This window comes from Mesorhizobium sp. BR1-1-2 (assembly GCF_020165435.1).
GTDB lineage: Bacteria > Pseudomonadota > Alphaproteobacteria > Rhizobiales > Rhizobiaceae > Mesorhizobium.
Genome location: NZ_JAIUID010000010.1, coordinates 1 through 57,671 on the forward strand (window position 1 = coordinate 1; position 57,671 = coordinate 57,671).

Genomic DNA, 57,671 nt, shown 5'->3' on the forward strand with positions numbered 1-57,671 from the left:
CCGAACGGTGCCTTGAACGGCCTGTTCCTGGACGGCTTCGTTCCCAATGGCGACGCCTGGGGCGCGGGCAGCGGCACGAACACCAAGGGCACGGCCGGAGCCTGGACCATTGAGGCCTCGGAGACCAACGGCGCCACCAGCGTCGAACTAGAGAAGGTCGGTGACGGCTATCGCGGCGCCGATAGCCCGACCAACAGCGTTATGGTCGACCTCGAGGCCAGCCCCGGCAACATCCAGATCTCACAGACCATGATGCTCAGCGCCGGCGAATACCGCATCTCCTTCGAGATCGGCGCCGCCAACGACACCAGCGTCCCACACAGCGCCAAGCTCGAAGTGCTGTGGAACGGCGTCTCGGTCGGAACCTATGATCCGGCCTCCGGCTCCATGCAGGCGATCGGAATCAACGTCACGGCGATCGGTGGGAACAATTCGCTGATGTTCCGTGAGATCGGCGAAGCGGGCGACAACACCGGCACCTTCCTTGCCAACATCAAGGTCGGCGACATCATCGTCATCGACGAGACCGCAGGTGTCGATGCCGATTCCGACGACACTCTCGGTCTCGCGAACCTGTTTGCCGGCATCAATGCCGGAGCCGATCCCGACATGCCGCTGCCGCAATACGCGCAAGGCAGCGGCGGCGTCGTGAACGCCACGGCGCTGTTCGGCGCCGATGGCCCGGCAACGAGCAATTCGCTTGTCTATGCGCTTACCCTTGCCAGCAATACGGGCGTGGATTCCGGCCTGAAGACCACGGATGGCCAAGCAATCTCGCTGTTCAACGACGGCAGCGGCCGCGTGATCGGCGTCTATGATGCCGACAACAACGGCATCACAGCCGACGACAAGGTCGCCATCGCGCTGCATATCGATGCCGCTACCGGCCAAGTCGCGGTGGCGCAATACGTCTCGCTCCAGCATCCCGACACCAGCAGCAACGACGAGGGCATCGCGCTCGGCGCCGGCTCGGTCTCGGTCACCGTGACAGCGACCGATGGCGACGGCGACCACGTCACACAGAGCGCCGACATCTCTCAGACCGTCGTCTTCGAGGACGACGGGCCGAAGGCCGTCGGAACCGCCTCGATCACGGCGAATGTCGACGAAGATGGGCTTGCCGGGCACAACCCAGATGCCGGCAGGCCGGGTGAGACGGGAGCGATCGGCCTTTCCGCGACCGTCACGGGCGCTGCCGGCGCGCTGATCGCGCTCGTCGACTTCGGCGCCGATGGCCCGGGCGCCCAGGCGTTTCATCTTGCCTCGACGGCCGTGCCGGTGGATTCCGGCCTTACATCGCAGGGCGCGCATGTGCTCATCGTATCCGATGGGAACACCTTGCATGGTTATGCCGAAGCAGGAAACGGCGCCGGATTCTCGGACGGTGATCGCGAGGTCTTCCAGCTGACTGTGAAAGCCGACGGCTCCTACGTCTTCACGCTCAAGGATCAGATCGATCATCCGGCGCTGGACAGCCAGGCCGGAGACAATGGTGAAAACCAGCTGACGAGCCCGATCGATCTTTCCTCGTACATCGTCGCGACCGACGGTGACGGCGACTCGATCTCCCTTGGCGCCGGGACCTTCCTGATCCAGGTCCTCGACGACATTCCGGTGCAGACCAGCGCCACCGTCGCCGGCAATGTCGGCGAGGACGCGCTTTTGCTGGCGAACTCGAATGGTCATTCCGTCGGCAATCCCGATGGAGATGGCCTCGGCACGGTCGCAACCGGTTCGCTGAGCTCGCTGGTCTCCGTCGGGGCGGACGAACCCGGTTCCTTCTCTCTCATCCAGAACCCCGCTGGCTTGCCGGCCGCCACATCCAAGGGCGAGGCAATCGTCTACCACGTCGACGGCACGGTGCTGACCGGCTATGTCGAGAGTGGAACACCCGGCCTCGATGCGGGCGACCGCAAAGTCTTCACCCTCGATGTCCAGCCGAACGGCACCTACACCTTCACCTTGCTGGACCAGATCGACCACCTGCCGAACTCCCCCGCCAACGATGACAACCAGAAGCTGGTGCTCGACTTCACACATGCGCTCCAGTTCACCGACGCCGACGGCGACACGATCGCGATCACCGGCGAGACGACGACCACCACAGCCACAACAGGCCTGAGCCTGCATCCCGGCCACTACGACACCTACACCGTGGGCGGAGTTACGTTCGATGGACTGACGTTCAATGGAACCTTGGCTCACGATTTCAACAATGGCGCCGGCGGCGATTCCTTCAACGTTTCGGGCCAGGGCGTCGGCATCGCTGACAACCATATCCATGACAATGAAGGCTTCATCTTCTCGCGGCCCGGCACCGACGCGGTGAGCTTCACCATCAACGGCAACGGTTCGGGCACAATTTCCTGGGAAGCCTACAATGGCGCCGGCGTGCCGGTTTCCGGCAGCTCCGGTTTCCAGACTGGAGCGATGGCCATGCCCGCCAACGGCTCCGTGGTCACGATCGACCCGACGGGCACGTTCGACCATCTGGTGATCCGCTTCGATCTCGGCAGCGGCGACAAGATCCGTGCCGAAGATTTCCTCTATACGTCGACCACAACCACCAGCGGCGGCGTCTTCACCATCGGCATCGAGGACGACATTCCGGTGGCGCTGAACGGCAGCGCCACTCTTCCGACCGTTTATGAAGACACGCTGACGACGGGGCTGTCCACTGGCAATCCCGACGGTGGCAGCCAGCCGAGTTCGATCACGTTCGGGGCATCGGCATTCGCATCCCTGGTGTCGATCGGCGCCGACGATGACGCGACTTTCTCCTTCAACGTTGCCACGAACAAGGCATCGGCGGGCGTGTCGTCCGGAGGCTCGGCGGTTCATTTCGAGGTGGGCGTCGATGCCGTCTCGGGCGTGTCGGACGATGGCCGCACGGTGTTCACGATCAAAGACAACGATGACGGCACGTTCACCTTCACGCTGCTCGATCAGGTCGACCACGCGCCGGGTTCCGGCGAGGACGGGACGCTGGCAATCGACATCGGCTCGCTGTTCAAGGCGACCGACTTCGATGGCGACAGCGTCAACCTCACCGGCACGTTGAATGTCGTGGTGCAGAACGACACGCCGCTCGCGACGACGGCGACGGCTTCGATCATGGTCCGAGAGGACAACCTTAACATGGCCGTCGGTGACGGCGACTTGTCGACCGGCATCACCAACGGGCCGACGGACACGATGTCCACCCACTCCGACGAGGCGACCTTCACCAGCGCGCAGCTGCAGCTGCTGGTCAAGCCAGGCGCCGACGGTCCGGCGGTCTTCGTCCTGAACGCCTCCCCGACGGGCAACGTGTTTACCGTGAACGGCGAGGTCGTCACGTCGCATGGCGAGAATGTACGGCTTGGAGCAGGCCCTGCCGGCAGCGTCGTCGGATATGTCGACGGCGGCACCCACGATTCCGTTTACACGGCCGGCGTCGACCGCGTGGTCTTTACGCTCACCGACAATGGCGGCGGCAGTTTCAAGTTCGATCTCAAGGACCATCTCGACCATAATATTTTCGGTGCGTCGGGGGCTGGCGACGACAAGACGTTGACGCTCGACCTGACCGACGCCTTCAGCGCACGGGATTTCGATGGCGATGTCGCCCCGCTTGGCAATCACGCCATCCAGGTCGTGGTCGAGAACGATGTTCCGGTCGTCGGAACCTCCGCGGTCCAGCTCGACGAGGATGGTTTTGCCGGCGGCAACCTTGGCGGGCCGGCCGATTTCGATCCGGCGACCAGCGGCCCGATGACGGTCGTTGCCAACCTCAACGTCAATTTCGGCGCGGACGGCGCTGGCATCACGGCGTTCCTGCCCGCCAGCATCACCTTGCCGGCGGCGGGTGAGTTCACGCTGGGCACGGTATCGGCGACCAGCGTGTTCATCCAGCAGCACGGCGTCGACGTGCTGGAGATCGATCTGATCAATGCGGCAACGGGCTCCTACACGGTGACGCAGTTGCATGCGATCGACCATCCGGCCGCGGGCACCGAAGACAATCTCCAGTTCACCATCGGCTACCAGGCGACGGATTTCGACGGCGACACCGCGACAGGTTCGTTCACCATCAATGTCAACGACGACACGCCGACGATCGTAGCGCCAGGGGCCACCGTTGCGGAAAGCACCGCGGCGAGCTTCTCAAATACATTCACCCCCGCCTCCGCGACCGGCTCGCTGGGCATCTCCTGGGGAGCCGACAACGCCAATCCCGATACCGGCACGCATGACCGCTCAGTCGCCTTCAGCCCGTTGCTGACGGGTGTCCAGGCCGGCCTGACGTCCAACGGCGATGCCATCACCTACACGCTGTCGAGCGACAACACGGTGCTGACGGCAACCGCCACGCACAACTCGGTCATCCGCACCGTCTTCACCGTGTCGATCAACGACCAGACCAATGGCAACTATTCGTTCGACCTGCGCGACAATATCGACCATACCGCACCGGCCTCCGGCGCCGACAAGAACGACAAAGCGCTGTCCTTCGGCTTTACTGCGACGGATTCGGACGGCGACAGCACCTCGTCATTCCTCACGGTGCATGTCACCGACGACATCCCGGTCGTGACCAGCGCTGCCGAAACCGGTAGCGTCTCGGAGAGCCCGCTGCCTTCGGTGCAATCGGCATTCGGCAATCTGAACATCGACTGGAACGCCGACGACCGCGGAGCCAGCCATCTCGAATTCGGCCGCGATGCCGGCAACAACCTCATCGTGCCCTTCGGGCTCACTTCCGGCGGCGTCGACTTGGATTATTCGCAACGCATGGCTGCCAACGGCGTCGATCAGGAGCTTGTCGCCTACAAGCATGGCGAGACTAACGCCAATCCTGTCTTCATCGTGACCCTGAACGGAATCTTCAACCCGGCATTTGCCTTTAGCCTCTTCCAGCCGCTCGACCACACCGGTGGCAACGATGCATCGATGCCGCTCGGCTTCACGGTCAAGGCCGTCGACGGCGACGGAGATTCCGTCACCCAGAGCTTCACAGTCAATGTCGCGGACGACGTACCGACGGCGTCGATGAACGCACAGGTTCAGCTTGATGACGACGCGCTGGCCGGCAATCCCGACGGCACCGGCGATGTCACTCCCGACACAGCCCACACATCCGGTACGCTTGGTCACACCTATGGCGCCGACGGCGCCGGCACGACGCTGCTCACCGGTGCAACGCTGCCGGCTGCGGGCGGGTTCTCGGTGACCTCGAACTCGGGAACCGACCTGATCATCAGCCAGGTGCAGAACAGCGTCGTCGTCGATGTACTGAAGGTGCATCTGGCCGACACAACGTCCGGCGCCTACACGGTCACGCAGCTTCATGCGATCGATCACCCTGCCGGCGGCGACGAGAACGACGTGGCATTCACGGTCGGCTACACGACCACCGACCATGATGGCGACACGGTACCCGGTTCGCTGACGATCAACGTCGATGACGATACTCCGGTGGCGCAGAACTACACGGGAGCGGCCTTCGCCGAGCGCAGCGCAGCGCACGACATTGGCGATGCGGTGACGCTGCTGGGCATCGGCGCGGGCGCCGACGGCCTGCAAGGCACGCTGCAAGGCCTGGCCTTCACCAACCAGGGCACGACCGGCGGAACGCTGTCGATCGACGGCGCCGGCCATCTGATCTACACCGCGCCGGCCAGCGTCACCAGCGCCAGCACGGTGACCGAGACCTTCAGCTACACGGTCAGCGACAAGGACGGCGACACGGTCACCAAGCAGGTAACGTTCGGGGTCTCCGACACCGGCATCACCAATGTGGCGGCCTCGCAGAACCTCGTCGTCGACGAGGACGACATCGTCGCGGCCGGCGGCAACGCGGGAGGTCCAGGCGACGATGCGCCGGTGACGGGCGGCCACATCTCCTACACGCTGGGCGCCGATGCCTTGAGCTCGGTGGCGCTGTCGGTCGCCAGCACCGGATTGACCAAGCTCGACGGGACAGCGGTCTCGACCAGCTGGGACGCCGCCAGCCACACGCTGACCGGCTACGGCAGCAGCATCGCGGACGTGGTGTTCACCATCACGCTGAGCAACATCACCGCGACCGGCGCGGACTACACCGTGGCCCTAAACCAGCCGGTCTCGCATCCGGTCCATGACGACGCCGCCACCGGCGCGGTGGAAACCGCCTTCGAGGACAATCTCGGCTTCACCGTCACCGCCACGGTGACCGACGCCGACAACAGCACCGGAACCACCAGCTTCACCGTCGCCATCGACGACGACACGCCGCTTGCGCAGAACTACACGGGAGCGGCCTTCGCCGAGGGCAGCGGCGCGCACGACATTGGCGATGCGGTGATACTGCTGGGCATCGGCGCGGGCGCCGACGGGCTGCAGGGAACGTTGCAAGGCCTGGCCTTCACCAACCAGGGCACGACCGGCGGAATGCTGTCGATCGACGGCGCCGGCCATCTGATCTACACCGCGCCGGCCAACGTCACCAGCGCCAGCACGGTGACCGAGACCTTCAGCTACACGGTCAGCGACAAGGACGGCGACACGGTCACCAAGCAGATAACGTTCGGAGTCTCCGATGGCGCCGCTCCGGTCGCGGGCGCTCCGATCACGCTGGCGCTCGACGACCAGAACCTCGCGGACGGCTCGACGCCGGGCGCAACCAGCGACCAGCACTCGATCACCTTCACGCCGGGCTCGGATGCGATCGCGTCGATCGCCTTCGGCACCGATCTGACGGCGCTCAACGCCGCCAACCTGACCTGGGAGCGGGTGTCAGACACCCAGATCCTCGGCAAGGACACGGGCAGCGGCGTGACGGTGGTGACGCTCGACCTGTCGGTTGCCGGCAATGTGGCGACGGTGACGGCGACGCTGAACGACAATTACGACACGCATCCCGACATCACTCTCGACGATCTGGTCGACCTCGGCCATGTCGGCGTGGTCGCCACCGACACCGACGGCACCCAGGCAACGGGCACGGTCAACGTGACGGTGTCGGACGACGTGCCGGCGGCATCGGCGGAGGCCTCGCAGGCAGTTGCGGAAGGCGCGACGGTGACGGGCACGCTGGACTTCGTCACCGGCGCCGACGGCGCGACGGTGACGCATATCAACGGCACGGCGCTGACGTTTGGCCTCAACGGCTGGTCGCCGGCAATCGACATCGGCGCAGGCACGATCCAGGTAAAGGCTGACGGCAGCTACTCGTTCACGGCCGATCCCTCGGTCGACAACTCGGGTCCGGTCGTGGTGAACGCGACCTATACGGTAACGGACGGCGACGGCGACACCTCGACGGCGGGGCTTGCCTTCACCGTCACCGATGGCGCCGCTCCGGTCGCGGGCGCTCCGATCACGCTGGCGCTCGACGACCAGAACCTCGCGGACGGCTCGACGCCGGGCGCAACCAGCGACCAGCACTCGATCACCTTCACGCCGGGCTCGGATGCGATCGCGTCGATCGCCTTCGGCACCGATCTGACGGCGCTCAACGCCGCCAACCTGACCTGGGAGCGGATGTCAGACACCCAAATCCTCGGCAAGGACACGGGCAGCGGCGTGACGGTGGTGACGCTCGACCTGTCAGCTGCCGGCAATGTGGCGACGGTGACGGCGACGCTGAACGACAATTACGACACGCATCCCGACATCACTCTCGACGATCTGGTCGACCTCGGCCATGTCGGCGTGGTCGCCACCGACACCGACGGCACCCAGGCCACCGGTACCGTCACCGTCACCGTCTCCGACGACGTGCCGACGGCGCACGCCGATACCGACAGCACGCTTGCGGGCACTGCGACCGGCAATGTGCTTACCGGCGTGGGTACCACCAATTCAGGAGCGGACGCGCTTGGAGCCGACGGCGCCTCGATCACGGGCGTCGCGGCCGGAAACGTCGGCACACCGATCGTCAACGGCACAGGTGTCGGAACCAGCGTTTCGACCGCGCTTGGCACGCTGGTTCTGGGCGCCAATGGCAGCTACACTTATGCGGCCAACGCCAATTCGTCCGGCACGGACGTGTTCTCGTATACGCTCAAGGACGGCGATGGCGACACATCGGTCACAACCCTGACGATTTCCGTCATCAATAGCTCGCCTTCATTGACGGCCGCGACATCAGCGACAAACGATGCGGCCGGCGATGACAATATCGTCAATTCCAATGTGGATGCTTTCGTCGCGCAGAACCAGACCGGCTCGATGAGTTTCAACTTCGGCGGCGACGGAGAGAACGCAACCACGCCATTCGCTTATGTTTACGATGGCGGCCTGGGTTCGGCTGTCGCTTCGGAAACGATCATCGCCGGTCAGAAGGTCTTGACGCTGACGAGCGCGGCCTGGGTGCTTACCCTCAATGAGGTGACCGGCGCCTATTTGTTCACGCAGACCGCAGCCTACCAGCATGACGCGGGAGCTACCACCGAAAGCGGCATCGTCACGGTCACCCTCACTGACGCAGATGGGACCACCGCGGCCAAGACCTTGACCATGACGATCGGCGACGATGTTCCGACGCTTGGGACCATCGACCACGGCACGGTGTCGAACGAAGCCAACATCTCAATCACCGGACAGTTGCCGGTCGACGGCGGCGCCGATCACCCCCTCACGGCGAGCCTCGCGGGCAATGCCGATCCGGTTGGTCTGACAGTGGGTGGAAACGCCGTTCACTACTATGTCGATCCCACCCACCCCGAGACCCTGGTGGCCTATACGGGCTCCGACCACTCGCAGAACAACGTCTTTACCCTGACGGTCGATCCGACCAGTGGAACCTATAAATTCACCGAACTGACACCGCTCGACACGTTCCACGCAAATACGCTGATCGGCGGCTCCTCATTCGGGTCCGGACCGCATGACTATCAGCAACTGACCGCCAGCGGCGGTGCACAACTGTCGATCGTCAGTGGTTGGGATACCAGTGGTTCGTTTGACCTCAATGCCTGGATGGCCGCCGGTGGGACCACGGCCACAACTGGCATTGTGTTCGACCAGGTCAACGGTTCCACTGGGGGTTGGGGTGTCCAGAACGCCAACTTCAACAATGGGGAGTTGCTCAGATTCGATTTCGGCAGTGTGACCGATTACGATGGAGCTGGGACGTTCGCTCCGCCAGCGGCCGCGTCGACAAATGTGACGGCCGCGACATTCAGTTTTGACGCCGCCGACGCCAACTCGATGGCCTATGTGATCCACTACACGGATGGATCCATCGCATCCGCCAAGTTCCAGCCTTCGGCGGCCGGAATTACCATACCTTCCAGCACGAACACGAAGTTCATCGACTACATCGAATTCTACGATATCAGCGCCAACAACAACAAGGTTCAGCTTGTCAGCGTCACGACTGTCGATAACAGCGGAACCAAGGACCTCACTTTCAACGTGGCGGTCACCGATCAGGACAATGACAGCGCTACTGCTACGATCGGCGTCACGGTCGATGGCGATCACACGTTCAACGCTGCAGCCAGCGTCAACAACGTCCTTGCCGGCGGATCGACCGCGGATACGTTGATCGGAGGCACGGGCAACGACTTGCTCATCGGTGGTGGCGGCAACGACACGCTGTCCGGCGGCGCAGGTGCCGACCAATTCCGGATGGCGACCAACACCGGAACAGACACCATCACGGATTTTGCTGCGGGGACGGACAAGATAGGCCTGCTGGACGCCGGCATGAACGGCAGCGGCGGCGTCAATTTCGTCAACACGACGGGAACATCCGCCGGCGCTGTTCTCAATGCCGCCGACTTCGCCTTCCGGGGTTCGATCGCCGCGATCACCGCCGCGGACTCCGCACACATCATCCAGATCACGGCGATGCAGACCCCAACACAGATCGCCGCGGCGACGGTCGCGGTGGCAGCCAATGCCTATGTGCTCGTCTTCAATTCCACGACTCTCCACGGCGAATTGTGGTTCGATGCCGATTGGAGCACCGTCGGTGGTCGTACCCAGATCGCAACATTCAACAATATCACTTCACTGGGACAGCTAACCGCCATCACCAACACGGACTTTGTCGTCCACAACAGCACAGCCGACCCGATCATCTTCGACCTCAACCACGACGGCTTCGCCTTCTCCGACATCAGCCACGGTGTCCAGTTCGACATCAACGGCGACGGGCACAAGGATCAGGTCGCCTGGAACAACTCGAATGACGGCATGCTGGCGGTCGATCTCAACCATGACGGCAAGATCGACGACGGCACGGAACTGTTCACGCCGAGCTTCGGCGGCGGCAAGTTCGCCAGCGGGGCGGCGGCACTAGCCTCGCTCGACGGCAATCATGACGGCGTCATTGATCACAACGACGCCGCCTTCGACAGCCTGCTGATCTGGAAGGACGCCAATGTCAACGGCGCCAGCGATGCCGGGGAATTGTCGCACCTCGCGGATAACGGTATCGTCTCCATCAGCACGGCGGCCAGCCCGGCCGTGGGTGAAATCGACGGGCAGACCGTGACAGGCAACGGCACGTTCCAGATGGCGGACGGCACCACCGGCAACTATGTCGAGGTCGAACTCGACACCTCGCTTGGTGTCCCCGCACAGCCGACCGTCGCCTCCGACGGCACGAAGACCTTCGCCATCGGCTCTCTCGAGGTGACCGATCTGATCGCCGACTTCCACGACGGCGCCAAGGGCGACCAGATCGATCTTACGGCATTGCTGAAGGGCCTGGCCGGCGTCACCGATCTCGAAGCCGGCGGCTTCGTGGAGATCGCGCAGTCCTCGGCCAATGTGGCGAACGCCGAGGTCAAGGTCGACACCAATGGCGGCGGCGACAACTATCACACGGTGGCGGTGCTGGAGAACTATACGTTCCACAGTGCGGCCGAAGCAGTCAAAATACTCTATGACGACAGCCATGGTACCAAGCAGGACGTGGCCTAAGGGGCGAAAGGAACGGGGTGAGCAACATGAACAGAATCTTGCGGGTGGTTTTGGGGGCCGGTCTGCTGTCGATCTTGTCGACGGGCCTCAATGCCGCCGACATCATCGAAGGACCCACGGGCGATTATTGCGGTGTCGTCGGCACCTCCAACCTGGTGCTGAACGACAATATCGTCGATCTCAGGGATCAGGTTGTGAAGCTGATGGACGAGTCGGTCGCCGTCGCCAACAGCTCGGAGTGGATCAATTCGTCCCGGCCGGTTTTCGTCTGGGCGTCGGAAGCCAAGGTCGCCTGCGGCATGGCTTACGGCTATCTTAAGACGAACTACAAGGACGAAGACACGCTCAATAAATGCGAGTGTTTCCACGATCGCATGGTCGAGTACATGCACTGACCGGATAGGCAACCTGCGCCTGTTGGCCACCATGGCAGCGGACGGATCAATCCTGAAGGCGATCGTCGCAACGATCGCCTTCGCCGGCTTTGGCCAAGACGTCGCGCTGGTTCGCGCCAACTGGCTGGAACGGCCTTCCGTATCACCAAATTCTGTCCTCCGGCTCGGCGCGGCCGATGCATTTTGATCTCGGCTTTTCGAGGGCCAAAGAACAGGACGGCGAGGCAAGTTCGCCGTAACATGGGTGCAGGGCCAGACCGGGAGGATAACCCGGCGGCATACAGGGTGGGACGATCATGGAAGCTGGCCGGCAGGTCTACCGTCCGCGCAGTTGGGCAGTCACCTTCGCGCTCGCCGCGGTATTGTCGGGCTGCCAGTCTAAGGGCAGCGTTACCGAAGCGCTCGATCCGGCGACGATTGCCGCGCCTGCCGGGCAGCAGGATGGCGCCGCGGGCGGCGGCCCTGCCCAGGCAACCCAGTCGCTGGGTACCGGTTCGACGAAAATTACCATGCTGCTGCCATTGTCCGCCCCGGGAACGGCGGGGCAAAATGGCCGCAAGATGCTCGATGGCGCCAAGCTCGCGATGACCGATATCGGCAATGGGTTGCTTACGCTGACCGTGGAGGACACCAAGGGCGACAACGCACAGGCCGGCAAATTGGCGCTGCAGGCCCTGACGACCGGCACAAAAGTCGTCATCGGCCCGACCGAATTGCCGGCAGCCCAGCATATCGCCACATTGTCGGGATCGAAGCGGCCGCCCGTATTGGCGCTTGCCGACAATTTCGCGGGCGGCGCCGGCGTTTACGCCGTGCGCCTCAGCGAAGCGGACAGTGCGGCGGCGGGCGCCGCGGGCATCGCCGCGAAAGGCGGAAAAAAATTCGTGTTGTTTGTTGCGGGTGGCTCGAACGCCAGCACGGTCGAGAAGCGGGTCGCCAACAGTCTCAGCATCTATGGCGCGACGCTCGCCGTCACCGTTCCATATTCGGCCGGCGACGGCGCCGCCAAGGCGGTGGACGAAATGGCCTCGCTCGTGGACACTCCCGACGCGGTCATCATTGCCAGCGGGGATGCCAGCCCCTCGCCTATACTTGCCGCCCTCAAATCAAAGGGCATTGGGGGCAAAGCGACCTCCGTCGTCGGAACCAGCCGTTGGCTGGAGCATCCCATGGAGCCGTCCTTCGAGGGAGCCTATATCGCAACGCTCGATCCGGGCGAAACCGGGCCGATCGCCGACCGCTTCAGGACGACATACAATTATCCGGCCGACGTCAACGTAGCCTACGCTTATGATATGGTTGCGCTGACGGCAGGGATTGCCAGCGCGGTCGGACCTGACGGCTTCAGCAAACAGGTGCTCGAAAATCCGAGCGGATTTCGCGGATCGACCGGCCTGTTCCGCTTTCGCGCAGATGGATCCAGCCAAAGATCGATGCCATTCTACCGGATAGAAAAGGGTGCGCTCAAACTGGTTGCCAAATCGACCTCGGGGTTCTGACCGCCCGCTAACGAACGCTGCCGCCGGCGTGATGGAGGTGCCAGGGCGTGTCCGCCTGGTCATTGCGGTCGGAGGCCTCGAGCTGCTGTTCGGGATTGCCCTGATCATGCATGCCGGAGCCTTGCTTGCGACCGACCGGCCTGCCCTTGCGACCCGTGTCGAGAATGCCGGGCAAGCAACCCGGCCGGAGACGACTGTTCTCGTCGGAAGATGGCGAGAAGCGCGCGGGGTTGCCGAGGATGTTGTCGCACCGCCGCCAATTGACCTGTCCGAGATCGAGCGGATCGAAGCCCGGCCCCCGCTCGGCGATCTCGGCCTCGCCGTGCCCCCTAAGGCGCCGATGCCAGGCGATTGGGGCGAAACCCTGCTCTTCCGGCCAATAGCAACGTCATCGGCGACTTTCGAATCCATGGGACGCAAAGTGGCCGTCAGTGGTGTGGCCAGCATAGAACCGGAAGCCACCTGCTCGTTTCACGATGTCGCCTGGTCTTGCGGCCAGCGCGCACGCGCCGCCTTCAATTCCTGGCTGCGTGGACGCGCGCTGAAGTGTGTCGTGCCGCCGGAGGTCGAGCGTTTTGCCATTGCCGCGCCGTGTAGCCTTGGCAAGCAGGATGTCGGCGCCTGGCTTGTGTCCAACGGCTGGGCGATCGCGCTGCCCACCGGCATCTATGGCAAGGCGCAAGCAGTCGCCGAGGACGCGGAGGTGGGAATTTTCGGCCCGCCGCGATAGGCCAAAATCGATTCACGTTTCGCACATCGATCAAATTGTATGGTTTGCCGCAACTGAAATTGCGCATGCCGGCGCTATGCTCGCCGATCTGACAGGAGATTGGTAATGGCACAAGCCGAAACGACCGCCACCGAGCCGGTATGGAAGGGTGTCGCGTGGCTCGCCTTCCTGGGGACCATTGGCAGCCTTGCCCTCTCCGTAGGCCTCAATTACCTGCTGTTGTTCAGCGATGTCCTGACCCCGTTCGGGCGCAGCATGGTCACTGCCGTGCTGCTGCCTCTGATCATCGGTCTGCCGCTTTTCGTATTGATCGGCTTGAAGCAGGCCCAGATCCGCGGCTACCGGCGGGAGCTCAACAGGGCCGAGACCTATGACAGGGTGACAGGCTGCCTGAACGGTCCGGTTTTCACCTCGATGGTCGAGCGGCGCGCGGCGAGGCCGTCAGCGCCAGGGCCGCGCTCGGGCGCCTTCCTGGTGATTCATGCCGAACATCTTCGCTCCATAAATCTTCGCTTCGGCCCAGATTGGGGCGATGAGGCCTTGCGGCTCGTCGCATCGGCCATTCAGTCTTCGGTCCGCAAGGAGGATATGGTAGGTCGCATAGGAACATCGATGTTCGGGGTCTTTCTTCCAGGTACGACCGAAGCGGAGGCCGCGGAAATTGGCGAGCGCATTCGGGCAAGCGTCGCGCAGGTCTATTTCGCGCCCAAGGGGACCGAGGACGCTCTGACTATTAGCCTCGGAACCACCGTGTTTGAAACAGAGCTTGCATTCGAGGACATGTTTCGCTCGGCGGAAGCTCAATTATCCGCCCGCGCACCTGCCGAAACGCGCCCTACAGGTCTCCAGTAGCCCGGTGTTACGTGACGAAGCCAATAGCTGGCGGCAAATCGACGTTTGGACACATTCCTAAAGCTTAGCGAGCGGGGCCGCTCAACTGGCACAAGCACCTGATCGATTTCGTTGCCGGAACCTCATCTGCGCGGAAAAAGAACCTCGCCCATCCCAAGCACCGCGTTGTCACCGCCATATTTATGTGGTGCGCGCCCCAGCAGCGGCCGTTTCAAAATGCCTTCGGCGATCAGATGACGATCGATGATGGTGGCAAAAACGCTCTCGGGCGCGCCACACTCGACGAAGCTCGGCGACAGATGTCCTGGCGCGCGATCAAGAAGGATCGAACCGCGGCGCATCAGATAGCCGGGCATTTCACCGATGCCACCGGTTACCACCAGCGTACCCGCGATCATGCGGCTGCCTGCATGGTCGCCCGAGCCTTTCAGCACCGCGATCAGGCCGCGCCGCATGCGGTCCGCGGCGAAGGCGCCCGCCCTGCCCCTGACGATCAGCACGCCGCCATTCATGCCGGCCAGTTCGCCCACGAGCGGCGCACCAAGGTGATCGCCGGCGTTACCTGTTATCTCCAGCCTGCCGCCGCGCATGCCAGAGCCGGCGTGCGGCCCAGCATTGCCTTCGATCGTCAGCTTGCCGCTGCGCATGGCGCGCCCGGCCTGCGCGCCAGTATTGCCGATCACGCGGACCGATCCACCTCCCATGCCTTGCGCCACCCGGTCGAGGCGCGCGCTTCCACCTTCGAACACGATGCTTAGCGGATCGCTGCCGGCGAGGCGAAAAATGTCGCCCACCTTCGATCCATGCTTCGACATGCCGATTCGGATTTTTTCGATATCCCGTCTTTCGCTCCCAGCAAGCCGTTCCGGCGTCAGCGGCGACAGGTCGAGGCGCTCAGGCGGTTCGGCAACAAGAGTGAAGGTCAGCGCCTTCATGGCAACATATCCTTCAGCGAATAGATGAACTTACCAAGCTTGCCGCCGTAATTGCCGGCGCCGATGCGAACCGCGCCTTTCTTCGGGCCGAGCTGGATGACGGCCTTGATGCCGGCCTTCATCGCCGCGGCAACGGCATCATTCGTCTCACCATCAATGACGATTTCCAGGACGGCGTTGATGTCGGGACCGAGTTCACTCGCAACCACGCCGCGCAGTGTCGGCGCGTAGGCTTCGTTGGCCGAGGCGATCATGCCCTTGTATTTGCCACCTATCTTGGAACCCGAACGGGCGATGCCGCCCGGGAACGGCACGATGGCACCAGGCACCATTCCGATCGCGGCGACCGCGGCCTCGGCCGCGACCAAAGCGTTGGCGCTGCTTTCGGCCATGACAAAGAAATTGCCGCCGCCGACGGCTTCCTTGGTCAGTCCGGTTGTTGCCTCGCAGAGGAATTCACCATCCATGACGGGAATACGCCAGAAATGCCTGTCGCCGATCTTCTTGGAGATTTGCCAGCCGTCGCCGAAATAACGCAGCGCCGAACCGAGCTTGAGCTTGGCGCTGCCCTCCAGTCCGGCAAAGCAGGCGGAGCCCGGCGAGGTCAAAACGCACTGTCCGACGCGATTGAGCAGTTGCTTCTGCAATTCATCTGTTCCCATCGCAAAGATCATCACGCGGCAGCCGGGCCGGCCATCCGGGGTGGCTGACGGCGGCAGGTCGGCATCGATTGCCGCTTCGCAGCCGCAACCGATTACCGAGGTGGCGAAGCCGGTCATCGTGATCGCCGCCTGCCGTGCCCATTTCCGGTTCGACGCGGTGATGATGATGGCGGTTGCCCGCATCCCGAAGGCTTCGGCAAAAGTATCGTCGATCGTTACGCCATTTACGCTCACGTTCGGCATGGCACCTCGCCGAATGGCTGTTCACGCGCAATCGCGGAATCCGGGAAATTGAACCAATCCAAGGACAGGCCGTAGCGCTGCTGGTGATAGTCCTCCAGACGCCGCACCATCGCCTTGTCCATAGGTGGATTAAGCCTGAGGGCCTTGCCCCAGCGGTAATGGATGATCTCCCCGTCCTGCACGACGAGATCGCCATCCTTGAAAACATACGCTGCCTGTCCGAGCATCTTCGCGATACTTTCGTTCCTGCGATAGACAGCGATGTCGGCTATCGCGCCGACGCCGAGATGGCCTCGATCCGTCAACCCGAGCAGCCTCGCCGGCGCTGCACGCGTCATGATGGCGATTTCCTCGAACGTGTATTCGCGGTCGATTGCGGACAGGGTAGAGAGCGCTAAGGCGGATCGTGAAAGTCCAGCGGCCATTTCGGTGCGCGCTTCCCGCCTCATCAGCAGCTCGAACAGAGCCGGATAAGCGGTAAAGGGTGCACCGTTGGGGTGATCGGTGGTGAAGAACACACGCCAGGGATCGTCGATGAGGAGAAAAAGCTCGAGCCCGATCGCCCACTGCATCGTGCCATAGAAGTCCTTGCCATAGCTGTAGGGCACGATGCCGCCGCCATTGCCATCCCCGTCATGAATGACGGACTTTTTCGGATGTGCGCTGCCCCGCGCCGAGAACTGCCGCATGACGTCGGAGGAGACCGTGACTGTTTGGCCGAACATCACCTGACCGATATCGATGGTGACTTCCGGCGTCGTGTTGACCAGTTCGGCAAGCCGCGCGGCGGCGGAGGAAAACCTGCGCTTTCCTTCCGTGCCATAGCCATAGAACTGGAGGTGGGCGAGGTGCAGTGGCTGCCCATCCGCCGCCGCAATCGTCGCGGCCGCCGTATCCGCAGATCCAGGGATGCCCAGATTGTTGCAATGGACATGCAAAGGATGCGGCAGACCAAGACTGTCGACGGCGGCCTGCAGCGTCTTGACAATCTTGCGCGAGCTGACGCCATAGGAAGGCACCACATCGTCCAGCGCGAAGGTGCGTGCGTTTTCCTTGAAGGCGGCCGCCGCACCGGCGTTGATCACCTTGACCCCGAGCGCTCGCGTCGAGGCGACCGTCCAGGCGACATAGTCCTCGATCATTTGAGGAGTGGCGGCGTCACGGATCATTGACAGCAGGAAGTCGTCGTTGCCGAGAATGGCCAGCGTCGCCTTGTCGATGATCGGGATGTCGGCCAGTTCGAGATGGGTGTGGAGTGCAGATCCCGGGGACATCGCCGGTTCGACGACCGTCGTGAAGCCCATCTTGGCATAGAGACAGCCGGTCTGGAAGGTCGACCAGCCGGCATTGGAGAGCGGCGTCGTCGCCGGTCGCGCCTGATGGGCGGCATGCTGTTCGGGCAAGAGAAGCCGCGCGGTATTCACGTTACCGCCGCCAATGTGGGAGTGGATGTCGATGGCGCCCGCCATCACGATGCAGCCGGCGGCTTCGATGGTCCGGTCGGCCGACCCCTCAGCGGGCGCCGCGACGATCTTGCCGTCCTTGATCCATAGATCGCCCTTGCCGAGCCGGCTGTTGACGGGGTCGACGATCTCGCCGTTGGCGATTTTCGTCAGCATGGCAATGCCTCGGCGAAAACCCGACTGGCGACCAGGCGAATGATCGTCGCGGCGGAGGGCAATTTCGAAGCAGCGCGGGTATCAGTCGACTTCAGCGAGCCGGTACGGCTGGAATAAACAACCGCATCGTGATCGATCCCAGCTTCGCCAATGGCGATGGTGACCGCGGCGCCTGCGACCGGCTCTTCCGTTTTGGCCAGCGCAATCAGTGCCGTGCGTCCCCTGTTTCTCGGGAGTTGGGCAACCGTGGCGGAGATCCGCAGGTGCAGGTCGGCTTCGCCGGCGGCGATCATGCGCTCCACATCGTAGCGCCAGGGATCGAATTCCGGGAAGCCCCGCGCAAAGCCGGTGCGCAATGGAAAACCTGTCATCCAGGTCGAGGCGAGCACACTTCCCCACCCGTTTTCGCTCGCGGGCAGATGAAGGCCAGATGCACGTGATTTGCGATTGAGATCGGCGATCAGCCCCTGCAGCATCTCCAACGCCAACCCATCGGTGGCGTGGCCTGAAAACAGGAACACGGGAAAATGCGCAGCCGTCAGAGCCTTGGCGAAATCGTTGAAGTTCGACACCGGTCGCGATGTTTGCCGCCCCTTGTACTGCGCCCTCAGCGCCGCCAGCGTGGCGCCGAGGCTAGCTTGGCCACAGGAAAGGAGCGTTGCCTTGCGCCCGTTTTTCAACGGCACGGACACCCCGTTCGATCCCACCAGGAAGAACTCGCGCTTGCTCCTGGTCGAGAGATCGGGAACCGTGCCAGCGAGCTCGGCAACAAGATCATGATGGATTTGTGCGAGTTCGCCCACGATCACCACGATATCGGCACGCCGGCGCGTCTCCCCAGGGGCGACGGTCATCGCGCCCCTGTCGGTAAAAAGCATGGTCTCTCGGGCAAGTGCCGCGCCGTCGGCGTGATCGTATGCCGCGCCAAGCCGCTCGGCCAGCGCGATCGCCGCCCTCGTGCCGTGTATGTCCGTATCAAAGCTGAAAACCGGGCACCGGCTTGACGATAACAGCGACGCGGCATGCGCAGCCGCGCGCTCGACCAGCGCTTCCCGGTTGCCTATCCAAGCAACCGCCATTCGCTACACTACTTTCTGGTGCCGGCCCGATCCTAGACGAAACTGGATTGGCCGTGAACCCCGCTTGCCAGCAGATTAACGAATGTTTTCATACGCTATCAACAAACTCCGACCGCGCTTAATCATATTTGATGTAAGCGAAGCGTTGATCGGTCGGCGGAGTTCCCTCCAGCGCCCCGCCTTCCTTGGCCGGCTGCCACTGGACAACGTCCTCGATCTTTCTCGCCAACTCGAAGTCCTTGTCGGTGATACCCTTCGCGGCGTGGTTCATAAGGCGTACCTCGACCCAGGCATAGGAAGCGGTGATATCGGGATGGTGCCACGCCGCCTCGGCGAGATGGCCAACCGTGTTGATGACCATCAGCGTCGACTTCCAGCTGTGGGTCTTGTATTTGCGCCGGATCCAGCCGTTTTCGTAGCGCCATTTCGGCAGCTCCTTCTCAAGCCGGTCGGCAATCTCGGCGTCCGAATAGATCTTCTCCTTGACCGTTTCGCTCATCTCGACCTCCCCGAATTGCTCGGTCCGTCAACACGACAGGCCAAAGCAGAAACATGAATGCACTCTCTTTGGCTTGCTCCCTCGACGAAAACAGTTATCATCGTGGCGGGCACCTAAACTTCCATGATGCATCCATGATGCACCCATCGGGGGGCAGATGTCGAATTTTGTTACCGTACGAGTGCCCGCTCGCCTTCACCTTGGCTTCCTCGATCTCAATGGCGATGCCGGACGTCGCTTTGGCAGCGTTGGGCTTCCGTTGAGTGAACCCGAAACCGTTGTCACCCTGTCGCGGTCCGGCGAGACCCTAGTCGAAGGTTCCGAGAGCGTTCGCGCCGGTGAGCACTTGTCGACGCTCCGCAGGCATCTCGGCATTCGCGGCCAGCACCATTTGGTGATCGAACAGTCGATCCCGAGTCACGCCGGCCTTGGGTCCGGCACGCAGATCGCCCTTGCCGTCGCCTCGGCACTGCGAACGCTGCACAACCTGCCTCTCGATGTCGCCGGCGACGCGACCCTGCTCGAACGAGGCGGCCGATCTGGGATCGGCATCGCAAGTTTCGAAGACGGCGGCGTGATTGTCGACGCGGGCAAGGACGAGCGTGGCGGACCGCCTCCGGTCGTGGCGCGGCTGCCGTTTCCCGAAGAATGGCGCGTCATCCTCATCCTCGACCATGCCGGGCATGGACTGCATGGCGAGGCCGAGGTCGCGGCGTTCCGTTCACTGCCACCCTTCCCGACGGCGGGCAGCGGCGAGATCTGCCGGAGGGTGCTGATGGGTATCATGCCGGCCCTGGTCGAGCGCGATCTTGCGGCATTCGGCGCTGCCGTCACCGCGATACAGATGCTGATCGGCAGCCATTTCGCTCCGGCGCAGGGCGGCGTGTTCACCTCAAAGCGGGTCGAGATGGTCGCTCACCGTCTCAATGAAGCGGGCGCCGTCGGAATCGGCCAGAGTTCCTGGGGACCGACAGGGTTTGCCTTCGCGCCGTCGCATGACGCCGCGCTCAAATTCGTCGGCGCGGTTCAGAAGACAACCGTTGAAGACGGCCTTCAGATCAAGATCGTCAAAGGCAGGAACTCCGGCGCGAAGATCAGTTCGACCGGACTCGGTCTCGTCGGCAGCTGACGCTTCAGATTCCAAGCAGAAAGGCGAGAAATGGCCCGCAAACATATCCTGCATATGCTGACGCCGTTGAAGCACATGAGCCCCTTCGACGTGAACATGGCGCTCGACGCGGGCTTCGACAGCGTCGTCCCCTATGTCGATGTTGGCCTTGGTGAGGTGACAGGCCTGGTTCAGGACGCGATCTTTTCGCGTCCGCCTGATGCCGGCGTCGATACCGGCATCTTTATCGCCGGGAAGGACGCTTCGTTGGCGCTCGACATGTTCGATGCCGCGAAGAAGGCGATGGTGCCGCCTTTCCAGGTTTCGGTATTTGCCGACCCGGCCGGCTCTTTCACCACGGCCGCGGCGATGGTGGCCAAGGTCGAAAAGGCGTTGGAGAAGAAATTCGAGCGCGGGCTGAAGGACACGAGGGTGGCTGTTTTCGGCGCCACCGGCGTGGTTGGCTTCTGCACCGCCGTCATCGCGGCAAGGGAGGGCGCCCGCGTCACACTCGTCGGCCATGACGGCATCGAAAGGGTGAAACAGATCGCTGCCGAGATCAAAAGCCGATTCAAGATCGGTGTCGATGCGGCTGACGGATCGAGCGATGCCCGGAAAGCCGATCTGGTCGAGGCAAGTGAGGTCATACTGGCTTGTGCGAAGGCCGGCGTCCAGGTGGTTTCAAAGGCCCAGTTGAGAGGCAGCGGCTTGCTTATCGCCGCCGACGTCAACGCGGTTCCGCCCGCAGGCATCGAAGGATTGGCCGTCAATGCCAATGGCGACCCGCTAGAAGCGTCAAAGGCCGTCGGGATTGGCCCGCTTGCCATCGGCAACGTCAAATATAAGGTCGAGTCCGGCCTTTTCAAAAGAATGATCGAATCCGAAAAAACGATCGCGCTCGATTTCCAGGAAGCGTTTTCCCTTGCACGCGAGATTGCCAAATAGCGCCAGATCTCTGCTGATCGCGGCGATTTCAGGCCGGGCATTGGCCATGGCTGCGCGGCGTGCGGGCTATCGTCCGTTGGTCGCTGATTTCTTCTGCGATACCGATACGGTTGCGCTGGCAGAACGAACGACCAAGCTGCCGGGCAACCTACAGGACGGCATCGACGGAGAGCGCATCATCGAGACGCTTCGGGACCTGACCGGCGAAGACCAGCCGGTCGCCGTCGTCCTGGGCTCGGGTTTTGAGCGGATGACGGGGACTGTCGACGCCGTCGCTCGCCATTTTCCGCTTGCCGGCAATCGCGGCGCGGCGATCAGCAGGATCAAGGATCCGCAATTGCTGGCCGCGGATTGTGCCGAACTCGGCATCCCACATCCGGAATTCCGGTGGGATCGGCCGCCTGAGCCGGACAGCTGGGTGGCCAAGACCGTGGGCGGCGCCGGGGGTGGGCATATCAGACAGGCGGCCGGAGAAAGCCAGACCACCGGCCGCTATTTCCAACGTTTCGTCGCCGGACGCAGCGTCTCGGCCCTTTTCGTCGGCGACGGCCAGGCCGCGCGCATTGTCGGCTTCAGCCAACAATGGACCTCCCCCGTCTCCGCGGCACCCTATCGCTATGGCGGGGCCGTGCGGTTGAGACGCTTCGACCGCAGGCAGGCGGCGCTCATCGGCGGCTGGCTTTCAGCCCTGACGCGCCGCGCCGGCCTGGTTGGATTGTGCAGCGCCGATCTCATTCGCGGATCGGACGGCTACAAGCTCATAGAGATCAATCCGCGGCCAGGCGCCACGCTGGACATTTTTGACGAGGACGAGGCGCCGCTGATCGAAGCACATCTGCGAGCTGCGGCCGGAGGAACCTACCGTTTGCCACGCTTCGTCGATTCGATGGCTTCAATGGTGACCTACGCCGCGACCCCAATCGCCCGGTTTCCGTCGATTGTGTGGCCCGAATGGACTGCGGACCACCAGTCACCCGGCACCCGTCTGATTGCCGGCGACCCCGTCTGTACCGTCTTCGCGCGCGGTCCGAACGCCGGTTTGACCAGGCGGCTCATCAAGGGGCAAGCCCGCCGGTTGCAACTCCAATGGGAAGGAGACCGGACATGAAGAACGGTTCGGCATTCCTGAACGACAATGCACAGCGCATCGCCGACGGCATGATCAGCGATGCCGAACGGCTGCGGATCGCCGCTTCCAAGGGAACCTTGGGCGAGCTCCTTATCGATGTCGGAGCCAAGGCGCCCGGCAGCGTCGAGGCCGGGCTGCGCATGGCAGAGGCGGCGATGGGTGGTCTCGGCAGCGTTTCGGTGTTCATGGACCGCACGGAGCGGAAATGGCCGTTCACGGTCGAGGTGCGCTCGTCGCAGCCCGTACTGGCCTGCCTAGGCAGTCAATATGCGGGCTGGAACCTGTCTGCCCAGGACTATTTCGCCATGGGATCGGGACCTGCGCGGGCACTCGCCCGCGTCGAACCACTGTTCGACGCGCTTTCCTATCGAGACACCGCATCGTCCGCCGTGCTTATCCTGGAGACTGCCAAACCGCCTCCCCCAGCAATCGTCGAGAAAGTGAGCAAGGCAACCGGATTGGCAACCGACAAGCTCACCTTCCTCTACGCGCCGACGCAAAGCCTTGCCGGCAGCCTGCAGATCGTTGCGCGCGCGCTCGAGGTTGCCCTGCACAAGGCCAACGATCTCAAATTTCCGCTGGAGAACGTTGTCGACGGCATCGGAGCGGCGCCAATCCCCGCCCCCCACCCGGATTTCCTGACCGCCATGGGCAGAACGAACGATGCCATCATCTATGGCGGCAGCGTCCAGCTCTTCGTAAAAGGGTCGGCAAAAGAGGCCAGCAACCTCGCGGAGAAACTTCCGAGCCGCGCCTCACGGGACTACGGTCAACCGTTTGCCGAGATATTCAAGCGGTTCAAGGGGGATTTCTATGCCATCGATCCGCTGTTGTTCAGCCCGGCCGAAGTGATCGTGACGGCGATCGAAACCGGCGATACGTTTCGCGCTGGCCGGCGTGATCCGAAGATGCTCGAACGGAGCCTCGGTTAGAGCATGGCGGCACAAAGGGAGCCGTCCGTCATCCGCCATGTCCGAGGCGCCATATGATCCCTCGCATCCTGATCGTCAGTGACAGTTCGGACACCGGCTCCAGAGGCCTCGCGGCAAGGCTTAGTCGACGGGGCGCTATTGTTGCTACCGCGCCGCTGGCGGCAATCGCGTTCGACACCGGTAGCCCGAGCGGACTTTCGATCCCCGGTTTCGGCGGCGCGCTGCCCGACGCCGTGCTCGTCCGTTCGATCGCCGCCGGATCGTTCGAGGCGATCACCCGGCGCCTCGGGGTGCTGCACGCGCTGAGCCGGCTGTCGGTTCCCGTGTGGAATTCGGCGCAGGCGGTCGAACGCTGCGTCGACAAGTCGATGACGACGTTCCTCTTGAAAAATGCCGGCCTGCCAACGCCGCCGACGTTCGCCGTCGAAGGCCTTGCCGCCGCCAAGGAGATCGCGGCGCGGGAGCTTCCGGAGGGACCGCTGGTTCTGAAACCCTTGTTCGGGGCGCAAGGCCGCGGGATAAGGCTGATCCGTACGCTCTCCGACCTTCCCGCCGCAGACGAGGTGAACAGCGTCTACTATCTCCAGCATTATGTGTCGCGCGCCGGCCCGCCTTTCCGGGATTTTCGCGTTTTTATCTGCGCCAGCGAAACCGTCGCGATGATGAGCCGCAGCAGCGACGACTGGATCACGAACGTCAACCGGGGTGGCGTGCCGGAGCCGGTTTCGGGACATGGCGAGGCTGAGCTGGCAGCGCTGGCTGTCGCCGCGTCGGCCGCCGTCGGCGCGGATTTTGCTGGCGTGGACATTGTGCGAGCCGACGATGGCAGCTTGTTCGTGCTCGAGGTGAACAGCATGCCCGCCTGGTCAGGGCTGCAATCGGTGGTCGCTGTGAACATCGCCGAAGCGATCGCCGATGCCCTGCTGAAATTCCTGGCCGACCGCACCGAAGCCACCGCCGCGCCGCGCCCCTTCCGGTTCACCGCGCCGGCGAATTCGTAACGGAGCGGCGGAGGATGACGTTATCGCGTGAACGCCTCCGGGCTAGCTACAAGGATGCCTGCAGGATGGAGATCGAAGCTCTGAAGCCGGGCAATGTCCACCTGTTCGCCGACGGACACGGCATGTCCGCCGCTCAGTTCATGATAAGTGCCGAGGTTTCGTCCGAGCCGCTGACCGATCCTCGCCTCTCGGCCGGGCAGCGCATGCTGGAGGCGGTGCGTGCGACACGTCTGGCGGTAGCGACCAATACAAATCTCGGTATCATCCTCCTGGCGGGGCCTCTGATATGCGCCGCCGAAATGAGGAGTGGCAGCTTGCAGGATAATCTCGACTCGCTGCTGCGCGCGTTGAGCATGGACGATACCAGGGCAGTGTTCGAGGCGATCGCCATGGCAGCGCCAGGCGGCCTGGGAGACGCCGCCAATGATGTGCGGCAGGAGCCGAAGGTTCATCTCCTGGAAGCAATGCGGGAGGCTGCCGACCGCGATATGATCGCACGCCAGTATGACACCTGTTTCGGCGACGTGTTCGGGGTCGGGCTGGCGGCGCTGGTAGGGGCGCTAGCGCGCGGAGAAAGCGGCATGTGGCCGACCGTGTTCGCCTATATGGCGTTTGTCGCAGGCTTCCCCGACAGTCACGTGGTTCGCAATCACGGAATTGAAGTCGCAAATCAGGTGCGACAAGACGCTCTTGCCGTTCAGGCGGCGCTCCATGCCAACGGCGACGAGCCGTCACGCATTCGCCTGCTCATGGAGTTCGACCGCCGGCTGAAGGCGGTCAAAGTCAACCCGGGCACCTCGGCCGATCTGACCGTGGCTACTCTTTTAGTCCACACCCTGGGCGCTCGCTTGCATAATCGCGGCGTTGGTGCTTGACTTCCAAAAGCGGGAGCTGTGCTTCCGCGGCTATCTAGCCAACCGGCCCGGGCAATCCGGGCGCTGCCAACAAGGATAGCTGTCCATCGAGCGCCTGCTCGGTTGCAGCGTCCGTGGACATCATAATTGTGTCTTGGAGGAAATTGGCATGGCAAAAATCTCGAAGGTAATGGTCGGTGAATCGCTGGTAGGGGACGGCAACGAAGTCGCGCATGTCGACCTGCTCATCGGCCCGCGAGGCAGTGCGGTCGAAACGGCATTTTGCAACGCGCTCACCAACAACAAGGACGGTTTTACTTCGCTTTTGGCGGTGATCGCGCCTAATCTTCAATGCAAGCCCAATACGGTGATGTTCAACAAGGTCACGATCAAGGGCGCCAAGCAGGCTGTCCAGATGTTCGGGCCGGCGCAGCACGCCGTTGCAAAGGCCGTGCAGGACAGCGTCGCGGACGGGACCATTCCGGCCAACGAAGCGGACGACGTGTTCATCTGCGTCGGCGTATTCATCCATTGGGACGCGGCCGACGACGCCAAGATCCAGAAATACAACTACGAGGCGACGAAGGAGGCCATCCAGCGCGCTATCGCAGGAACCCCGACCGCCGCCGAAGCCACCGCTCAGCGCGACAAGGTCAAGCATCCGTTCGCGGCCTAGACAAGAGACAGCCCCGCACAGGAAAAGCCATCTTCCGAAACGGATGGTCTGTTGCGCCGGCTGAAAAAGGTTCTGGGCTTTTGAAGCGACACTCCCGAAGGGCGCCCGCCTTTCGGGAGTGAGGAGCAACTATGATCAGGCGCCGAGCGACGCCAGGTGACCGGGTGTGAGCGTGGCGTTGTGCAGTGAGGTTGCGACCAGCGCTGCGGCGATGCCCATCGCTGACAACGCGTGGATATCGTTGTCATCGCGGACGCCGCCGGCCGCGATGACCGCGCGATCTCCTGCTTTGGCCTTGACTTCCTCCAGCCGCCTGAAGTCCGGGCCGGCGGCCGCACCGACTTTGGCCAGCGTCATCACGATCACCTTTTGCGGCCAAAGCTCGGGCTCATCGAGAAGAGAACGCGGTCCGCAAAAATCATCACCGAAGAAATCAAGGGACAGGATGAGATCGGGATGATCGCGAAAATGCCGGAGCAGCATATCGTCCTGCTGCGATTCGGAACCCAGGACGGGGTACACGGAACGTTGAGCAAGCGCCGCCAAGAGCGTTTTCCCGTCTGCTGCGCCGGCATCGACCCAGAGCTCGGGCGGCTGCGTCATCGCCCTCAGCCGGGCAAGTGCGTCACTGTTTGGAGTACCGCCTTCGATGGCGTCCAGATCGGCGATGTAGAAGGTCGAAAAGGGATAAAGCGTGCGCAACCCTTCGGCGACGGCGAGGACATCGGAACTTCGGCTGAGCGGCGTAACGATCGGCCGGTAGCGATCGCGTTTTCCTTGCTGGGCGCGAACCACCTCGCCGCCTTTCAAGTCGAGAACCGGAATGATGCGCAACGCTTTTCTCGCCGACCAACTGCTGTCATGAAAGCTTGAAGTGTGGAAAAAAGAAAGAGCATCATTGCGGGCTTCGACATTGGCGGCGCGCATCTGAAGGTGACGCGCGCGCAAGGCGGCCGCATCGTCGGCGCGGTAACGCTCGCCACGCCGCTTTGGCAAGGGTTGCACAGCCTGACCTCGGCCCTCGACGAAACAGCCCCGCTCTATGCGGAAGCCGATCTCAACGCGTTCACCATGACGGGCGAACTGTCGGACATCTTTGCATCCCGCGATATCGGCGTGACGACGCTGCTGGGTCAGATTTCCAACCGTTTTCCCACAGGCGAAAAGCTGATCTATGCCGGATCATCCGGCTTTGTCGAGGTCGAGCAGGCAGCGCGGCTGAGCACCGATGTCGCCTCCGCCAACTGGCACGCGACAGCCTCGTTGGTGGCAAAACTGGCCGGCGATGCCCTGTTCGTCGATATGGGCTCCACCACCACCGACATTATCGCAATCAAGAATGGCGCCGTCGTCAATGAGGGCTACACCGATGCCGGACGGCTTCTGACTGGCGAACTGGTCTATACGGGATTTACCAGGACATTCCTGTTCGGCGTAGCCTCGTCTGCTCCTGTCCATCGAAGACTGACGCCATTGATGAACGAGTATTTCGCCTCGATCGCCGACGCGCACCGGATCCTGGGCGTGCTCGATGAGGAGGACGACATGCACCCTTCCGCCGACGGCAAGGAAAAGACCGTCCACGGCTCAATCGCGCGACTGGCGCGCATGGTCGGGCGCGACGCCGCAGAACTTTCGCCGCCGGAATGGGGTGAAGTCGCACGCTGGTTCAGCGAGCAGCAATTGCGGAAAATCCACGACGCAGCATCCCTGGTTGCCTGGGGTCTTGCTCAAGACGTTCCGATCATCGGCGCCGGAACGGGCCGCTGGCAGATCAGGCGGCTGGCCGAGCGCATGGAACGTCGCTTTGTCGATTTCGCCGACATCGTCCCTGCCCATGACGCTGTTCGCGGCGAGGCCAGCCGCGCCGCACCAGCATCGGCGGTGGCGCTGCTGGCCGGATATCGATCACAAGCAGCGTAGCGGCGCTCGCGTCGTCACGCTCATGCGTCCTTGCTGCTGGACCCTTTGACGGCCAGGTGATCGCTGACACGCTGCATCAGCCAACCCCAGGCTTCCCGTTCGTCGGCGCCGGCTGTCTTTTCGATAGAGATCGAAAGATACCCGATCTCGGCCTCGATCTTGTCGCGGGGTAGCATGCCAAGCCGGCTGACCAGGATGGCCAGTTCCAGAACAGCCGCCTTGGCACGGTTCAGGCCGGTGAAGGGCGCATGCGTTTCTTCTCGAACCACGCGGCAGAAATGGCGAGGGCGCACGCCATCATCGTCAACGCTCTCGACTTGGAGAACCGAATGCGCCAGCGCAGTCGCCAACCGAGGGACCAGAAAATCTTCAACGGGAACGGTTGGCCAATCCTTGCGCCCGGTCAGGCATCCAGCGAAGACGCGCACGTTGTCGGTGTAGTTGGCGATGGCGAACGGCACCGCCGCCAGATTGTCGAGCGTAACCGAGGGACGAAACGGTGCGATGACCCAGCCGTCCTTTTCGGAGATTATGCCGATCGGCGCGATATGGACCTTTCCTGTCTTGTCGACAGTGGTGATGATTGTCTCGCGAATGTAAGGCACCTAGCCCTCCCTCTTCGCGCGAAGCGTCTCGCCCGGTTCGGCAAGACGGGTACGGTCGGCTTCGAGAGCCGGTGCGGCGACGCCCCATGTGAGCGGCTCGTCCTGAACATAGCGCTTGCCGAGGCGCCACGCGATCTCGGCTTTCGTCAGTTCCGCGCCCAGATAAAAAGCATGCGCACCGTCGCTCTCCACGCCAAGCCCGGCGAAGAATTCGAAGGCATCCTTAGCAACCGCGTGCGTTTTTCCATTGAAAATATGGATGCCGTCCTCCGCTGCAGCAATACGGAAGTTGGCGTCGCGCACCTCGGCCGCCAACGCAGCGATATCATCGGTCGAGGCCGTGAAAGGCTTGCGATCGTGGATCTGCAGCAAGCCTGGGTGATAGCTGCGCGGCAGCGCACCGTCATTGCGGGCGGCAAACATGATGCGGCGGGCAATATCGTGCTCCTCGATCGTCCGCACCGTGTGTGGGCTGACATGCACGGCTAGCACGTTTCGAATCCCGAGTTCCGAGCAGAGCCCCGTCAGAACGGCCGTAACGCCGGAACTGTCGGCATCGGTAAGTTCGGTGAGATTGCCGGTGCCCATCAGCAATTCGGCCTCCGGCCAGCGGCGCCGCGCCTCGATGAAGCGGCCGATCGATTGGGAAAAGCCGAAGTGGATCGGATCCAACACGGGGTCCGCGATAAAGGGAATGCCAGCGCTTCGCGCCGCATCGATAGCGCGACCAAGCGAATCCAGATCGCCGGGGGCGGACGGGATCAACACCGCCGTAGCCCCATGGCCGAAGATTAACGGCAGCGTGTTCTCGTCGAGGCTGAGAAGATAGTCCGCGCCGGCGCGCGCACCGATCGACAGTTCGTCCGCGCTGGCCGAATCGACGCTGACCCGAAATCCCTGTGCCTTGAGCTCGCGCACGGCCTCCGACAGCAACGGAAATGGCGTTTCAGGCAGGCAGCCAAGATCGATGACATCGGCGCCGGCCGCAGCTAGCGTCCCCGCCCGCAGCATGAGCGCTTCGATCGACAGCATGGGCGCGTCGACGATCTCGGCGAAGATGCGCATATCGTGACGCGTAAGATCCGGCGGCTCGCCGACACGGCCGAGAAAGGCCGGCAGGTCCGCGATCTCGTCAGGACCGCGCGCAAAGGGCACGCCGAAATGGTTCGACAATTGCTCGATATCGCCGCGATAGCGCCCTGGCAGGATAAAGCGGTCAACGGCGTCGGGCGCGATGAGACGCCGCTTTATGATGTCTTCGGTCATCAGTGCGGCGACCTTGACACCTATGTCGACCACCTCCCACGAAAACTCCGTCTCGCCCAGACCGGATAGCAGCTTTTCCAGCCGTGCCCTGGCCAGATGTCCCGTGAGAAAGACCAGCCGCTCAGCCATGGCCGGACAGCTCGGCCCGGCGTTGATGAACCGCCGCGTTGAGGTCCGCGAGCGACTCGACGACCTGGGTTCGTTCGAACTCCTTCAGCCGCTCGGTGTTTTCCAGGTCGATCCTGCGCGGATAGACTTTGACCAGGCCATGCGGTGCCATGGTTTCGAGTTCGGGCGCGGTGTCGCAGGCAAAGACGATGATCGGCACGCGGCACTTTCCGGCTTGCGCAAAGACGTTGGTGGCAAGCGTGTCGGAAATACCCCAGACGCATTTGGCAACCGTGTTGGACGAGGCAGGCGCCACCACGACGGTATGGTAGACGCCGTGATAAAATTCGCCGACGGGAATGGCGCTCGCCGTCTTGTCGTGCAGCACGCGCGTCGTCTCCGGAAAATCGAGTTTGAGCTTGTACATGCGCAGCACTTCATTGGCGGCCTTCGACACGAAGACATCGCAATGTTCGAGTTGGCGAACAAGTGCGAAGCTCTCCGTGAAAAAATGCCCAGAGCCCGTCAAAACCCACGCCCAACGCGGCACGTGCAGCTTCACCATCGGCTAGCCTGCCTTCTTTGCCGAGCGGGTCGAAGCCACGATCGCGATGCCGGGCAGCTTGCCCGATGCGAGTAGCGCGCCCGCCTCGGCGGCATCCTTCGGACCGGCGAGACGGAAATCGATGCCGTCGGGCAGCATGGCGGCAAAGCCTGGGTCGACAATGCCCCTGGCCTTCAGGCTGTCAGGGGTATCGTTGTCGAAGAATGCATCGGTCTGCTTGATAAGCAACAGCGCGTTCGCGCCAAGCTTCCCGGCAAGCCACGCGGCCAGGGAATCGGAGGTAATGTCCCAAGAGGCCGGGACGTCCGGTGCCGGCAGCGCAAGTGACGACGGCAGCCACACCGGAACCTTCCCTTCGTCCAATGCTCGGACAATCTCCTCCAGCGACCGTGCCGGCGTCAGTCTTTCGTCCCGATCGAGGATGACTTGACCGAACTGCTCCATGGCGAGGATCGCCATGGCATGTGCGGCGGTGTCGGAAAAATCCATGCGGGTCTGCGTCTCGCGCACCTGGTCGGCAAACAGGCCGCCGCCGGGCACGATGACGATCGGCAACCTGGAACCCGCCAGCGCCGCGATCCAGCTCGTCATTTCCGCCGCATGGGCAGTGCTGCCGCCAAGCTTGACGACGGCCCGCCCGAGGACGTCGGAGCCTTGCTGGCGCGACCGGGAAACACTGCCTCGGTCTTTTCTGCCCGCAGAGCCGGAGGCGACACCGCGTCCTGCCGCTTGGCGCTTGCGTTCGATCTCGACGCCGACACCGCCAGGCCCGAGCTCGAGTTTTTCCACCCTTACCGTGACGCGCACGACGCGCTGGTTCTCCAGAACGTGCGTCGCCACTTGCTCGGCCAAAGCCTCGCTGAGCTGAATGTGTCCCCTCGCGACGATGGTGCGAATGCCATCCATGATGATGTCGTAGGAGAACACATGGCGCATGTCCTCGGGATGGTCGGTGACTTGTAGCACGTCGGCGATCACATCAAAGCGCACCTTTTGAGTATGACCATGCTCGAAGCTGTACGCACCGATCTGGACCGGCAGAACAAAATCCCGCACGAAAATCCTGTCCGTGCCCAGTGTCGGATCAGTGCCCGGCGAATAGCCTCTCGCTGCCAACAGGCGATAGTCGATGCTCGATTTACCGCCTGTCCCAGGCTCTGCCGGGACCAATTCGCGAATCTGCGAGACCGCCTCGGCGCTGATTGAACCCGCGCGGCCGGCATGGCCACACAGCGCTCCGCGAAAGCCGAGGAAATCGGGAGCGAAAGGCAATAGGCGTGGAATATCCGGGGCTTCGAGCGATCCGCTCAGGCCAACCATCAGACCGAGCGACTTCGCTCGATCGACGAATCCCGGAATGCGCTCCGGTGGCAAATGGTCCAGCAGCCGGCCGTTGCCCTTTTGCGCGGTATCGACCATCACGCCATGGAAGCGGTGCCTGCCGAACACCGGCAGGAGCTCGAAATCCGGCGCCAGATCGGCAAAGAGCACAGCGATCAGCTTCGTTCGCGCGGCGAGTGGTTCCAGCGCCTCCGCGCAGGCGGAGATGTCAGCCGATGGGAAAAACCCAATCTTGACATAATCCACGCCGGTCGCCGCGATCTCTTCAGCCTTGGCGCGGATCGTTTCGGGTTCCATCGGCAGGTCGCCGCAGACCGCGCTGACCGGAGCCCGACCCGCGATGAACGAAATCGTTCGGCGGATGGTTTCGGTGGATACCGCGCCCAGCGCTCCCGCCTTCGGGTCCTTCAGATCGACGATGTCGACGCCGCCCGAAAGAACGATCTCCGCCTCTTCGATACCGGTGACGCTGGCCAGCATTCTGGTCATTTGAACAGTTTCTCCAGTTTGGAGGCCAAGATTCTTTTTTGTTCTTGGTCCGCGCGATTCTCACGCACGTCGCGGATGACATAGCTGCGAACGACCTCGAAATCGAAGATGGCAATCTTTTCAGCCGCCATGGCATATTTGTCAAAAAGACATCTAGCCTGGGCAGACGCGAAAAGTCGTCCGATAGGGTTTGATAAATTTCGCGGGTCGGCTAAGTTGACCATGGGCACCTTGACTTGGCGCTGGTCCCGACAACCGTCGGACCTCAGCGCAAGAATGGGTAATTACTATCGATGACGAGCGCGGTGCCGGGCACTCTCGCCGCCTTTTTGTGCTTTTTTTCCCTGACCGTCAACGCTCCGGGCGCGATAGCCCAGGAAGCGGCGGCGAAGCCGGAAAAAAAAATCACTGAAATCAAGATAGGTTATTTGCGCGCCTACGCGCCGCAACTGACGCTTTCCATGCTCGACCTGCCGCCGCGTGACGAAGGTGTCGCCGGCGCCAAGGTGGCAGTCGGTGACAACAACACGACCGGAAAGTTCACCGACCAGAAATTCAGCCTCGACGTGACCGAGATCAAACCCGAAGCCGACGCGGTCCAGGCATTCGAGGACCTGATCGCCAAGGGTGACCACTATGTCGTCGCGGACCTCTCGGCCAAACAATTGCTGTCGATCGCCGATATCGCCCGCGACAAGGGCGTGCTGATCTTCAACATCGGCGCCACCGACGACAGCCTGCGCGAGGAGGACTGCCGCATCAATGTTTTTCATATCGCGCCGACGCGCAGCATGCTTGCCGATGCGCTGGCGCAGTATCTCATGGTGAAGAAGTGGCCGAATTGGGTGCTGCTCTACGGCTCGCACGAGCAGGACCATCTCTACGCCGACGCGTTGCGCCGTGCGGCAACTCGTTTTGGTGGCCAGATCGTCGCCGAGAAGGAATTCAAGGACACCGGCACGGCCAGGCGTACCGATACCGGCGCCACGCAGATACAGCAGCAGATTTCCGTATTCACGCAGGATCTGCCGGAGCACGACATTGTGCTTGTCGCCGACGAAAGCCAGGTTTTTGGCACCTACGTGCCCTACCGCACCTGGACGCCGCGGCTGGTCGCCGGCACGGCCGGGCTTGTTGCATCGTCGTGGCATCCCGCCAGCGAGCAATGGGGCGGCATCCAGATGCAGAGTCGCTTCCTGAAGACGGCGGGCCGGCGGATGCTTTCCAAGGACATGTCGGCGTGGACGGCAGTGCGTGCCGTCGGCGAAGCCACCACGCGCACCAAAGGCGACGATGCGAAAAAGATCAGCGACTACATGCGGTCGGGAGATTTCTCGGTTGCCGCCTTCAAAGGACAGAAGCTCACCTTCCGCAAATGGAACCTCCAGCTTCGCCAGCCGATCCTGCTTGGCGACACCAAGTCGGTCGTGTCGACATCGCCGCAGGAAGGCTATCTCCACCAATTCTCCGAACTCGATACGCTTGGTATCGATCAGCCGGAAACAAAATGCGTTCTCAAGTAGGGCCAAAGGGGAGGAATTTGCGTGCAGACACGAGCTTGTGCATTCGCCATTCTCGCGGCCGGCCTCACGGCCAGCCCGGCATCCGCCTATACGGCATACGTTTCCAACGAGAAGGACAACACGATGACGGTCGTCGACACGGCCACCATGCAGGTGGTGAAGACCGTCGAGGTCGGCCAGAGGCCACGCGGCATCACCATCTCGCATGACGGCAAATTCGTTTATCTATGCGCCAGCGACGACGACACGGTCGAAATCATCGACACCGCGACGCTGCAGATCGTAGCCACGCTGCCATCTGGCCCCGATCCCGAATTGTTCGTGCTCTCGCCTGACGGCAAAACACTCTATGTCGCCAACGAGGACGACAACCTCGTCACCGCCATCGACGTCGAGAGCAAGCAGGTCATGGCGGAGATTCCAGTCGGCGTGGAACCGGAAGGCATGGGTATCAGCCCTGATGGCAAGACCATGGTCAACACCTCGGAAACCACCAGCATGGCGCATTTCATAGACACTGGCACCCACGATGTAACCGATAACGTGCTGGTCGACACGCGCCCGCGCTTTGCCGAATTCAAGCCCGACGGCTCGCAGGTGTGGGTCAGCGCCGAGGTCGGCGGCACCGTCAGCGTCATCGATAACGCCAAACGCGAAGTGGTGAAGAAGATCCAGTTCGCGATTCAGGGACTGCGGGCTGAGACCATCCAGCCGGTAGGCATCGCCATCAGCGCCGACGGCAAGAAAGCCTATGTCGCGCTCGGCCCGGCGAACCATGTCGCCGTGATCAATACCGACACCTACGAGGTCGAGAAATACATCCTCGTCGGCCAACGCGTCTGGCACCTGGCCTTCACACCCGACCAGAAAACGCTGATCACCACGAATGGCAACTCCAACGACATCACGTTCATCGATACGGCGACCGACGAGCCGGTCCAATCGCTCACCGTGGGCCAGCAGCCTTGGGGTGTGGCCATTTCGCCCAAATAGCAGACATTGATCTAGGGGAGGATCGTGACATGAAATTTCGCCATGGGTTTATCTTCGCCGCGCTCGCCGGATTCGTCTTTGCTCCGATCGGCGCAAGCGCGGATGACGCAACGCCAAAACCCTCGCGTGCCAGCAAGAACCTGCCGGAATTGATTATCGGCTCGGCCGATTCCACCTATGCCGTCAATCAGAAGGATTTCGAACTGATCGCCGGCCAAGGCTATCGCTGGAAGATCACCTCCAAGGGCGGTTTCGAATACAAGTTCGTGACGGACCTGTTCCGCAATGTGTGGATGGACCAGATCGTCATCGACGATCTGGAGGTGCATATGGACGGCGGACCGGCCTGGCTGGAATTCGACGACGCGGGAACGATCCAGGTGCAATTCCACACAGTTCGCCCGGGCGAATATACCTGGTCGGTTCCCGACCTCGCCGACAGGGGCCTGAAGGGCAAGATCACGATCAAGTGAGACCAAAGGCAATCAGACGCGCTAGATAGCAGTGCGTCCTGCCAACGCGTCCTGAAGGAGCGATCCGGGCATGCAGCATGTGAGGACAAGCGGACCGGGAGACGAGGCGGCGGCGCTCGATGTCAGTGCCGTCAGCCACTCCTATGGACCGAAGCGGGCACTCAACGAGGTTTCGTTCTCGATCTTGCCGGCGACGTTCACCGTCCTGCTCGGCCTCAACGGGGCCGGCAAGACAACGCTGTTCTCCCTGATCAGCCACCTCTATGACACGCGTCACGGGTCGATCCGCATCTTCGGTCACGACATCCGCAGCGCTTCGGGCGAAGCGCTCAGACGGGTCGGCATCGTGTTCCAGGCGCGCACGCTCGACCTCGATCTTAGCGTCTACCAGAATCTCTCCTACCATGCCTCGCTGCACGGCATTGGCGGACGCGAAGCCCGGCAGCGCATCGCCGCGCTGCTTGACACTGTCGACATGCAGGGCCGCCAGCATGACAAGGCGCGCAGCCTCTCCGGCGGTCAGATGCGGCGCATCGAGATCGCCCGGGCGCTGCTTCACCGACCTTCCCTGCTCCTGCTTGACGAAGCGACCGTCGGCCTCGACATCGAGTCGCGCGCTGGCATCCTCGCCACCATCCGCAAGCTCGTCGAAACCGATGGCATCGGCGTGCTCTGGGCCACGCATCTGATCGATGAAGTCGACGATACCGATCATGTCGTGGTGCTGCGGCGAGGCGACCTGGTCGCCAGGGGCAAGGTGTCGGATGTCGTCCAGGCAAATGGAGGAAATTCCATTCGCGATGCCTTTTCGAGGCTCAGCCGCGTCGACGCGGCAGGCATGGCGGAGACATCGTCATGAGCGCTCCTGCGATGCCCGGAAAAGTAGTCGGCGTCAAACCGGTAGGGTCTGAACCATTCGGCCTCCGTCACTATCTCATTTGCCTGAAAGGCATCGTCCTGCGCGAGTGCCTGCGCTTCCTGCACCAACGCGAACGGTTCATTTCCTCACTGGTGCGGCCGCTCGTCTGGCTGTTCATCTTCGCCGCCGGCTTCCGCCAGGTGCTCGGCGTGTCGATCATCCCTCCCTACAAGACCTATGTGCTCTACGAGGTCTACATCACTCCGGGTCTGTGCGGCATGATCCTGCTGTTTTCCGGCATGCAGTCTTCGCTGTCGATGGTCTACGACCGCGAGATGGGCAATATGCGCATCCTGCTGGTCAGCCCATTTCCGCGCTGGTTCCTGCTGGTGTCGAAGATGTTGGCCGGCGTGGCCGTGTCGATCGTGCAAGTCTACGCATTCCTGATCGTCGCCTGGTTGTGGGGCGTCAGGGCGCCGCCGCTCGGCTATCTCTACGTGCTGCCGGCACTGTTTCTGTCGGGCATGATGCTTTGCGCGCTCGGCATGCTTTTGTCGTCCATGATCAAGCAGCTCGAAAACTTCGCCGGCATCATGAACTTCGTCATCTTTCCAGGCTATTTCGCGTCTCCGGCGCTGTATCCTTTGTGGCGTATCCAGGAGGCAAGCCCCCTGCTCTACAAGATCTGCCTCACCAATCCGTTCACCTATGCCGTCGAACTGATCCGCTTCGCCTTCTATGGGCAGATCGACTGGCTGTCGCTGGGCGTCGTCGCCGGTTGCACGCTGTTGTTTCTGGGCGGCGCCATCATTGCATATGATCCTTCGCGCGGCCTGATGACCCGCAAACAGGACACGGGAGGAAACGGCTGATGGCGCGAATGAGACTTGTGCACACCCTGGTTCTGGTCGCCATGCTTGTCCCGATGGACGCCAGGGCGGCAAACACCGATCCCGACTGGCCCTGCATGCAGCGCAAGGTGCCGCAGCTCTCGCTCGGCCAGATCTGGAATGGACCGGAGCTTCCCCCGGCAGCGAAGGATTGGTCGAAGGATTCGGGCGTCTCCGCGCTGGTCGAGGCGGTGGCGGCCCGACGGACGCCGATTGCCGAAGCCCAGAAGGAGATCAAGGACTACGCGGCTTCCCTGCCGGCGGAGCAGGTCGCACCAAAGATGGCGATGCTGGTGCAGGGAATGTTCGATCACATGGACGCCGAGCGTTCGCACGTGATTTCCGGCATTTCCCGCTATGCCCACAAGCAGCTCGAAATGGCGGCTGAATTGCGCAAGGAAGCATCCGACGTCGACGCCCTGCGTGCCAAAGCCGACGCCGATCCGGACGAAGTCGAACGGCGTACTGACCAGTTGAATTTCGAGACGCGCATTTTCAACGAACGTGTCCAGTCGCTGACCTATGTCTGCGACGTGCCGACGATAATCGAGCAGCGGCTCTATCAATTGTCCAGGACCGTCTCGGAAACGCTCGGTCAGAAGAAATAGACCTTCACTCGACCTCACGCGACGGATTTAACGTCCCCTAGGTCATCGACACGTCTGGCGTCTCGCTCCGAGCGCCGTGCGGCGGCCCATCCCGCTCAGGAATCGGGATAAAGCTTACCGAACAGGGGCAGATACATCGCGCCCTTGCGCATCAGGAAATCGTTGAACGTAGCCATGGCCGGCGAGATTGCGTGATCGGTTCGTATCACAGAGAACCATTGCCGGCGGATCGGCATGCCGACGACGTCCAGGATGACGAGCCGGCCAGCTTCGGTTTCCGCAGCGATGGTGTGGGCAGAAATGAAGGCGATACCCAGGCCAGCCATCACCGCCTGCTTGATCGTTTCATTCGAGCCCATCTCGACACCGAGTTCGTCGATGCGGCCAGGCACGTCGCTCAGGAATATCTCCAGCGAGATGCGGGTTCCGGAGCCGGGCTCGCGAATAAGGAAATGCTCCTCGGCAATGCGCTCCTTGGAGATATCGCGCGCCGCCGCCAGCGGGTGTTCGGGCGGCGCGATGATGACCAGCGGGTGATCGCCGAAGACCGAGGCACGCACCGGAACCTCTTTCGCCGGACGCCCCATCAGCGCGATGTCGATGTCATGATTCTTGAGGTTGTCGATGGTCTGGGCACGATTGCCGATGGCAAGCCGCATATCGATGTCAGGATGTTCCTTCATGAATGCAGCCATCAGCCGCGGCGCGAAATACTTGGCGGTGGAAACGACGCCGAGCCTCAGGCTGCCGGTACGAACGCCCTTGATGGCGTCGATCTTGTCTTCGAGCAGGCCGAGATGCTCCTCGATAGCCTGCGCCGCCTCAACGACCGCCAAACCTGCGGCAGTGGGACGCATGCCGTCAGACGTCCGGTCGAACAGAGCCAGTTGGAATTCTTCCTCCATTTGCCGCAACTGAATTGTCAGTGCTGAAGGAGACAGACCTAACGCCTTGGCCGCACTCACAATTTTTCCGTTCTTGATGATGGCCTGGATGGTCTTGAAATGTTTGAGCGTGAGGTTTCTCATGCCTCATACTAAATTATTTTTAGTGCCAACGTAAGGTTATTGAATTTTACTTATCGAGTGTCGTTTGTTTTCATTCCCCGATCCAGCCGATCCGAGGAGACGCGGCTGGATCGGGAGGTTACGATGCCAGCGGCAACGCTCGACGCTTTTCTGAACTCCTATCTCGGCCAGCCGGACGAACTCCGCTCCGCGGTCGTAACGACCGTCCGTCAGCTGACACAGGCCGCCAGCAAGGTCCGCAATACCATCAATCAAGGTGTGCTCGGCGCCGCCTTTGCCGGGACCCGTGGCGCCAACGCCGACGGCGATGTCCAGAAGGATCTCGACGTCTTCTCCGACGACATCTTCCTCGACGCCATGCGCCACGCTCCGGTCGCGCTCTACGCTTCCGAGGAGCTGGAGCAGCCGGTCCTGCTCGACAGGCAAGCACCACTCGCCATTGCCATCGACCCGCTCGACGGCTCTTCCAACATCGACACCAATGTGTCGATCGGAACGATCTTCTCGCTGTTGCCCATAAATGGCGCGCCGGATGCCGATCCGGCCGCCTCTTTCCTGCAGGCAGGCGCGAATCAGCTAGGCGCCGGTTTCTTCATCTATGGGCCGCAGCTGGCGCTCGTCCTGTCACTCGGCAGCGGTACGCATATCTTCGTCCTGTCGGCCAGGCTCGGCACCTTCGTCCAGGCCTACGAGAGCCGGATCATTCCGCAACGCACCCAGGAGTTCGCCATCAACGCCGCCAACTACCGGCACTGGGACGAGGCCGTGCGGCTCTATGTCGACGACTGCCTGGAGGGCACCGAAGGACCGCGAGAGAAGGATTTCAACATGCGCTGGATCGCCTCCCTGGTCGCCGACTGCTACCGCATATTGATGCGTGGCGGCGTGTTTCTCTACCCCGGAGACCGGCGCAAGGGCTACGGTCAGGGACGGCTGCGCCTGGTCTACGAGGCCAACCCGATTGCCTATCTCATAGAACAGGCTGCCGGTGCGGCCACGGATACGATCAACCGCATCCTGGACATCGAACCCGACAGCCTGCACCAGCGCGTGCCGGTGGTCTTCGGGTCGGCGCGGGAGGTCGCGCGCATCACCCGCTACCACACCGAGCCGAGCAACATCGGTGAACGAGCGCCGCTGTTCAGCCGCCGTGGCCTGTTCAGAGCCTGAGCAGCACCATGTCAGCCAAGCATCCCATCATCACCATCACCGGCTCGTCCGGCGCCGGCACCACCTCGGTCAAGCGTATCTTCGAGCTGATCTTCCGGCGCGAGAACATCGAGGCCGCGTTCATCGAAGGCGACGCATTCCACCGCTACGACCGCGCCGCGATGAAGGCGAAGGTGGCCGAAGAGGAGAAGGCCGGCAATCCGAACTTCACCCACTTCAATGCCGCGGCCAACGAACTCGGGATTCTCGAAGAGGTGTTCGCGGAATATGGCCGCCGGGGATCCGGAAGAACCCGCACCTACATCCATGACGAGGAAGAGGAAAAGCAGTACGGCACGCCACCGGGAAGCTTTACCGAATGGCGCGAGTTCGCTCCCAGCGACCTGCTCTTCTACGAGGGGCTGCACGGCTGTGTCGTCACCGACACGATCAATTTGGCCAAACATGCGGATCTCAAGATCGGCGTGGTGCCGGTCATCAATCTCGAATGGATCCAGAAGATCCATCGCGACCGTTCGACACGCGGCTATTCCACCGAGGCGGTGATGGACGTGATCCTGCGCCGGATGCCCGACTATGTCCGCTACATTGTCCCGCAATTCTCGCAGACCGCCATCAATTTCCAGCGCGTGCCGATTGTCGATACGTCCAACCCCTTCATCGCGCGCTGGATTCCGACGCCCGACGAATCGATGCTGGTTATCCGCTTCGCCAATCCGCGCGGCATCGATTTTCCCTATCTGCTGTCGATGATCCACGACTCGTTCATGTCGCGGCCAAATTCCATCGTGGTGCCAGGCAACAAGCTCGACCTTGCCATGCAGCTGATCCTGACGCCGCTCATCCTGCAGTTGATCGAACGCAAGAGCCGTGTGTCGTGAGGAGGACGCCATGACCAGCCAAACAGCACTGAAGCCTGCCGCCGTCGTCGTCTCGGAGCTCGACATGGCGAACGCCATTCGCGTGCTGGCGATGGACAGCGTCCAAAAAGCGAATTCGGGACATCCCGGCATGCCGATGGGCATGGCCGATGTCGCAACGGTGCTGTTCAACCGCTTTATCAATATCGATCCATCCAGGCCGGACTGGCCGGACCGTGACCGTTTCGTTCTTTCAGCCGGCCATGGCTCGATGCTGCAATACGCGCTGCATTATCTGCTCGGCTATGAAGACATGCCGATCGAGGAGTTGCAGCGGTTTCGGCAGTTGGGCAGCCGCACGGCCGGACATCCGGAATATGGCCACGCGCTTGGTGTCGAGACCACCACTGGCCCGCTCGGACAAGGCATTTCCACAGCGGTCGGCATGGCGCTGGCGGAGCGCATGCTTGCTGCCCGCTACAGTGCCGATCTGGTCAACCATCATACCTATGTGATTGCAGGCGACGGGTGCCTGCAGGAAGGCATCAGCCACGAGGCGATCGACCTCGCCGGCCACCTGAAGCTTTCCCGCCTGATCGTCTTCTGGGACGACAACGCGATCTCCATTGACGGGCCAACCTCCCTGTCCACGTCGATGGACCAGCCGGCGCGCTTCAAAGCCGCCGGCTGGGATGTCCAAACGGTCTCAGGCCACGACATGGAAGCTGTCGCGGCGGCTATCGAGGCGGCGCGGCGGTCGGATCGACCGTCGCTGATTGCCTGCCGCACAGTGATCGGCAAGGGCGCCCCCAACCTCGGCGGCTCGGAGAAGACGCATGGCGCGCCGCTGGGCGAGGCAGAGATCGCCGCGACGCGCGAGAACATCGGCTGGACCTTCGCGCCGTTCGAGGTGCCGGACGACGTGCTTTTCGCCTGGCGCGAAATTGCCAGCCGCGGGGAAGCGATGCGGGGCGCCTGGGAGCAGCGGCTTGCCGCCTCGCCTCAGCGAGAGGCCTTCGAGAACGCGGTTGCCGCCAGACTGCCCGACGCGGTCTTCGAAGCGCTCGATGCCTTTCGCCGCGAGCATGTCGAGAAGGCAACAAAGGTGGCAACGCGAAAAGCTTCCGAAATGGCGCTGGCGGTCATCAACGGTGCCACGGAGTTGACCGTCGGTGGCTCGGCCGATCTGACGCACTCGAATCTGACGATCACCAAGGGCATGAACCGCATTGCGCCGAGCGACTATGCCGGCCGCTATATCCACTACGGCATTCGGGAGCACGGCATGGCCGCCGCCATGAACGGCATCGCACTGCATGGAGGCTTCGTGCCCTATGGCGGTACGTTCCTGTGCTTCGCGGACTATGCGCGTGGCGCGATACGGCTCTCGTCGCTCATGGGCCAGCGCGTCATCTACGTGATGACGCATGATTCCATCGGCCTCGGCGAGGACGGCCCGACGCATCAGCCGGTCGAGCACCTGGCGATGCTGCGTGCCACGCCGAACCTCAATGTCTTCCGCCCGGCGGATATCATCGAAACGGCGGAGTGCTGGGAACTTGCGCTGAAGAGCAAGGATCGGCCGAGCGTGCTGGTGCTATCGCGCCAGAACCTGCCGATGCTGCGTGAGGCGCACAGCGATGCGAACCGCTCCAGCCAGGGCGCATACATCCTGCGCGAGCCAGCCAGGCACCGCGCCGTCACCCTGATCGCCACCGGCTCGGAGGTCGAGATCGCGGTTGCCGCCGCTGAAAGACTGGAGACCGAGCATGGCGTCGCCGCCGCTGTCGTCTCGATGCCGTGCTGGGAACTTTTCGAGGAGCAGGAAAACGCCACCCGCAAGGCCGTTCTCGGCTCCGCGCCACGCGTCGCGGTCGAAGCGGCAGCCCGGCTGGGCTGGGACCGCTGGGTCGGCGAGACGGGCGCTGTCGTCGGCATGGCCGGCTTCGGCGCCAGCGCCCCTGCCCCCGATCTCTACCGGCATTTCAACATAACGTCCGAAGCGGTTGCCGCGGCGGCGCTGAAGCTCATCATCTAGGAGGACCCACAATGGCCCGCATCACCCTTCGCCAGCTTCTCGACCATGCCGCCGAGCACGGCTACGGCGTCCCTGCATTCAACATCAACAACATGGAACAGGGCCTCGCAATCATGGAGGCGGCCAAAGCCTGCGACGCGCCTGTCATCATCCAGGCCTCACGTGGCGCCCGGTCCTATGCCAACGACGTCATGCTGGCCAAGATGATGGAGGCATTGACTGAAATGCACCCGGCCATTCCGCTGTGCATCCATCAGGACCACGGCAACGACGAGGCCACCTGCCTTTCCGCGATCCGCCACGGCTTCACCTCGGTGATGATGGACGGATCCCTGATGGCAGATGCCAAGACGCCGGCAAGCTATGCCTACAACGTCGCCGTAACCGAACGCGTCACACGCATGGCGCATTGGGTCGGGGCTTCCGTCGAAGGCGAACTGGGCGTGCTCGGATCGCTGGAAACCGGCCAGGGCGAGGCCGAGGATGGCCACGGCGCCGAGGGCGCGCTCTCCCACGACCAACTCCTGACCGATCCCGATCAGGCGGTCGACTTTGTGGCCGCAACCCAGGTGGACGCGCTGGCGATCGCCTGCGGCACCTCGCACGGCGCCTACAAATTCACCCGCAAGCCGGACGGCGACATTCTGGCCATGCAGGTGATCGAGGCGATCCACGAGAAGCTGCCCAACACGCATCTGGTCATGCATGGCTCTTCCTCGGTGCCACAGGAACTGCAGGACATCATCAACAAATATGGCGGCGAGATGCCCCAGACCTTTGGCGTCCCCGTGGAGGAGATCGAGCGCGGCATCCGCTACGGCGTGCGTAAGGTCAACATCGACACCGATTGCCGCATGGCCATGGCCGGGCAGTTCCGCCGCGTCGCAACGGAGAATCCGCGCGAGTTCGATCCCCGAAAATTCCTGAAGCCCGCCATGGATGCCTTGCACGATCTTTGCCGAGACCGCTTCGAGCGTTTCGGCACGGCGGGTAACGCCTCGAAGATCAAGGTCATCGCCCTGGACGAGATGGCCAAACGCTATGCCGCGGGAAAACTCGCGCCACATATCGCAACCGCGAAAGCCGCCTGAGCAACAAACAGGAGACCTGTCATGAACAAGATCGATATGCTGCCAGCGGGTACGCTCCAGGAAGGCAAGGAACGCTACAAGTCAGGGGTCATTCCCTACAAGAAGATGGGCTACTGGGAGCCGGACTACAGGCCCAAGGAGACCGATCTGATCGCCATGTTCCGGATCACGCCGCAACCCGGTGTCGACCACGAGGAGGCAGCGGCCGCCGTCGCCGGTGAATCGTCGACCGCAACTTGGACCGTGGTGTGGACCGACAGGCTGACGGCCTGCGAGCTCTACCGCGCCAAGGCGTTCAGATCCGAGCCGGTTCCAAACACCGGTCCCGGCACCAAGACCGAGCAACAGTACTTCGCCTACATCGCCTACGACCTCGACCTGTTCGAGCCGGGCTCGATCGCCAACCTGACCGCGTCGATCATCGGCAACGTGTTCGGCTTCAAGGCGGTAAAGGCGCTGCGGCTGGAAGACATGCGCATCCCGGTCGCCTATCTCAAAACCTTCCAGGGACCCGCAACCGGCATCGTGGTGGAGCGTGAGCGGCTCGACAAGTTTGGCCGTCCGCTGCTCGGCGCGACGACGAAGCCGAAGCTCGGCCTGTCAGGCCGCAACTATGGCCGCGTCGTTTACGAGGCGCTGAAGGGTGGCCTCGACTTCGTCAAGGACGACGAGAACATCAACTCGCAGCCCTTCATGCACTGGCGCGACCGCTTCCTCTACTGCATGGAGGCGGTGAACAAGGCTTCAGCTGCCACCGGCGAGGTCAAGGGCCATTATCTCAACGTCACCGCCGGCACGATGGAGGAGATGTACGAGCGCGCCGAATTCGCCAAACAGCTTGGCTCCTGCATCATCATGATCGACCTCGTCATCGGCTACACGGCGATCCAGTCGATGGCCAAGTGGGCACGCCGCAACGACATGATCCTGCACCTGCACCGCGCCGGTAATTCGACCTATTCGCGCCAGAAGAACCACGGCATGAATTTTCGCGTCATCTGCAAATGGATGCGCATGGCCGGCGTCGACCATATCCATGCCGGCACTGTGGTCGGCAAGCTGGAAGGCGACCCGCTCATGATCAAGGGGTTTTATGACACGCTGCGCGAGGAGCGCACGCCGCAGAACCTCGAAACCGGGCTGTTCTTCGATCAGGACTGGGCCTCGCTCAATAAGGTGATGCCCGTCGCCTCGGGCGGTATCCATGCCGGCCAGATGCACCAGTTGATCCATTATCTCGGCGAGGACGTCATCCTGCAGTTCGGCGGCGGCACGATCGGCCATCCCGACGGCATCCAGGCAGGCGCGACGGCCAATCGCGTTGCATTGGAAGCGATGATCCTGGCCCGCAACGAGGGACGCGACTATTTGCGCGAAGGAACCAAAATCCTCGAACAGGCGGCCAAATGGTGCACCCCGCTGAAGGCTGCCCTGGAGACCTGGAAGGATGTCACCTTCAACTATGAATCGACCGACACGGCCGACTTCGTGCCAACCGCAACGCCCAGCTTCTAGAAGAAAGGAACCGTCGCCATGATGACCAACCCGGGAAACAAGGTCACGCAGGGACAGTTCTCGTTCCTGCCCGACCTGACTGATGAGCAGATTTCGGCGCAGATCAAATACGCGCTGAAGAACCACTGGGCCGTCAGCGTCGAGTACACCGACGATCCGCATCCGCGAAACACCTATTGGGAAATGTACGGCAACCCGATGTTCGACTTGAGAGACCCGGCGGGCATCCTGCTTGAAGTCAACGCTTGCCGGAAAGCCTGTCCGAACATGTATGTCCGGGTAACCGCCTTCGATTCGACCAAGGGATGGGAAGCGCCGCGCATGTCGTTCATCGTCAACCGGCCGCCCAGCGAACCCGGGTTCCGGCTGCTGCGCCAAGAGCGTGACGGCCGCAGCCAGGGTTATTCGATCGTGCCTTATGCGACCGACAGGCCCGAGGGCGAGCGGAGCTAGCTGAGCCATGCTGGACACGATAGCGAAGGGCGCTGGCGCGCAGGACGAGTCGGTTGATCTGCAGGCCGAGTTCGAAGCGTCCAACATCGACGAGGTGATGGACAAGCTCGACCGCGAACTCGTTGGCCTGAAGCCGATCAAGAACCGCATCCGCGAGATTGCGGCTCTTCTCCTGGTCGACCGGCTTCGCCGCAAGTTCGGTCTGACCTCTGGCGCACCGACGCTGCATATGAACTTTACGGGAAATCCCGGCACGGGCAAGACCACCGTGGCGCTGAGGATGGCCGAAATCCTGCATCGCCTCGGCTATGTCCGCGAAGGCCACATGGTCGCGGTGACGCGCGACGATCTCGTCGGCCAGTATGTGGGCCACACCGCACCCAAGACGCGCGACGTGATTAAGCGTGCCATGGGCGGCGTGCTTTTCATCGACGAGGCCTATTACCTCTACAAGCCCGAGAACGAACGCGACTACGGCCAGGAATCGATCGAGATCCTGCTGCAATGCATGGAAAACAACCGCGACGACCTGGTCGTGATCCTTGCCGGCTACAAGAACAAGATGGATCGTTTCTTCGACAGCAATCCCGGCATGCGTTCGCGCATCGCCCACCACCTCGATTTTCCCGACTACGGTGTCAGCGAGCTGAAATCGATCGCCGAAATCATGCTGGCGGAGCAGAATTACCGCCTCAGCGAGGCGGCCGCCCAGGCCCTCGAAGAGTATCTTCCGATCCGCATGAGGCTGCCGCATTTCTCCAACGCGCGCTCGGTGCGCAATGGGCTGGACCGGGCGCGGCTTCGCCAGGCCAATCGGCTTTTCGCATCGCGAAGCCGTGCCCTGACCAAGGCAGACCTTATCACCATCGAGGAATCCGATATCCGCGGCAGCCGCGTATTCGCGGAAGGGAAGCTCGAAGGCGAACCGGAGACGAAGGCGCACTGACAGGACGAAGCCGGCTGGCGGGCGACCCGAGATGGAAGACAGAAATTGGAGACGACGACCATGGTCACCAGGACAATCATTGCGCCCTCCGTGCTTTCCGCGGATTTCTCGCGGCTCGGCGACGAGGTCGAAGCTGTCGTTCAGGCGGGCGCCGACTGGATCCATCTCGACGTGATGGACGGGCATTTCGTACCCAACATCACCTTCGGTCCGCCGGTCATCAAGGCGATCCGTGGCCGAACGGACAAGGTCTTCGACTGCCATCTGATGATCGCGCCGGCCGACCCCTATCTGGCCGCCTTCGCCGATGCCGGTTGCGACATCATCACGGTGCATGCCGAGACTGGACCGCATCTCGACCGCTCATTGCAGGCGATCAGGAATCTTGGCAAGAAGGCCGGGGTGTCGCTCAATCCGTCGACGCCGGAGAGTGTCATCGAGTATGTGCTCGACCGGCTCGATCTGGTGCTGCTGATGACGGTCAATCCAGGCTTCGGCGGCCAGGCCTTCATTTCCGCGGTCGTCGAGAAAGTCAGACGGATCAAGGCCTTGGTTGGCCATCGCCCGATTGACATCGAGATCGACGGCGGAGTCACGGCCGAAACCGCCCCGCTGGTCACCGCGGCTGGCGCCAACGTACTGGTCGCCGGTTCGGCTGTATTCAAGGGAGGCACCGAGGCAGCCTATCGTGCCAATATCGGCGCCATCAGACAGGCGGCCGATGGCGCGATCCGGAAAGCCGCGTAAACCGTTGTCGGGGAGACGAACATGGCTGCGGTCCCGCCTGTATGCGATTTCGGCTGGCCCGCCATCGATGCCGTTTTGCCCGGCGTCGACGGCACGTCGCATTCCATCTTCGGTCACGCCGGCCCGAATGGCCTGGTCGTGGCCTTCATCTGCAATCACTGCCCTTATGTGAAGGCCGTGATCTCTCGCATCGTGCGCGACGCCAATGATCTCAAGGCCGAAGGTATCGGCTTCGTCGCGATCAACTCCAACGATGCCGACGCCTACCCGGACGATTCCTTCGACCAAATGAAGCGCTTCGCCATGACGAACGGCTTCAGCTTCCCTTACCTGCACGACGAGGCACAGACTGTAGCGCGCGACTACTCAGCGGTGTGCACTCCCGATTTCTTCGGGTTCAACAGCGAATTGAGACTGCAATATCGCGGCCGGCTGGACGCCTCGCGACGCGAATCCGGACCGCTCGGGCTGCGACGCGATCTGTTCGAGGCGATGAAGCAGGTTGCCCGAACCGGCGATGGCCCGTTCGACCAGATCGCCTCGATCGGCTGCTCGATCAAGTGGAAGGATGCTGTATGAATGTCGGCGCAGGTCGGTCGCTTCGACTGCCGAAGGCGATCCTGTTCGACCTCGACGGCACGTTGGTCGATTCGGCGCCTGATATAACGGCCGCCGTCAACGAGTTGTTGGCCAGCCGCGATCTGCCGCCGTTGCGCCTGGACCAGGTCAAGGCCATGATCGGTGGTGGCGTCAGGAAATTGATCGAGCGGGCCTTCGCGGCATCGGGGACGCCGCTCCTCGGCAACGCGCTCGATGAAGCCAACCGCGTCATGGCGCCGATCTACAGCCGACATCTGACCGGCCTGACAAGGTTGATGCCTGGCGTCAGGGAGGTTCTCACACACTTCTACGCGAAGGGAGTGGCCATGGGCGTGGCAACCAACAAACCGCAGTTGGCGACTCGCGAGATCCTGCTGCATTTCGGGCTGACGGAATATTTCGGTGCGATCATTGGCGGAGACGCAGTGACATGCCTGAAACCCGCGCCCGATGCTCTGCTGCTGGCGCTCGCCCAGCTTGGAGTCGACCCTTGTGACGCGCTGCTGGTCGGAGACAGTGGCGCCGACGCAGGCGCCGCACGCGCCGCCGGCATGCCCGTCATTCTGCTGCGCGGCGGATACGCCCATTTTCCGGTTGAAGAGCTTGGCGCCGACCAGGTTTGCGACAGCCTTTTCGACCTGCCTGCGGCGATGCAGGGGCTGCAAGCCGGTGCTTGATCGGGGCGAACGCCGGCCGGACGCAAGTTCGAACGGCCGGCGCCGCCGCTATTTCGAGAATTGCTTCAAATAGGCGATGACGTTGGCGATGTCTTGGTCCTGCTTGAGGCCGACGAACGCCATCTTCGTTCCTTTGACCATGGCCTTGGGATCGCGAAGGTAAGTCGTCAGCGTGGGTTCGTCCCATTTGACGCCGGACTTGCCTGCGGCGACCATCGCTTGGGAGTAACTGAATCCCGGGTGTGTGCCAGCCGTCCGGCCGATGACGCCGTTCAACGACGGGCCGACCTTGTTCTTGTCCTGGTCGGCAACATGGCAGACCTTGCATTTGGCGAAGACCTTCTCACCCGCCGCGGCATCCTGTGCCTGGGATTGGCTTGTGATAAAGGACATAGCAAACACGACTGCGAAAAATGCGATTGCGCGCATGGCATTTCCTCATGGATCGTCTGGGTGCCCTGGACGATTTTGCACATGCCGATCTTTCATCCGTTGGCATGCACCTTACGCGGTGGAGTGGAGTATCCGCTTCCCCTTTGTGAAGCGGCGCCGCGTGAATCGGAAAGCTAGTTGGCGTGCGGTGAAAGTCAATCGTATAAAGGTACAGAGGCTTGGGTCCCCAGGGTACCGGTATTCGTCTTTGTTGACGGCCATCGGGCGAATGCGTAGCTTCAACACATTCCGGTTTCTCCACTGGCACCTCGGGAATCCGGCAACTGGCGATTCTGTCCAGGCTCCTCACTGGGCCGGACCAGTCGAGACAGGCGTCGCGGAGCGCAAGAGGTGCTAAATGGATATGGTCGATCTCATATTGACGGTGTGCCTCAGCACCAATCCGGGCAATTGCCGAGACGAACACCTCTATTTCGAGAGCCGCGGCTCTCTGCTCCAATGCATGTTCCTTGCGCCCAGCGAGATCGCGAAATGGTCTCAGGAACACCCGACCCTCAAGGTCATGCGCTGGAAATGCGCATTTCCGAGCAAGGAACGAGCGATCTGATTGACGTCCTGGAGCCCAGGGAGAAGGTGTCATGATGATTTCACGGCGCAACACGCTGCGTCTAGCGGTTCTCGGCACAGTCGCTGTTCTTGCCGCCAGGCCTGTCTTTGCAGCAGCCAGGATTCGCATCGGCGTCCTGAAATTTGGAACCGTGAGTTGGGAACTCGACACGCTGAGGCAACACAAATTCGATGTGGCGAACGGGATCGATCTGGAGATCATCGATTTCGCCGGGGAGGACGCGACCAACGTCGCGCTGTTGGCCGGTGCGATCGACATGATCGTCTCCGACTGGCTATGGGTCTCGCGCCAACGGTCGGAAGGCGGCGACCTCACATTGGCCCCCTATTCGACCGCTGTGGGGGCGATCATGGTGAAGGAGGGATCGCCGATCCGGACGGTCGCCGACCTCAAGCACAGGAAGATCGGTGTCGCGGGTGGTCCGCTCGACAAGAACTGGCTCCTGATACAGGCCCTGACCAGACGCGACTACGGGATCGACCTGTTGGCAAGCAGCGACATCATCTTTGGGGCGCCACCGCTGATTTCGGAAAAGGCCATGCAGGACGAACTCGATGCGGTGCTGAATTTCTGGCATTTCTGCGCCCGACTCGAGGCCAACGGCTTTCGTCGATTGATCGGCGTGAACGATGCGGCGCGGGCGCTCGGCGCCTTGGGACCTGTGTCGGCACTCGGTTACGTCTTCCATGACCAATGGGCGAACGAGAACCCCGATGCCGCCGGGGGCCTCGTCAGGGCCTCCGCGCAAGCCAAGGACTTGCTGGCGAGATCCGACGAGGAGTGGCTACGCCTGGCGCCGATCATTCGCGCGGAAGGCAAGGAACTGGAAAAACTGCGCGACCGCTACCGCCAGGGCATCCCCAGGCGGGCGGTCGCCGAGGAAGCGGCCGACGCCAGCAGGCTCTATCATGTGCTGGCGGCGATCGGTGGCGCGAAGCTGGTCGGCAGCGCGCCCGAGATGGCGCCCGGCACATTCTGGCAGGACCGCGCAAAATGACCGCACCGGAAACCAGCAACGGCACGCGAGGTGCCCCGACGAGCATGTCCGGGCGAGCCAGGGTGGCGACAACGCTGATGCCCGCTCTGACCGTGGCGGTGTCCTTGCTCGGGCTTTGCCTGCTGTGGAGCCTTGCGGCGAGTGTCTGGCGGAGCCGTGCCCTCCCGGGGCCGGGACAGGTCTGGCAGGTGCTCCTCAGGGAGGCTGCGAGCGGCGACCTCTTCTATCATCTCGGCGCGACCCTCGGCCGGGTCGCCGCGGCATATATCGTCGCGATGATCATCGGATCGGTCATCGGCGTTTTGCTCGGCAGCTATCGTCGCGCCGACCGCTTTTTCAATCCATGGGTAATTCTGTTCCTCAACATCCCGGCGCTGGTGGTCATCGTCCTCGGCTACATCTGGTTCGGCCTCAACGAGGCGGCGGCGATCGGCGCGGTGGCGGTGAACAAAATCCCGAATGTCGTGGTGACGATGCGTGAGGGCGCCAGGGCGCTTGATCCGAGCTATGCCGAAATGGCCACCGTCTATCGCTTCGGCCCTCTCGATCGCATCCGCCACATCCTGCTGCCGCAATTGCAACCCTATCTTGCCGCCGCGTCACGATCCGGCATCGCCCTCATCTGGAAGATCGTCCTGGTCGTCGAACTGCTCGGCCGCTCCAACGGCGTCGGCTTCCAGATCCATCTCTATTTCCAGCTCTTCGACGTCGCCGCCATTCTTGCCTACACGCTGGCTTTCGTGGCGGTGATGCTCGTCATCGAACTCCTTCTGGTGCAACCCGTTGAACGACATGCAACCCGTTGGCGCCGTCGTCCCGCTTAGGGTCGATATCGCTGAAAAGACTTTCAGGTCCGCGCAAGGCGTCTCGATCACGGCGCTTCAGGACCTTTCTTTCGAGGTCCGGCAAGGCGAATTCGCCTGCTTGCTGGGGCCGTCGGGCTGCGGCAAAACCACGACGCTGCGTATCCTGCTTGGGTTGGACAAGGATTTTTCCGGATCCTTCCAGTTGCCGCAAGGAGGCTCCAACCGCATCGCGGCCGTGTTCCAGGAGCCGATCTTGCTGCCGTGGCGAACGGTGGAGCAGAATGTCAGGCTGGCGTTGCCGAAAAGCTTGAGAACGAAGAACCTCGACGATCTGTTTGAAACTCTCGGCCTCGCCGGCATGCGCTCGCTCTATCCTGCGGAACTGTCACTCGGCCTTGCGCGCAGGGCAGCGCTTGCCAGGGCCTTCGCTACCGAGCCGGCGATGCTTGTCCTGGACGAACCCTTTGTCTCGCTCGACCACCGGACCGCCGAGCGGCTTCGTCACCTGCTTCTGTCGGTGTGGTCGGCACGGCCTACGACCGCCTTGATGATAACGCACGATCTACGCGAGGCGCTGATGCTGTCGGATCGCATCATCGTGCTCGCGCCGCGACCAGCACATGTGCTCGGCGTGTTCGATGTGCGGCTGCCTCGCCAACACCGCAATTCACAGGTGATGAGCGACCTTCTGCGGTCGTTCCGTCAAAGATTTCCGGGCGTCACCTGACCGCCCTGATGGCGAAATGCATATCGGAGGACCCGATGTCGATTGATCGGCTACGACGCAGGGTTATGAGTGGCTTTGCCTGCACCGCCGCCAGCGCCGCCTTGCTGCCATGCTGCCTCGGACGAGCCGCCCTGGCCGCGGCCGGCAGCCTGCGGTTCTCGGTTGGCCAAATCGCCGACGGCGTCTTCGCCTTTCAGGGCGTGGATGAATTGATGACCGCAACCAACGACGGTGCAATCTGCAATCTGGGCGTCGTCGTCGGCACCGATGCGGTTGCCGTCATCGACAGTGGCGGCAGCCTGATCGAGGCGCACGCCTTCCTCGCCGCGATCAGAAAGATAACCGCAAAACCGGTTCGCTTCCTGATCAACACCCACATGCATCCCGACCACATTTTCGGCAATGCGGCATTCCGGGAGATCGGCGCGACCATCGTTGGCCATCGCAATCTGCCGCGTGCCCTCGAGGCGCGGGGCGCGTTCTATCTGCACAATTATCGCGAACAGGTCGGCGAAGCGCTCATGAAGGGAGTCGAGATCGTTTCGCCGGCGATGCTGGTCGACGATCGCCTGGAACTCGACCTCGGTGGGCGCATGCTCGAACTGCGGGCATGGAAGGCTGCGCACACCGACAACGACCTGACCGTCTTCGACCCCGAGACCGGCACGCTCTTTGCCGGCGATCTCGTGTTCATGGGTTCCTTGCCGACGCTCGACGGATCGCTGCTTGGCTGGCTCCGCCAGATGGATGCGCTCGCGGCGATCGGCGCCGCGCGCGTCGTTGCGGGTCATGGCCCGGTACCGGCCGACTGGCCGCAGGCGCTGGCAGGAGAACGGCGCTATTTCGAGATACTGGCGCGCGATATCCGCAAAGCGATCGCCGACGGGACGCCGCTCCGAGAGGCCGTCAAAACCGCCGCCGGAAGCGAACGGGGCAAATGGCACCTGTTCGACGACTACAATGAGCGCAACGCAACGGCTGCTTTTGCTGAACTCGAATGGGAATAAACCACACCGACATGCCCCAGAGATCATGGAATTGGGGCGATTTGCCAACGCGTCATCAAAGGCATATTCTAGAAGCCAGCCTGGGCACCACCTCTGTTGCATTGGTGGAGGCATCGAAATGCAAAATCACGCTTACGCGAGCAGGCAGTTCGCCTTGTCGCTTGCATCGTTCCTGTCCACAATCATCTTGACCATCGGTACGCTGTTCGGCGTCTCCTCAGCCGCGAACGCACAGCAAACAACGGCTTCTTCGGAGAAGATCTGGGAAGACTTGAAAGGCGACGTGTTCGGCGACCGGGCTATTCTGATCGATACCGGAGTCGTCAGGATCGAAGCGCCAAAGCGGGCGCAAGATGCCGCCATCGTACCTGTCGACATCTATGTCGACCCAGCCAGGGCACCGGACGGCATCAAATCCGTGACCTTGATCATCGACGCCAATCCTGCGCCGGTGGCGGCAACGTTCCAGATCGGCAAGGACGCCGGCGTGACACATCTGTCGACACGCGTGCGCGTCAACGACTATTCCTATTTGCGTGCCATAGCGGAGACTCAAGGCGGCCAACTCCACATGGCTCAGACCTTCGTCAAGGCGTCAGGCGGCTGCTCCGCCCCTGCGGTCAAGAACCAGGACGAGGCCATGGCGACGATGGGGCAGATGAAGTTACGCCAGTTCCCACCCCAGGAGACGATGAGCAAGGCAGAGGAGTTGCAGTTGATGATCCGCCACCCGAACAATTCGGGCCTGCAGCGGGATCCACTGACACAGTATTTCATTCCCGCGCATTTTGTTCAGAAGCTGTCGATCTCGCAAGCCGGCCGGCCGATCCTCTCGATGGAAGGTGGAATATCGATTTCGGAAGACCCCAATTTCCGATTCGATTTCACGGCGCACGGCAATGGTGAAATCCAGGTCGAAGCGATCGATACGGATGGCAAGGTATTCCGCAATCAGTGGCCGCTGGAGAAAACGGGGCTCTGAAGTCTCGAAATATGATATGCCGCACTGCCACCGCGATGGCCACGCTTGATCTTTAGAAGCAACGCACGTCGGCTTCCGACTGCGCACGCTTCAGCTCGGTACGGGCTGCCTTCGCCGGTGCGCTTTCGCGAAACAGCCCTGCGTTTTCCCCCGTTGTCAAAGACATGCTCTTGAAGGTCTCAGCCGTCTCATAGTGGTCGTAGGGAAGGATCGAGGCGATGACGTCGATCGAGCAGGAACAGCTTTCCAGAGCCTGACGCGTCTGGCCGTTCGTTCGCATGCAGCCGAGCACGTAGTCGACAACCGTTACTGTGGGATAGTCTCCCGCAGCGCCCGCCGGGTTTGCGACGGCCAATGTCGCGGTGAAGAGCAGCGGCAAGGTCGAAAATCCAACATATCTGATCATGAGGAACCTCCGGTTGGTCCGGGTTCGACGCGCCCGGACGGGATCGGCGTGCCAGTTGGCTACGCGCCGTAAAGCCAGTCAAGCACCCATGGGTTCCGTATACGACCAAAGGAGGAAAGGGCTGTCCACGAGCGATAGCTGTGCATGACGACTTGATGACCGGCTCCGCGCCCAGGCTCCCACGACCGCTTCGTATCTCGCTCAATACCGGGGAACGACGAGACTTTTCACATGCCATCCACGATGGGCATCGATAAACATTAGCAAATAACCTCAGTGTATATTAGAATCAAAAGATCGACAGAAAGACTATTTTAATACCGTTCTCGGTCTCCCCGGGGGCGCAAAACACTTCATATTAGGCTTGTAGCTCTGTTCATTTCTGTATATTGCAGTGCATCATTTAGAGTATTGCGGTGCAACAATGCACTAGGCCTTTTTTTCTTGCCTAGCCTTTTGGGATGACATAGCCTTTCCCTGTTTCCGGCTTCAAGGGCGTCACCGTCATTAGGGAGCGGCGACAGTCTTTCGTAGGCCAAAGTGAGGTGGGCAGTAACGGTGCCCTCTGCACATCTGGCTTAGGTCGTGACACGCTGCCGGAAATATTTCCCCCCCGTGAATCGCTTGGGCGAGCCCTTGTGGGCCTAACAGTCGATTCATCACTGTGAACCCCGGGAGGAATTCGGATGCGTGTACTTACGAAAGCTACGTATATTCTAACCACTGCGGCGTTTCTGTCGCTCGGCGCGGCCTATACGGCGTCGGCTAACGAGGATCTTGCAAAGCTCGCTTCGGATGCGAAGAACTGGGCGATGCAGACGGGTGACTACGCCAACACCCGCTATTCCAAACTCAACCAGATTACTGCGGATAATGTGAAAAACCTGCAGGTCAAATGGACCTTTTCCACCGGCGTGCTGCGCGGGCATGAGGGTGGACCGCTGATCATCGGCGATGTGATGTATGTCCATACGCCCTTCCCGAACAATGTCTTTGCGCTCGACCTCAAGAATGACGGGAAGATCCTCTGGAAATACGAGCCCAAGCAGGATCCGAATGTCATTCCGATCATGTGTTGCGACACGGTCAACCGCGGTGTTGCCTATGGTGACGGCAAGATCATTCTCAATCAGGCCGACACCACGGTCGTCGCCCTCGATGCAAAGACCGGCAAGGTCGTCTGGTCGGTCAAGAATGGCGACATGACCGACGGCGGCAAGGGCGAATCCGGCACGGCTGCCCCCGTCGTGGTCAAGGATAAGGTACTCATCGGCGTGTCCGGCGCCGAATTCGGCGTTCGCGGCTGGCTGGCCGCCTACAATCTGAAAGACGGCAAACTTGCCTGGAAAGCCTATTCGGAAGGTCCAGACGCCGACACCCTGATCGATCCCGAGAAAACCACGCAGCTGGGCAAGCCGGTAGGCAAGGATTCCGGCACCAACACCTGGGAAGGCGAGCAATGGAAGACGGGCGGTGGCACGACATGGGGATGGTATTCCTATGATCCCAAGCTGAACCTGGTCTACTACGGCACCGGCAATCCCTCGACGTGGAACCCGGTCCAACGGCCTGGCGACAACCGCTGGTCAATGACGATCATGGCCCGCGATGCCGATACCGGTGTTGCCAAATGGCTCTACCAGATGACCCCGCATGACGAATGGGACTATGACGGCATCAACGAGATGATCCTCGTCGATGGCATGGAGGTCAATGGCGCCAAACACGACGTGCTGGTGCATTTCGATCGTAATGGTTTCGCCTACACCATGGATCGCGCCACCGGCGAGCTTCTCGTCGCCAAAAAATACGATCCAGCGGTGAACTGGGCGACGGAAGTCGTCATGGACCCAAAGAGCGAACAGTATGGTCGCCCGCAGGTCGTGGCGAAATATTCGACCCAGCAGAATGGCGAAGACACCAACTCGACGGGTATTTGCCCGGCGGCGCTTGGAACGAAGGATCAGCAGCCGGCTGCCTATTCGCCGAAGACGGGTCTGTTCTATGTTCCGACCAACCATGTCTGCATGGACTATGAGCCTTACAAGGTAAGCTACACCGCCGGTCAGCCTTATGTTGGCGCCACCGTGTCGATGTACCCGGCACCTGGCGGCGACGGCAGCATGGGCAACTTCATTGCCTGGGATGCGGCCAAGGGCGAGATCGTCTGGTCGAAGCCTGAGAAGTTCTCCGTGTGGTCAGGCGCGTTGGCGACAGATGGCGACGTCGTCTTCTACGGTACGCTCGAAGGCTACATCAAGGCGGTCGATAAGGACGGCAAGGAACTTTACAAGTTCAAGACCCCGTCCGGCATCATCGGCAACATCACCACGTACGAACATGACGGCAAGCAGTACATCGCCGTTCTGTCCGGCGTCGGCGGGTGGGCAGGCATCGGTCTGGCAGGCGGTCTGCTTTCGCCTGACAACGCCGCTGCCTGGCATGGCGCCGTCGATCAGGGCCGTGCGCAAGGCGATCAGTCCGCGGTCGTTGGTACCGCTGGCCTGGGTGCCGTCGGCGGCTATGCGGCACTTGCCGACTATACGACGCTGGGCGGTCAGCTCACCGTCTTCGGTCTCCCGGACTGACGGGCGGGGAACCTTAAGCACGCCTCAGGTCTTGTTGGACCGGAGGCATGAAAACGAGAGCCCGGATCATCCGAAACCATGGCCGGGCTCTCGATGCGGTTGCACCCCCAACACACCGATCAATGCCGGCCACGACAGCAAAACCGTGTCCACGGCAAATGAAGGAAGCGTCTGAATGTCCGTTCGCATTGTAATTTCGGCTTTCGTCCTGGCTCTGCTGCCTCTGGCAAGCTCAGGCGTGGCGTGGGCCGAGGACAGCATGGAAAAAGCCAAGGCGGTGAAGCAAGAAGGCGGCAAGTATTTGGATGCGGA

The 57,671-nt window shown here is 62.1% G+C and carries 52 protein-coding genes (1 of these 52 running past the window's edge); 38 read left to right on the forward strand and 14 right to left on the reverse strand.

Annotated features, from left to right (window positions below; translation table 11 throughout):
• Positions 1–12: 12 nt before the first annotated feature.
• From LB551_RS21150 to LB551_RS21185, 6 genes are all read left to right on the forward strand, one after another.
• Positions 13–10,899: a DUF5801 repeats-in-toxin domain-containing protein gene (locus LB551_RS21150; RefSeq protein WP_263495966.1), complete on the forward strand. Its 10,887-nt coding sequence runs from the start codon at positions 13–15 to the stop codon at positions 10,897–10,899.
• Positions 10,900–10,925: 26 nt separating this feature from the next.
• On the forward strand, positions 10,926–11,294 hold the full coding sequence (locus tag LB551_RS21165) for a hypothetical protein (protein WP_140552499.1): 369 nt from the start codon (positions 10,926–10,928) through the stop codon (positions 11,292–11,294).
• A gap of 22 nt (positions 11,295–11,316) precedes the next feature.
• A complete protein-coding gene (locus LB551_RS21170) occupies positions 11,317–11,481 on the forward strand; it encodes a hypothetical protein (protein WP_224660342.1) in 165 nt (54 codons plus the stop codon).
• Positions 11,482–11,590: 109 nt separating this feature from the next.
• Positions 11,591–12,793, forward strand: coding sequence for an ABC transporter substrate-binding protein (locus LB551_RS21175; RefSeq protein WP_224660343.1), 1,203 nt, complete (start codon positions 11,591–11,593; stop codon positions 12,791–12,793).
• A 31-nt stretch (positions 12,794–12,824) separates the two neighbouring features.
• Positions 12,825–13,523, forward strand: a complete 699-nt coding sequence (locus tag LB551_RS21180) for a thermonuclease family protein (protein ID WP_140552513.1) — start codon at positions 12,825–12,827, stop codon at positions 13,521–13,523.
• A gap of 105 nt (positions 13,524–13,628) precedes the next feature.
• Positions 13,629–14,375 (forward strand): GGDEF domain-containing protein, encoded by a 747-nt coding sequence (locus tag LB551_RS21185; RefSeq protein WP_224660344.1) that lies wholly within the window; start codon positions 13,629–13,631, stop codon positions 14,373–14,375.
• 122 nt (positions 14,376–14,497) lie between these two features.
• Here LB551_RS21185 and LB551_RS21190 read toward each other — a convergent pair whose 3' ends face one another.
• The 5 genes from LB551_RS21190 to LB551_RS21210 all read right to left on the reverse strand — a co-directional run bounded on the left by LB551_RS21190 (position 14,498) and on the right by LB551_RS21210 (position 19,412).
• Positions 14,498–15,310, reverse strand: coding sequence for a formylmethanofuran dehydrogenase subunit C (locus LB551_RS21190; protein ID WP_224660345.1), 813 nt, complete (start codon positions 15,308–15,310; stop codon positions 14,498–14,500).
• Positions 15,307–16,215, reverse strand: coding sequence for a formylmethanofuran--tetrahydromethanopterin N-formyltransferase (gene fhcD / locus LB551_RS21195; protein ID WP_140552495.1), 909 nt, complete (start codon positions 16,213–16,215; stop codon positions 15,307–15,309). The genes LB551_RS21190 and fhcD overlap by 4 nt, the downstream gene beginning before the upstream one ends.
• Positions 16,203–17,834 carry a formylmethanofuran dehydrogenase subunit A gene (locus LB551_RS21200; RefSeq protein ID WP_224660346.1) on the reverse strand — a complete coding sequence of 544 codons (1,632 nt, stop codon included), beginning with the start codon at positions 17,832–17,834 and terminating at the stop codon, positions 16,203–16,205. Before LB551_RS21200 ends, fhcD begins: the two co-directional genes overlap by 13 nt.
• The gene (locus LB551_RS21205) at positions 17,828–18,913 is read right to left on the reverse strand and encodes a tungsten formylmethanofuran dehydrogenase (RefSeq protein ID WP_224660347.1); all 1,086 of its coding nucleotides are present in this window, start codon (positions 18,911–18,913) and stop codon (positions 17,828–17,830) included. Before LB551_RS21205 ends, LB551_RS21200 begins: the two co-directional genes overlap by 7 nt.
• Positions 18,914–19,031: 118 nt before the next feature.
• Positions 19,032–19,412, reverse strand: a complete 381-nt coding sequence (locus tag LB551_RS21210) for a 4a-hydroxytetrahydrobiopterin dehydratase (RefSeq protein ID WP_140552492.1) — start codon at positions 19,410–19,412, stop codon at positions 19,032–19,034.
• Between the two features lie 157 nt (positions 19,413–19,569).
• Between LB551_RS21210 and LB551_RS21215 the strand changes: the two genes are divergently transcribed.
• The 7 genes from LB551_RS21215 to fae all read left to right on the forward strand — a co-directional run bounded on the left by LB551_RS21215 (position 19,570) and on the right by fae (position 26,057).
• The gene (locus tag LB551_RS21215) at positions 19,570–20,541 is read left to right on the forward strand and encodes a beta-ribofuranosylaminobenzene 5'-phosphate synthase family protein (protein WP_224628562.1); all 972 of its coding nucleotides are present in this window, start codon (positions 19,570–19,572) and stop codon (positions 20,539–20,541) included.
• A gap of 30 nt (positions 20,542–20,571) precedes the next feature.
• Positions 20,572–21,465, forward strand: coding sequence for an NAD(P)-dependent methylenetetrahydromethanopterin dehydrogenase (locus LB551_RS21220; protein WP_224628560.1), 894 nt, complete (start codon positions 20,572–20,574; stop codon positions 21,463–21,465).
• 46 nt (positions 21,466–21,511) lie between these two features.
• Entirely contained in the window at positions 21,512–22,573 is a 1,062-nt protein-coding gene (locus LB551_RS21225; protein WP_224660348.1) for an ATP-grasp domain-containing protein, read from the forward strand.
• A complete protein-coding gene (gene mch / locus LB551_RS21230) occupies positions 22,570–23,526 on the forward strand; it encodes a methenyltetrahydromethanopterin cyclohydrolase (protein ID WP_140552489.1) in 957 nt (318 codons plus the stop codon). The genes LB551_RS21225 and mch overlap by 4 nt, the downstream gene beginning before the upstream one ends.
• A 53-nt stretch (positions 23,527–23,579) precedes the next feature.
• Positions 23,580–24,527, forward strand: coding sequence for a RimK family alpha-L-glutamate ligase (locus LB551_RS21235; protein WP_224660349.1), 948 nt, complete (start codon positions 23,580–23,582; stop codon positions 24,525–24,527).
• Between the two features lie 14 nt (positions 24,528–24,541).
• Entirely contained in the window at positions 24,542–25,402 is an 861-nt protein-coding gene (locus tag LB551_RS21240; protein ID WP_140552487.1) for a triphosphoribosyl-dephospho-CoA synthase, read from the forward strand.
• A gap of 148 nt (positions 25,403–25,550) precedes the next feature.
• Positions 25,551–26,057 carry a formaldehyde-activating enzyme gene (gene fae / locus LB551_RS21245; protein WP_140552486.1) on the forward strand — a complete coding sequence of 169 codons (507 nt, stop codon included), beginning with the start codon at positions 25,551–25,553 and terminating at the stop codon, positions 26,055–26,057.
• 135 nt (positions 26,058–26,192) lie between these two features.
• Here fae and LB551_RS21250 read toward each other — a convergent pair whose 3' ends face one another.
• Entirely contained in the window at positions 26,193–26,984 is a 792-nt protein-coding gene (locus LB551_RS21250) for a HisA/HisF-related TIM barrel protein (RefSeq protein ID WP_224660351.1), read from the reverse strand.
• Here LB551_RS21250 and LB551_RS21255 point away from each other — a divergent pair.
• On the forward strand, positions 26,934–27,980 hold the full coding sequence (locus tag LB551_RS21255; RefSeq protein WP_140552484.1) for a hydantoinase/oxoprolinase family protein: 1,047 nt from the start codon (positions 26,934–26,936) through the stop codon (positions 27,978–27,980). The genes LB551_RS21250 and LB551_RS21255 overlap by 51 nt on opposite strands.
• Before the next feature lie 20 nt (positions 27,981–28,000).
• Here LB551_RS21255 and LB551_RS21260 read toward each other — a convergent pair whose 3' ends face one another.
• From LB551_RS21260 to LB551_RS29960, 5 genes are read right to left on the reverse strand one after another with little or no spacing between them, the layout of a single operon-like run.
• Positions 28,001–28,585, reverse strand: a complete 585-nt coding sequence (locus LB551_RS21260; RefSeq protein ID WP_224660352.1) for a DUF447 domain-containing protein — start codon at positions 28,583–28,585, stop codon at positions 28,001–28,003.
• On the reverse strand, positions 28,586–29,980 hold the full coding sequence (locus LB551_RS21265; protein WP_224660353.1) for a DUF6513 domain-containing protein: 1,395 nt from the start codon (positions 29,978–29,980) through the stop codon (positions 28,586–28,588). It lies immediately after the preceding gene.
• A complete protein-coding gene (locus LB551_RS21270; RefSeq protein WP_224660354.1) occupies positions 29,973–30,524 on the reverse strand; it encodes a flavoprotein in 552 nt (183 codons plus the stop codon). Before LB551_RS21270 ends, LB551_RS21265 begins: the two co-directional genes overlap by 8 nt.
• A 3-nt stretch (positions 30,525–30,527) precedes the next feature.
• Entirely contained in the window at positions 30,528–32,354 is a 1,827-nt protein-coding gene (locus LB551_RS21275; protein ID WP_318012746.1) for a (5-formylfuran-3-yl)methyl phosphate synthase, read from the reverse strand.
• On the reverse strand, positions 32,351–32,485 hold the full coding sequence (locus LB551_RS29960) for a hypothetical protein (protein ID WP_263495967.1): 135 nt from the start codon (positions 32,483–32,485) through the stop codon (positions 32,351–32,353). The genes LB551_RS21275 and LB551_RS29960 overlap by 4 nt, the downstream gene beginning before the upstream one ends.
• 162 nt (positions 32,486–32,647) lie before the next feature.
• Here LB551_RS29960 and LB551_RS21280 point away from each other — a divergent pair, with 162 nt between their 5' ends.
• From LB551_RS21280 to LB551_RS21305, 6 genes are all read left to right on the forward strand, one after another.
• Positions 32,648–33,877 carry an ABC transporter substrate-binding protein gene (locus tag LB551_RS21280; RefSeq protein ID WP_224660355.1) on the forward strand — a complete coding sequence of 410 codons (1,230 nt, stop codon included), beginning with the start codon at positions 32,648–32,650 and terminating at the stop codon, positions 33,875–33,877.
• Positions 33,878–33,898: 21 nt separating this feature from the next.
• Positions 33,899–34,870, forward strand: coding sequence for a YVTN family beta-propeller repeat protein (locus LB551_RS21285; RefSeq protein ID WP_224660356.1), 972 nt, complete (start codon positions 33,899–33,901; stop codon positions 34,868–34,870).
• Between the two features lie 29 nt (positions 34,871–34,899).
• Positions 34,900–35,343: a hypothetical protein gene (locus tag LB551_RS21290; RefSeq protein ID WP_224660357.1), complete on the forward strand. Its 444-nt coding sequence runs from the start codon at positions 34,900–34,902 to the stop codon at positions 35,341–35,343.
• 70 nt (positions 35,344–35,413) lie between these two features.
• Positions 35,414–36,202, forward strand: a complete 789-nt coding sequence (locus LB551_RS21295) for an ATP-binding cassette domain-containing protein (RefSeq protein WP_224628542.1) — start codon at positions 35,414–35,416, stop codon at positions 36,200–36,202.
• Positions 36,199–37,074: an ABC transporter permease gene (locus LB551_RS21300; protein WP_411970957.1), complete on the forward strand. Its 876-nt coding sequence runs from the start codon at positions 36,199–36,201 to the stop codon at positions 37,072–37,074. The genes LB551_RS21295 and LB551_RS21300 overlap by 4 nt, the downstream gene beginning before the upstream one ends.
• Positions 37,074–37,700 (forward strand): hypothetical protein, encoded by a 627-nt coding sequence (locus LB551_RS21305; RefSeq protein ID WP_224660358.1) that lies wholly within the window; start codon positions 37,074–37,076, stop codon positions 37,698–37,700. Before LB551_RS21300 ends, LB551_RS21305 begins: the two co-directional genes overlap by 1 nt.
• A 95-nt stretch (positions 37,701–37,795) precedes the next feature.
• Here the strand turns inward: LB551_RS21305 and LB551_RS21310 are convergent, their stop codons facing one another.
• Positions 37,796–38,728 (reverse strand): LysR family transcriptional regulator, encoded by a 933-nt coding sequence (locus LB551_RS21310; protein ID WP_224660359.1) that lies wholly within the window; start codon positions 38,726–38,728, stop codon positions 37,796–37,798.
• Between the two features lie 123 nt (positions 38,729–38,851).
• On the opposite strand from LB551_RS21310, the gene LB551_RS21315 reads away from it, so the two are divergent.
• Genes LB551_RS21315 through gph form a run of 10 tightly spaced genes read left to right on the forward strand, consistent with a single transcriptional unit; the run spans position 38,852 to position 48,825 of the window.
• On the forward strand, positions 38,852–39,898 hold the full coding sequence (locus LB551_RS21315; RefSeq protein ID WP_140552472.1) for a class 1 fructose-bisphosphatase: 1,047 nt from the start codon (positions 38,852–38,854) through the stop codon (positions 39,896–39,898).
• 8 nt (positions 39,899–39,906) lie between these two features.
• Positions 39,907–40,779 (forward strand): phosphoribulokinase, encoded by an 873-nt coding sequence (locus LB551_RS21320; RefSeq protein ID WP_140552471.1) that lies wholly within the window; start codon positions 39,907–39,909, stop codon positions 40,777–40,779.
• 10 nt (positions 40,780–40,789) lie between these two features.
• Positions 40,790–42,796: a transketolase gene (tkt, locus tag LB551_RS21325; protein ID WP_224660360.1), complete on the forward strand. Its 2,007-nt coding sequence runs from the start codon at positions 40,790–40,792 to the stop codon at positions 42,794–42,796.
• Positions 42,797–42,807: 11 nt separating this feature from the next.
• The gene (fba, locus tag LB551_RS21330) at positions 42,808–43,887 is read left to right on the forward strand and encodes a class II fructose-bisphosphate aldolase (protein ID WP_224660361.1); all 1,080 of its coding nucleotides are present in this window, start codon (positions 42,808–42,810) and stop codon (positions 43,885–43,887) included.
• Between the two features lie 21 nt (positions 43,888–43,908).
• Positions 43,909–45,402: a ribulose-bisphosphate carboxylase large subunit gene (locus LB551_RS21335; RefSeq protein ID WP_224628535.1), complete on the forward strand. Its 1,494-nt coding sequence runs from the start codon at positions 43,909–43,911 to the stop codon at positions 45,400–45,402.
• Between the two features lie 18 nt (positions 45,403–45,420).
• Entirely contained in the window at positions 45,421–45,855 is a 435-nt protein-coding gene (locus LB551_RS21340) for a ribulose bisphosphate carboxylase small subunit (protein ID WP_140498220.1), read from the forward strand.
• Between the two features lie 7 nt (positions 45,856–45,862).
• Complete coding sequence (cbbX, locus tag LB551_RS21345; protein ID WP_224628534.1) at positions 45,863–46,801, forward strand: CbbX protein; 939 nt, start codon at positions 45,863–45,865, stop codon at positions 46,799–46,801.
• A 60-nt stretch (positions 46,802–46,861) separates the two neighbouring features.
• Positions 46,862–47,548, forward strand: coding sequence for a ribulose-phosphate 3-epimerase (gene rpe, locus LB551_RS21350; RefSeq protein WP_140560476.1), 687 nt, complete (start codon positions 46,862–46,864; stop codon positions 47,546–47,548).
• Between the two features lie 21 nt (positions 47,549–47,569).
• On the forward strand, positions 47,570–48,127 hold the full coding sequence (locus LB551_RS21355) for a thioredoxin family protein (RefSeq protein WP_224660362.1): 558 nt from the start codon (positions 47,570–47,572) through the stop codon (positions 48,125–48,127).
• Positions 48,124–48,825: a phosphoglycolate phosphatase gene (gene gph, locus LB551_RS21360; protein WP_224660363.1), complete on the forward strand. Its 702-nt coding sequence runs from the start codon at positions 48,124–48,126 to the stop codon at positions 48,823–48,825. Before LB551_RS21355 ends, gph begins: the two co-directional genes overlap by 4 nt.
• A 48-nt stretch (positions 48,826–48,873) precedes the next feature.
• On the opposite strand, the gene LB551_RS21365 is transcribed toward gph, so the two are convergent.
• Complete coding sequence (locus LB551_RS21365; protein ID WP_224660364.1) at positions 48,874–49,254, reverse strand: c-type cytochrome; 381 nt, start codon at positions 49,252–49,254, stop codon at positions 48,874–48,876.
• Positions 49,255–49,615: 361 nt separating this feature from the next.
• Here LB551_RS21365 and LB551_RS21370 point away from each other — a divergent pair, with 361 nt between their 5' ends.
• From LB551_RS21370 to LB551_RS21395, 6 genes are all read left to right on the forward strand, one after another.
• Entirely contained in the window at positions 49,616–49,825 is a 210-nt protein-coding gene (locus LB551_RS21370; RefSeq protein WP_140552462.1) for a hypothetical protein, read from the forward strand.
• Between the two features lie 31 nt (positions 49,826–49,856).
• Positions 49,857–50,843, forward strand: coding sequence for an ABC transporter substrate-binding protein (locus LB551_RS21375; RefSeq protein WP_224660365.1), 987 nt, complete (start codon positions 49,857–49,859; stop codon positions 50,841–50,843).
• Positions 50,844–50,920: 77 nt separating this feature from the next.
• Positions 50,921–51,667, forward strand: a complete 747-nt coding sequence (locus tag LB551_RS21380) for an ABC transporter permease (protein WP_224519073.1) — start codon at positions 50,921–50,923, stop codon at positions 51,665–51,667.
• Entirely contained in the window at positions 51,636–52,376 is a 741-nt protein-coding gene (locus LB551_RS21385) for an ABC transporter ATP-binding protein (protein WP_140552511.1), read from the forward strand. The genes LB551_RS21380 and LB551_RS21385 overlap by 32 nt, the downstream gene beginning before the upstream one ends.
• Before the next feature lie 65 nt (positions 52,377–52,441).
• Positions 52,442–53,383 (forward strand): quinoprotein relay system zinc metallohydrolase 2, encoded by a 942-nt coding sequence (locus LB551_RS21390; protein WP_224660366.1) that lies wholly within the window; start codon positions 52,442–52,444, stop codon positions 53,381–53,383.
• Positions 53,337–54,365, forward strand: a complete 1,029-nt coding sequence (locus tag LB551_RS21395) for a quinoprotein dehydrogenase-associated SoxYZ-like carrier (protein WP_224628513.1) — start codon at positions 53,337–53,339, stop codon at positions 54,363–54,365. Before LB551_RS21390 ends, LB551_RS21395 begins: the two co-directional genes overlap by 47 nt.
• Positions 54,366–54,417: 52 nt before the next feature.
• Here the strand turns inward: LB551_RS21395 and LB551_RS21400 are convergent, their stop codons facing one another.
• Positions 54,418–54,771: a hypothetical protein gene (locus LB551_RS21400; RefSeq protein ID WP_224628511.1), complete on the reverse strand. Its 354-nt coding sequence runs from the start codon at positions 54,769–54,771 to the stop codon at positions 54,418–54,420.
• Positions 54,772–55,583: 812 nt separating this feature from the next.
• On the opposite strand from LB551_RS21400, the gene LB551_RS21405 reads away from it, so the two are divergent.
• Positions 55,584–57,359: a methanol/ethanol family PQQ-dependent dehydrogenase gene (locus LB551_RS21405; RefSeq protein ID WP_319023031.1), complete on the forward strand. Its 1,776-nt coding sequence runs from the start codon at positions 55,584–55,586 to the stop codon at positions 57,357–57,359.
• A 175-nt stretch (positions 57,360–57,534) separates the two neighbouring features.
• On the forward strand, positions 57,535–57,671 hold the start of the coding sequence (locus tag LB551_RS21410; RefSeq protein WP_140515133.1) for a c-type cytochrome, methanol metabolism-related. Its footprint extends 388 nt past the window's final position; 137 of the gene's 525 nt are visible here — the first part of the coding sequence; the start codon lies at positions 57,535–57,537; its stop codon lies off the right edge, out of view.

Excerpts from the sequence above, each read along its gene's own strand:
- LB551_RS21165 (WP_140552499.1), top strand. The coding sequence starts at position 10,926 with ATGAACAGAATCTTGCGGGTGGTTTTGGGGGCCGGTCTGCTGTCGATC.
- LB551_RS21175 (WP_224660343.1), top strand. The coding sequence starts at position 11,591 with ATGGAAGCTGGCCGGCAGGTCTACCGTCCGCGCAGTTGGGCAGTCACC.
- LB551_RS21180 (WP_140552513.1), top strand. The coding sequence starts at position 12,825 with ATGGAGGTGCCAGGGCGTGTCCGCCTGGTCATTGCGGTCGGAGGCCTC.
- LB551_RS21185 (WP_224660344.1), top strand. The coding sequence starts at position 13,629 with ATGGCACAAGCCGAAACGACCGCCACCGAGCCGGTATGGAAGGGTGTC.
- LB551_RS21190 (WP_224660345.1), bottom strand. The coding sequence starts at position 15,310 with ATGAAGGCGCTGACCTTCACTCTTGTTGCCGAACCGCCTGAGCGCCTC.
- fhcD (WP_140552495.1), bottom strand. The coding sequence starts at position 16,215 with ATGCCGAACGTGAGCGTAAATGGCGTAACGATCGACGATACTTTTGCC.
- LB551_RS21200 (WP_224660346.1), bottom strand. The coding sequence starts at position 17,834 with ATGCTGACGAAAATCGCCAACGGCGAGATCGTCGACCCCGTCAACAGC.
- LB551_RS21205 (WP_224660347.1), bottom strand. The coding sequence starts at position 18,913 with ATGGCGGTTGCTTGGATAGGCAACCGGGAAGCGCTGGTCGAGCGCGCG.
- LB551_RS21210 (WP_140552492.1), bottom strand. The coding sequence starts at position 19,412 with ATGAGCGAAACGGTCAAGGAGAAGATCTATTCGGACGCCGAGATTGCC.
- LB551_RS21215 (WP_224628562.1), top strand. The coding sequence starts at position 19,570 with ATGTCGAATTTTGTTACCGTACGAGTGCCCGCTCGCCTTCACCTTGGC.
- LB551_RS21220 (WP_224628560.1), top strand. The coding sequence starts at position 20,572 with ATGGCCCGCAAACATATCCTGCATATGCTGACGCCGTTGAAGCACATG.
- LB551_RS21225 (WP_224660348.1), top strand. The coding sequence starts at position 21,512 with ATGGCTGCGCGGCGTGCGGGCTATCGTCCGTTGGTCGCTGATTTCTTC.
- mch (WP_140552489.1), top strand. The coding sequence starts at position 22,570 with ATGAAGAACGGTTCGGCATTCCTGAACGACAATGCACAGCGCATCGCC.
- LB551_RS21235 (WP_224660349.1), top strand. The coding sequence starts at position 23,580 with ATGATCCCTCGCATCCTGATCGTCAGTGACAGTTCGGACACCGGCTCC.
- LB551_RS21240 (WP_140552487.1), top strand. The coding sequence starts at position 24,542 with ATGACGTTATCGCGTGAACGCCTCCGGGCTAGCTACAAGGATGCCTGC.
- fae (WP_140552486.1), top strand. The coding sequence starts at position 25,551 with ATGGCAAAAATCTCGAAGGTAATGGTCGGTGAATCGCTGGTAGGGGAC.
- LB551_RS21250 (WP_224660351.1), bottom strand. The coding sequence starts at position 26,984 with ATGCGCGCCGCCAATGTCGAAGCCCGCAATGATGCTCTTTCTTTTTTC.
- LB551_RS21265 (WP_224660353.1), bottom strand. The coding sequence starts at position 29,980 with ATGGCTGAGCGGCTGGTCTTTCTCACGGGACATCTGGCCAGGGCACGG.
- LB551_RS21270 (WP_224660354.1), bottom strand. The coding sequence starts at position 30,524 with ATGGTGAAGCTGCACGTGCCGCGTTGGGCGTGGGTTTTGACGGGCTCT.
- LB551_RS21275 (WP_318012746.1), bottom strand. The coding sequence starts at position 32,354 with ATGACCAGAATGCTGGCCAGCGTCACCGGTATCGAAGAGGCGGAGATC.
- LB551_RS29960 (WP_263495967.1), bottom strand. The coding sequence starts at position 32,485 with ATGGCGGCTGAAAAGATTGCCATCTTCGATTTCGAGGTCGTTCGCAGC.
- LB551_RS21280 (WP_224660355.1), top strand. The coding sequence starts at position 32,648 with ATGACGAGCGCGGTGCCGGGCACTCTCGCCGCCTTTTTGTGCTTTTTT.
- LB551_RS21290 (WP_224660357.1), top strand. The coding sequence starts at position 34,900 with ATGAAATTTCGCCATGGGTTTATCTTCGCCGCGCTCGCCGGATTCGTC.
- LB551_RS21295 (WP_224628542.1), top strand. The coding sequence starts at position 35,414 with ATGCAGCATGTGAGGACAAGCGGACCGGGAGACGAGGCGGCGGCGCTC.
- LB551_RS21300 (WP_411970957.1), top strand. The coding sequence starts at position 36,199 with ATGAGCGCTCCTGCGATGCCCGGAAAAGTAGTCGGCGTCAAACCGGTA.
- LB551_RS21305 (WP_224660358.1), top strand. The coding sequence starts at position 37,074 with ATGGCGCGAATGAGACTTGTGCACACCCTGGTTCTGGTCGCCATGCTT.
- LB551_RS21310 (WP_224660359.1), bottom strand. The coding sequence starts at position 38,728 with ATGAGAAACCTCACGCTCAAACATTTCAAGACCATCCAGGCCATCATC.
- LB551_RS21315 (WP_140552472.1), top strand. The coding sequence starts at position 38,852 with ATGCCAGCGGCAACGCTCGACGCTTTTCTGAACTCCTATCTCGGCCAG.
- LB551_RS21320 (WP_140552471.1), top strand. The coding sequence starts at position 39,907 with ATGTCAGCCAAGCATCCCATCATCACCATCACCGGCTCGTCCGGCGCC.
- tkt (WP_224660360.1), top strand. The coding sequence starts at position 40,790 with ATGACCAGCCAAACAGCACTGAAGCCTGCCGCCGTCGTCGTCTCGGAG.
- fba (WP_224660361.1), top strand. The coding sequence starts at position 42,808 with ATGGCCCGCATCACCCTTCGCCAGCTTCTCGACCATGCCGCCGAGCAC.
- LB551_RS21335 (WP_224628535.1), top strand. The coding sequence starts at position 43,909 with ATGAACAAGATCGATATGCTGCCAGCGGGTACGCTCCAGGAAGGCAAG.
- LB551_RS21340 (WP_140498220.1), top strand. The coding sequence starts at position 45,421 with ATGATGACCAACCCGGGAAACAAGGTCACGCAGGGACAGTTCTCGTTC.
- cbbX (WP_224628534.1), top strand. The coding sequence starts at position 45,863 with ATGCTGGACACGATAGCGAAGGGCGCTGGCGCGCAGGACGAGTCGGTT.
- rpe (WP_140560476.1), top strand. The coding sequence starts at position 46,862 with ATGGTCACCAGGACAATCATTGCGCCCTCCGTGCTTTCCGCGGATTTC.
- LB551_RS21355 (WP_224660362.1), top strand. The coding sequence starts at position 47,570 with ATGGCTGCGGTCCCGCCTGTATGCGATTTCGGCTGGCCCGCCATCGAT.
- gph (WP_224660363.1), top strand. The coding sequence starts at position 48,124 with ATGAATGTCGGCGCAGGTCGGTCGCTTCGACTGCCGAAGGCGATCCTG.
- LB551_RS21365 (WP_224660364.1), bottom strand. The coding sequence starts at position 49,254 with ATGCGCGCAATCGCATTTTTCGCAGTCGTGTTTGCTATGTCCTTTATC.
- LB551_RS21370 (WP_140552462.1), top strand. The coding sequence starts at position 49,616 with ATGGATATGGTCGATCTCATATTGACGGTGTGCCTCAGCACCAATCCG.
- LB551_RS21375 (WP_224660365.1), top strand. The coding sequence starts at position 49,857 with ATGATGATTTCACGGCGCAACACGCTGCGTCTAGCGGTTCTCGGCACA.
- LB551_RS21380 (WP_224519073.1), top strand. The coding sequence starts at position 50,921 with ATGCCCGCTCTGACCGTGGCGGTGTCCTTGCTCGGGCTTTGCCTGCTG.
- LB551_RS21385 (WP_140552511.1), top strand. The coding sequence starts at position 51,636 with ATGCAACCCGTTGGCGCCGTCGTCCCGCTTAGGGTCGATATCGCTGAA.
- LB551_RS21390 (WP_224660366.1), top strand. The coding sequence starts at position 52,442 with ATGAGTGGCTTTGCCTGCACCGCCGCCAGCGCCGCCTTGCTGCCATGC.
- LB551_RS21395 (WP_224628513.1), top strand. The coding sequence starts at position 53,337 with ATGAGCGCAACGCAACGGCTGCTTTTGCTGAACTCGAATGGGAATAAA.
- LB551_RS21400 (WP_224628511.1), bottom strand. The coding sequence starts at position 54,771 with ATGATCAGATATGTTGGATTTTCGACCTTGCCGCTGCTCTTCACCGCG.
- LB551_RS21405 (WP_319023031.1), top strand. The coding sequence starts at position 55,584 with ATGCAGACGGGTGACTACGCCAACACCCGCTATTCCAAACTCAACCAG.